The sequence below is a fragment of the Acinetobacter sp. ANC_7635 genome, assembly GCF_056779945.1.
In genome coordinates, this window is the sequence record NZ_JBWYIS010000010.1 from 57,672 (window position 1) to 111,785 (window position 54,114).

66 protein-coding genes, 4 tRNA genes and 1 pseudogene (1 of these 71 cut by a window edge) are annotated in these 54,114 nt (G+C 39.8%); 53 read left to right on the top strand and 18 right to left on the bottom strand.

The window, feature by feature from the left end; all coding sequences use genetic code 11:
- The 28 genes and pseudogenes from rplC to AC1M89_RS11320 form a co-directional block, all read left to right on the top strand.
- A protein-coding gene (gene rplC, locus AC1M89_RS11185; RefSeq protein ID WP_035265091.1) for a 50S ribosomal protein L3 crosses the window boundary here: on the top strand, window positions 1–143 show its final stretch. 496 nt of this gene lie to the left of the window's left edge; 143 of the gene's 639 nt are visible here — the last part of the coding sequence; the start codon falls outside the window, past its left edge; the stop codon is at window positions 141–143.
- 11 nt (window positions 144–154) lie between these two features.
- Window positions 155–757 carry a 50S ribosomal protein L4 gene (gene rplD / locus AC1M89_RS11190; RefSeq protein ID WP_035265093.1) on the top strand — a complete coding sequence of 201 codons (603 nt, stop codon included), beginning with the start codon at window positions 155–157 and terminating at the stop codon, window positions 755–757.
- Window positions 754–1,074: a 50S ribosomal protein L23 gene (gene rplW / locus AC1M89_RS11195; protein ID WP_035265097.1), complete on the top strand. Its 321-nt coding sequence runs from the start codon at window positions 754–756 to the stop codon at window positions 1,072–1,074. Before rplD ends, rplW begins: the two co-directional genes overlap by 4 nt.
- 11 nt (window positions 1,075–1,085) lie before the next feature.
- A complete protein-coding gene (gene rplB, locus AC1M89_RS11200) occupies window positions 1,086–1,910 on the top strand; it encodes a 50S ribosomal protein L2 (RefSeq protein WP_035265099.1) in 825 nt (274 codons plus the stop codon).
- Window positions 1,911–1,929: 19 nt separating this feature from the next.
- Complete coding sequence (gene rpsS, locus AC1M89_RS11205) at window positions 1,930–2,205, top strand: 30S ribosomal protein S19 (RefSeq protein ID WP_004281508.1); 276 nt, start codon at window positions 1,930–1,932, stop codon at window positions 2,203–2,205.
- A gap of 11 nt (window positions 2,206–2,216) precedes the next feature.
- A complete protein-coding gene (gene rplV, locus AC1M89_RS11210; protein WP_035265103.1) occupies window positions 2,217–2,546 on the top strand; it encodes a 50S ribosomal protein L22 in 330 nt (109 codons plus the stop codon).
- Window position 2,547: 1 nt separating this feature from the next.
- A pseudogene (rpsC, locus tag AC1M89_RS11215) lies at window positions 2,548–3,364 on the top strand (30S ribosomal protein S3).
- Window positions 3,304–3,717 carry a 50S ribosomal protein L16 gene (gene rplP, locus AC1M89_RS11220; protein ID WP_035265110.1) on the top strand — a complete coding sequence of 138 codons (414 nt, stop codon included), beginning with the start codon at window positions 3,304–3,306 and terminating at the stop codon, window positions 3,715–3,717. Before rpsC ends, rplP begins: the two are co-directional and overlap by 61 nt.
- A complete protein-coding gene (rpmC, locus tag AC1M89_RS11225; RefSeq protein WP_035265113.1) occupies window positions 3,717–3,914 on the top strand; it encodes a 50S ribosomal protein L29 in 198 nt (65 codons plus the stop codon). The genes rplP and rpmC overlap by 1 nt, the downstream gene beginning before the upstream one ends.
- Complete coding sequence (gene rpsQ, locus AC1M89_RS11230; protein WP_004691314.1) at window positions 3,911–4,168, top strand: 30S ribosomal protein S17; 258 nt, start codon at window positions 3,911–3,913, stop codon at window positions 4,166–4,168. Before rpmC ends, rpsQ begins: the two co-directional genes overlap by 4 nt.
- A gap of 91 nt (window positions 4,169–4,259) precedes the next feature.
- The gene (gene rplN / locus AC1M89_RS11235; RefSeq protein WP_035265119.1) at window positions 4,260–4,628 is read left to right on the top strand and encodes a 50S ribosomal protein L14; all 369 of its coding nucleotides are present in this window, start codon (window positions 4,260–4,262) and stop codon (window positions 4,626–4,628) included.
- A gap of 11 nt (window positions 4,629–4,639) precedes the next feature.
- Window positions 4,640–4,957, top strand: a complete 318-nt coding sequence (rplX, locus tag AC1M89_RS11240; RefSeq protein WP_035265122.1) for a 50S ribosomal protein L24 — start codon at window positions 4,640–4,642, stop codon at window positions 4,955–4,957.
- 16 nt (window positions 4,958–4,973) lie between these two features.
- Window positions 4,974–5,510 carry a 50S ribosomal protein L5 gene (gene rplE, locus AC1M89_RS11245; RefSeq protein ID WP_004809796.1) on the top strand — a complete coding sequence of 179 codons (537 nt, stop codon included), beginning with the start codon at window positions 4,974–4,976 and terminating at the stop codon, window positions 5,508–5,510.
- 9 nt (window positions 5,511–5,519) lie between these two features.
- Window positions 5,520–5,825, top strand: a complete 306-nt coding sequence (gene rpsN, locus AC1M89_RS11250; protein ID WP_067731180.1) for a 30S ribosomal protein S14 — start codon at window positions 5,520–5,522, stop codon at window positions 5,823–5,825.
- 12 nt (window positions 5,826–5,837) lie between these two features.
- Window positions 5,838–6,233, top strand: a complete 396-nt coding sequence (rpsH, locus tag AC1M89_RS11255) for a 30S ribosomal protein S8 (protein WP_035265132.1) — start codon at window positions 5,838–5,840, stop codon at window positions 6,231–6,233.
- Between the two features lie 13 nt (window positions 6,234–6,246).
- Window positions 6,247–6,780, top strand: coding sequence for a 50S ribosomal protein L6 (gene rplF, locus AC1M89_RS11260; RefSeq protein ID WP_035265135.1), 534 nt, complete (start codon window positions 6,247–6,249; stop codon window positions 6,778–6,780).
- 14 nt (window positions 6,781–6,794) lie between these two features.
- Window positions 6,795–7,145 carry a 50S ribosomal protein L18 gene (gene rplR / locus AC1M89_RS11265; protein WP_035265138.1) on the top strand — a complete coding sequence of 117 codons (351 nt, stop codon included), beginning with the start codon at window positions 6,795–6,797 and terminating at the stop codon, window positions 7,143–7,145.
- 2 nt (window positions 7,146–7,147) lie between these two features.
- Window positions 7,148–7,645, top strand: a complete 498-nt coding sequence (rpsE, locus tag AC1M89_RS11270) for a 30S ribosomal protein S5 (RefSeq protein ID WP_035265141.1) — start codon at window positions 7,148–7,150, stop codon at window positions 7,643–7,645.
- A 6-nt stretch (window positions 7,646–7,651) separates the two neighbouring features.
- Window positions 7,652–7,828, top strand: coding sequence for a 50S ribosomal protein L30 (rpmD, locus tag AC1M89_RS11275; RefSeq protein ID WP_481614232.1), 177 nt, complete (start codon window positions 7,652–7,654; stop codon window positions 7,826–7,828).
- A 3-nt stretch (window positions 7,829–7,831) separates the two neighbouring features.
- Complete coding sequence (gene rplO, locus AC1M89_RS11280; protein WP_035265144.1) at window positions 7,832–8,272, top strand: 50S ribosomal protein L15; 441 nt, start codon at window positions 7,832–7,834, stop codon at window positions 8,270–8,272.
- 45 nt (window positions 8,273–8,317) lie between these two features.
- A complete protein-coding gene (gene secY, locus AC1M89_RS11285; RefSeq protein WP_171076742.1) occupies window positions 8,318–9,637 on the top strand; it encodes a preprotein translocase subunit SecY in 1,320 nt (439 codons plus the stop codon).
- Between the two features lie 20 nt (window positions 9,638–9,657).
- Entirely contained in the window at window positions 9,658–9,774 is a 117-nt protein-coding gene (rpmJ, locus tag AC1M89_RS11290) for a 50S ribosomal protein L36 (protein WP_000867907.1), read from the top strand.
- A gap of 106 nt (window positions 9,775–9,880) precedes the next feature.
- Window positions 9,881–10,237, top strand: coding sequence for a 30S ribosomal protein S13 (gene rpsM, locus AC1M89_RS11295; protein ID WP_035265156.1), 357 nt, complete (start codon window positions 9,881–9,883; stop codon window positions 10,235–10,237).
- Between the two features lie 19 nt (window positions 10,238–10,256).
- Complete coding sequence (gene rpsK, locus AC1M89_RS11300) at window positions 10,257–10,643, top strand: 30S ribosomal protein S11 (RefSeq protein ID WP_001040166.1); 387 nt, start codon at window positions 10,257–10,259, stop codon at window positions 10,641–10,643.
- Window positions 10,644–10,655: 12 nt separating this feature from the next.
- A complete protein-coding gene (gene rpsD / locus AC1M89_RS11305) occupies window positions 10,656–11,282 on the top strand; it encodes a 30S ribosomal protein S4 (RefSeq protein WP_035265160.1) in 627 nt (208 codons plus the stop codon).
- Window positions 11,283–11,299: 17 nt separating this feature from the next.
- Window positions 11,300–12,307, top strand: coding sequence for a DNA-directed RNA polymerase subunit alpha (locus AC1M89_RS11310; protein WP_035265161.1), 1,008 nt, complete (start codon window positions 11,300–11,302; stop codon window positions 12,305–12,307).
- Between the two features lie 18 nt (window positions 12,308–12,325).
- Entirely contained in the window at window positions 12,326–12,691 is a 366-nt protein-coding gene (gene rplQ, locus AC1M89_RS11315; RefSeq protein WP_034587447.1) for a 50S ribosomal protein L17, read from the top strand.
- Between the two features lie 188 nt (window positions 12,692–12,879).
- Entirely contained in the window at window positions 12,880–14,370 is a 1,491-nt protein-coding gene (locus tag AC1M89_RS11320; RefSeq protein WP_481592039.1) for a flavin-containing monooxygenase, read from the top strand.
- A 48-nt stretch (window positions 14,371–14,418) separates the two neighbouring features.
- On the opposite strand, the gene AC1M89_RS11325 is transcribed toward AC1M89_RS11320, so the two are convergent.
- Window positions 14,419–15,591, bottom strand: coding sequence for an acyl-CoA dehydrogenase family protein (locus AC1M89_RS11325; protein WP_035265167.1), 1,173 nt, complete (start codon window positions 15,589–15,591; stop codon window positions 14,419–14,421).
- A gap of 179 nt (window positions 15,592–15,770) precedes the next feature.
- On the opposite strand from AC1M89_RS11325, the gene AC1M89_RS11330 reads away from it, so the two are divergent.
- The 5 genes from AC1M89_RS11330 (at window position 15,771) to AC1M89_RS11350 (ending at window position 21,219) form a co-directional block, all read left to right on the top strand.
- Complete coding sequence (locus tag AC1M89_RS11330) at window positions 15,771–16,031, top strand: FAD assembly factor SdhE (RefSeq protein WP_035265169.1); 261 nt, start codon at window positions 15,771–15,773, stop codon at window positions 16,029–16,031.
- A 61-nt stretch (window positions 16,032–16,092) separates the two neighbouring features.
- Window positions 16,093–16,407 carry a hypothetical protein gene (locus AC1M89_RS11335; RefSeq protein WP_481592038.1) on the top strand — a complete coding sequence of 105 codons (315 nt, stop codon included), beginning with the start codon at window positions 16,093–16,095 and terminating at the stop codon, window positions 16,405–16,407.
- Window positions 16,408–16,944: 537 nt separating this feature from the next.
- Complete coding sequence (locus tag AC1M89_RS11340) at window positions 16,945–17,988, top strand: hypothetical protein (RefSeq protein WP_035265182.1); 1,044 nt, start codon at window positions 16,945–16,947, stop codon at window positions 17,986–17,988.
- Between the two features lie 84 nt (window positions 17,989–18,072).
- Window positions 18,073–18,660, top strand: coding sequence for a rhombosortase (rrtA, locus tag AC1M89_RS11345; RefSeq protein WP_481586792.1), 588 nt, complete (start codon window positions 18,073–18,075; stop codon window positions 18,658–18,660).
- A 1,173-nt stretch (window positions 18,661–19,833) separates the two neighbouring features.
- On the top strand, window positions 19,834–21,219 hold the full coding sequence (locus AC1M89_RS11350; RefSeq protein WP_481609220.1) for a TRAP transporter large permease subunit: 1,386 nt from the start codon (window positions 19,834–19,836) through the stop codon (window positions 21,217–21,219).
- Between the two features lie 94 nt (window positions 21,220–21,313).
- On the opposite strand, the gene AC1M89_RS11355 is transcribed toward AC1M89_RS11350, so the two are convergent.
- The 4 genes from AC1M89_RS11355 to rnr form a co-directional block, all read right to left on the bottom strand.
- Window positions 21,314–21,523, bottom strand: coding sequence for a YheV family putative zinc ribbon protein (locus AC1M89_RS11355; RefSeq protein WP_481609221.1), 210 nt, complete (start codon window positions 21,521–21,523; stop codon window positions 21,314–21,316).
- Between the two features lie 40 nt (window positions 21,524–21,563).
- Window positions 21,564–23,603: a M3 family metallopeptidase gene (locus tag AC1M89_RS11360; protein ID WP_481609210.1), complete on the bottom strand. Its 2,040-nt coding sequence runs from the start codon at window positions 23,601–23,603 to the stop codon at window positions 21,564–21,566.
- A 66-nt stretch (window positions 23,604–23,669) separates the two neighbouring features.
- On the bottom strand, window positions 23,670–24,227 hold the full coding sequence (locus AC1M89_RS11365; protein ID WP_179999281.1) for a hypothetical protein: 558 nt from the start codon (window positions 24,225–24,227) through the stop codon (window positions 23,670–23,672).
- A gap of 69 nt (window positions 24,228–24,296) precedes the next feature.
- A complete protein-coding gene (rnr, locus tag AC1M89_RS11370; RefSeq protein WP_481608177.1) occupies window positions 24,297–26,735 on the bottom strand; it encodes a ribonuclease R in 2,439 nt (812 codons plus the stop codon).
- A 262-nt stretch (window positions 26,736–26,997) separates the two neighbouring features.
- Here rnr and AC1M89_RS11375 point away from each other — a divergent pair.
- The 4 genes from AC1M89_RS11375 (at window position 26,998) to AC1M89_RS11390 (ending at window position 27,738) form a co-directional block, all read left to right on the top strand.
- Window positions 26,998–27,088 (top strand) — tRNA-Ser (locus tag AC1M89_RS11375).
- 16 nt (window positions 27,089–27,104) lie between these two features.
- Window positions 27,105–27,181: transfer RNA gene (locus tag AC1M89_RS11380), tRNA-Arg, on the top strand.
- 43 nt (window positions 27,182–27,224) lie between these two features.
- Window positions 27,225–27,301, top strand: a tRNA-Arg gene (locus AC1M89_RS11385).
- A 360-nt stretch (window positions 27,302–27,661) separates the two neighbouring features.
- Window positions 27,662–27,738: transfer RNA gene (locus tag AC1M89_RS11390), tRNA-Arg, on the top strand.
- A gap of 75 nt (window positions 27,739–27,813) precedes the next feature.
- On the opposite strand, the gene AC1M89_RS11395 is transcribed toward AC1M89_RS11390, so the two are convergent.
- Complete coding sequence (locus AC1M89_RS11395) at window positions 27,814–29,121, bottom strand: SRPBCC family protein (RefSeq protein WP_481614233.1); 1,308 nt, start codon at window positions 29,119–29,121, stop codon at window positions 27,814–27,816.
- A gap of 171 nt (window positions 29,122–29,292) precedes the next feature.
- Here AC1M89_RS11395 and AC1M89_RS11400 point away from each other — a divergent pair, with 171 nt between their 5' ends.
- Both AC1M89_RS11400 and AC1M89_RS11405 read left to right on the top strand, forming a co-directional pair.
- Window positions 29,293–29,796: a YcxB family protein gene (locus AC1M89_RS11400; RefSeq protein ID WP_035265193.1), complete on the top strand. Its 504-nt coding sequence runs from the start codon at window positions 29,293–29,295 to the stop codon at window positions 29,794–29,796.
- Window positions 29,797–29,841: 45 nt separating this feature from the next.
- On the top strand, window positions 29,842–30,480 hold the full coding sequence (locus AC1M89_RS11405) for a fumarylacetoacetate hydrolase family protein (protein WP_481614234.1): 639 nt from the start codon (window positions 29,842–29,844) through the stop codon (window positions 30,478–30,480).
- Window positions 30,481–30,531: 51 nt separating this feature from the next.
- Here the strand turns inward: AC1M89_RS11405 and AC1M89_RS11410 are convergent, their stop codons facing one another.
- Window positions 30,532–31,335 (bottom strand): AraC family transcriptional regulator, encoded by an 804-nt coding sequence (locus AC1M89_RS11410; RefSeq protein WP_481592032.1) that lies wholly within the window; start codon window positions 31,333–31,335, stop codon window positions 30,532–30,534.
- A gap of 102 nt (window positions 31,336–31,437) precedes the next feature.
- Between AC1M89_RS11410 and AC1M89_RS11415 the strand changes: the two genes are divergently transcribed.
- Together AC1M89_RS11415 and yddG are read left to right on the top strand one after the other, a co-directional pair.
- Complete coding sequence (locus tag AC1M89_RS11415; RefSeq protein WP_481592031.1) at window positions 31,438–32,379, top strand: DMT family transporter; 942 nt, start codon at window positions 31,438–31,440, stop codon at window positions 32,377–32,379.
- Window positions 32,376–33,263, top strand: a complete 888-nt coding sequence (gene yddG, locus AC1M89_RS11420) for an aromatic amino acid DMT transporter YddG (RefSeq protein ID WP_481614235.1) — start codon at window positions 32,376–32,378, stop codon at window positions 33,261–33,263. The genes AC1M89_RS11415 and yddG overlap by 4 nt, the downstream gene beginning before the upstream one ends.
- Window positions 33,264–33,300: 37 nt before the next feature.
- Here yddG and AC1M89_RS11425 read toward each other — a convergent pair whose 3' ends face one another.
- Entirely contained in the window at window positions 33,301–34,545 is a 1,245-nt protein-coding gene (locus AC1M89_RS11425; protein ID WP_481614236.1) for a YihY family inner membrane protein, read from the bottom strand.
- A gap of 114 nt (window positions 34,546–34,659) precedes the next feature.
- Between AC1M89_RS11425 and wrbA the strand changes: the two genes are divergently transcribed.
- On the top strand, window positions 34,660–35,256 hold the full coding sequence (gene wrbA / locus AC1M89_RS11430) for an NAD(P)H:quinone oxidoreductase (protein WP_035265209.1): 597 nt from the start codon (window positions 34,660–34,662) through the stop codon (window positions 35,254–35,256).
- A 51-nt stretch (window positions 35,257–35,307) separates the two neighbouring features.
- On the opposite strand, the gene AC1M89_RS11435 is transcribed toward wrbA, so the two are convergent.
- Window positions 35,308–35,682, bottom strand: a complete 375-nt coding sequence (locus tag AC1M89_RS11435) for a hypothetical protein (RefSeq protein ID WP_035265212.1) — start codon at window positions 35,680–35,682, stop codon at window positions 35,308–35,310.
- Window positions 35,683–35,952: 270 nt separating this feature from the next.
- On the opposite strand from AC1M89_RS11435, the gene AC1M89_RS11440 reads away from it, so the two are divergent.
- The 3 genes from AC1M89_RS11440 to AC1M89_RS11450 all read left to right on the top strand — a co-directional run bounded on the left by AC1M89_RS11440 (window position 35,953) and on the right by AC1M89_RS11450 (window position 38,949).
- Window positions 35,953–36,933 carry an aliphatic sulfonate ABC transporter substrate-binding protein gene (locus tag AC1M89_RS11440; RefSeq protein ID WP_481609214.1) on the top strand — a complete coding sequence of 327 codons (981 nt, stop codon included), beginning with the start codon at window positions 35,953–35,955 and terminating at the stop codon, window positions 36,931–36,933.
- A gap of 115 nt (window positions 36,934–37,048) precedes the next feature.
- On the top strand, window positions 37,049–38,098 hold the full coding sequence (locus tag AC1M89_RS11445; RefSeq protein WP_481586802.1) for an isopenicillin N synthase family dioxygenase: 1,050 nt from the start codon (window positions 37,049–37,051) through the stop codon (window positions 38,096–38,098).
- Complete coding sequence (locus AC1M89_RS11450; protein ID WP_481609215.1) at window positions 38,095–38,949, top strand: MetQ/NlpA family ABC transporter substrate-binding protein; 855 nt, start codon at window positions 38,095–38,097, stop codon at window positions 38,947–38,949. Before AC1M89_RS11445 ends, AC1M89_RS11450 begins: the two co-directional genes overlap by 4 nt.
- 36 nt (window positions 38,950–38,985) lie before the next feature.
- Here AC1M89_RS11450 and AC1M89_RS11455 read toward each other — a convergent pair whose 3' ends face one another.
- The 7 genes from AC1M89_RS11455 to miaB form a co-directional block, all read right to left on the bottom strand.
- Window positions 38,986–39,561 (bottom strand): xanthine phosphoribosyltransferase, encoded by a 576-nt coding sequence (locus AC1M89_RS11455; protein WP_481614237.1) that lies wholly within the window; start codon window positions 39,559–39,561, stop codon window positions 38,986–38,988.
- 82 nt (window positions 39,562–39,643) lie between these two features.
- Window positions 39,644–40,357 (bottom strand): DUF3108 domain-containing protein, encoded by a 714-nt coding sequence (locus AC1M89_RS11460; RefSeq protein ID WP_035265223.1) that lies wholly within the window; start codon window positions 40,355–40,357, stop codon window positions 39,644–39,646.
- A gap of 141 nt (window positions 40,358–40,498) precedes the next feature.
- Window positions 40,499–41,179, bottom strand: a complete 681-nt coding sequence (locus tag AC1M89_RS11465; RefSeq protein ID WP_179999309.1) for a hypothetical protein — start codon at window positions 41,177–41,179, stop codon at window positions 40,499–40,501.
- A gap of 258 nt (window positions 41,180–41,437) precedes the next feature.
- Complete coding sequence (locus AC1M89_RS11470) at window positions 41,438–41,731, bottom strand: antibiotic biosynthesis monooxygenase family protein (RefSeq protein WP_481596488.1); 294 nt, start codon at window positions 41,729–41,731, stop codon at window positions 41,438–41,440.
- Between the two features lie 74 nt (window positions 41,732–41,805).
- Window positions 41,806–42,294: an rRNA maturation RNase YbeY gene (gene ybeY / locus AC1M89_RS11475; RefSeq protein WP_481614238.1), complete on the bottom strand. Its 489-nt coding sequence runs from the start codon at window positions 42,292–42,294 to the stop codon at window positions 41,806–41,808.
- Between the two features lie 30 nt (window positions 42,295–42,324).
- Window positions 42,325–43,410: a PhoH family protein gene (locus AC1M89_RS11480; protein WP_092768044.1), complete on the bottom strand. Its 1,086-nt coding sequence runs from the start codon at window positions 43,408–43,410 to the stop codon at window positions 42,325–42,327.
- 38 nt (window positions 43,411–43,448) lie between these two features.
- A complete protein-coding gene (gene miaB, locus AC1M89_RS11485) occupies window positions 43,449–44,906 on the bottom strand; it encodes a tRNA (N6-isopentenyl adenosine(37)-C2)-methylthiotransferase MiaB (protein WP_179999317.1) in 1,458 nt (485 codons plus the stop codon).
- A gap of 360 nt (window positions 44,907–45,266) precedes the next feature.
- Between miaB and AC1M89_RS11490 the strand changes: the two genes are divergently transcribed.
- From AC1M89_RS11490 to AC1M89_RS11510, 5 genes are all read left to right on the top strand, one after another.
- A complete protein-coding gene (locus AC1M89_RS11490) occupies window positions 45,267–47,180 on the top strand; it encodes a lytic transglycosylase domain-containing protein (RefSeq protein ID WP_481614241.1) in 1,914 nt (637 codons plus the stop codon).
- A 26-nt stretch (window positions 47,181–47,206) separates the two neighbouring features.
- Window positions 47,207–47,869, top strand: a complete 663-nt coding sequence (locus tag AC1M89_RS11495; RefSeq protein WP_481596487.1) for a ribonuclease T2 family protein — start codon at window positions 47,207–47,209, stop codon at window positions 47,867–47,869.
- Between the two features lie 173 nt (window positions 47,870–48,042).
- Window positions 48,043–49,029: a malate dehydrogenase gene (locus AC1M89_RS11500; RefSeq protein WP_035269892.1), complete on the top strand. Its 987-nt coding sequence runs from the start codon at window positions 48,043–48,045 to the stop codon at window positions 49,027–49,029.
- A 148-nt stretch (window positions 49,030–49,177) separates the two neighbouring features.
- Window positions 49,178–49,417, top strand: coding sequence for a DUF2789 family protein (locus AC1M89_RS11505; RefSeq protein ID WP_481614239.1), 240 nt, complete (start codon window positions 49,178–49,180; stop codon window positions 49,415–49,417).
- Window positions 49,418–49,536: 119 nt separating this feature from the next.
- Complete coding sequence (locus AC1M89_RS11510; RefSeq protein ID WP_035269894.1) at window positions 49,537–49,788, top strand: DUF2789 family protein; 252 nt, start codon at window positions 49,537–49,539, stop codon at window positions 49,786–49,788.
- Between the two features lie 25 nt (window positions 49,789–49,813).
- Here AC1M89_RS11510 and AC1M89_RS11515 read toward each other — a convergent pair whose 3' ends face one another.
- Together AC1M89_RS11515 and AC1M89_RS11520 are read right to left on the bottom strand one after the other, a co-directional pair.
- Window positions 49,814–50,341, bottom strand: coding sequence for a hypothetical protein (locus AC1M89_RS11515; protein ID WP_035269895.1), 528 nt, complete (start codon window positions 50,339–50,341; stop codon window positions 49,814–49,816).
- A 58-nt stretch (window positions 50,342–50,399) separates the two neighbouring features.
- Window positions 50,400–51,002: a 2OG-Fe(II) oxygenase gene (locus AC1M89_RS11520; protein WP_092768036.1), complete on the bottom strand. Its 603-nt coding sequence runs from the start codon at window positions 51,000–51,002 to the stop codon at window positions 50,400–50,402.
- A 117-nt stretch (window positions 51,003–51,119) separates the two neighbouring features.
- On the opposite strand from AC1M89_RS11520, the gene AC1M89_RS11525 reads away from it, so the two are divergent.
- The 3 genes from AC1M89_RS11525 to AC1M89_RS11535 are packed head-to-tail and all read left to right on the top strand — an operon-like array spanning window position 51,120 to window position 53,927.
- Window positions 51,120–51,977, top strand: a complete 858-nt coding sequence (locus tag AC1M89_RS11525) for a 23S rRNA (adenine(2030)-N(6))-methyltransferase RlmJ (RefSeq protein WP_035269897.1) — start codon at window positions 51,120–51,122, stop codon at window positions 51,975–51,977.
- A 39-nt stretch (window positions 51,978–52,016) separates the two neighbouring features.
- Complete coding sequence (gene pssA / locus AC1M89_RS11530) at window positions 52,017–52,841, top strand: CDP-diacylglycerol--serine O-phosphatidyltransferase (protein WP_481609216.1); 825 nt, start codon at window positions 52,017–52,019, stop codon at window positions 52,839–52,841.
- Window positions 52,842–52,859: 18 nt separating this feature from the next.
- The gene (locus AC1M89_RS11535; protein ID WP_481609217.1) at window positions 52,860–53,927 is read left to right on the top strand and encodes a DUF6670 family protein; all 1,068 of its coding nucleotides are present in this window, start codon (window positions 52,860–52,862) and stop codon (window positions 53,925–53,927) included.
- The last annotated feature ends 187 nt before the right edge of the window (window positions 53,928–54,114 follow it).

A 54,114-nucleotide genomic window follows, 5' to 3' on the forward strand; every position in this document is an offset into this window, starting at 1 on the left:
GCCATTTAGGTGCTGAACGCGTAACTACACAGGGTCTTGAAATCGTTGCTATCGATACAGAGCGTTCAGTTCTTGTAGTTAAAGGCGCGGTTCCTGGTGCTACCGGTGGTGACGTAACTGTTCGTCCTACTATCAAGGCTTGAGGGGAAATAACGTGAATTTAAATACTGTTTCCGGCTCTGCTGTTGAATTATCAGAAGTTGCGTTCGGTCGTGAATTCAATGAAGCTCTTGTACACCAAGTTGTTACAGCTTATTTAGCTGGTGGTCGTCAAGGTTCAAAAGCTCAGAAATCACGTGCAGACGTTTCTGGCGGTGGTAAAAAACCATTCCGTCAAAAAGGTACTGGTCGCGCTCGTGCTGGTTCTATTCGTAGCCCAATCTGGGTTGGCGGTGGTAAAACTTTTGCTGCTCGTCCACAAGACTGGTCTCAAAAAGTAAACCGTAAAATGTATCGCGGTGCTATGCAATGCATCCTAGCTGAACTTGTTCGTCAAGATCGCTTAGTTTTAGTTGAAGAGTTTGCTGTAGCTGCTCCAAAAACTAAAGAATTGCTTGCAAAACTTAACGACTTGAATGCTACTCGTGCATTAATCGTTACTGATGCTGTTGATGAGAACTTGTATCTAGCTGCTCGTAACCTTCCACACGTTGATGTGGTTGATGCTGCTGCTATCGATCCTGTTAGCTTGATCGCGTTCGATAAAGTTGTTATGTCTGTAGCTGCTGCTAAGAAAATTGAGGTAGAACTCGGATGAACAACGAACGTATCTATCAAGTCCTAAAAGGACCTGTATTCTCAGAAAAAGCACAAGTTTTAGGTGAAACTGCTGGTGTTCAAGTGTTTAAAGTTGCTATCGATGCAAACAAACTTGAAATCAAAAAAGCAGTTGAACAATTATTTGGTGTAGAAGTTGTTAAAGTTAACACGACTATCACTAAAGGTAAGACTAAACGCTTTGGTAAAACTATCGGACGTCGTTCTGATGTTAAAAAAGCATACGTCACCCTGAAAGCTGGCCAAGATGTAGAAATGGCTGACTTGGGCGATACCGCTGAAAGCACAGCGGAATAAGGACGAGAATTATGCCTATTCAAAAATGTAAGCCAACGTCTCCAGGACGTCGCTTTGTAGAGAAAGTCGTTCACGACCATCTTCACAAAGGTGCGCCTTATGCTCCGTTGGTAGAAGCTAAAAAACGTACTGGTGGTCGTAATAACAACGGTCACATTACTACACGTCACGTTGGTGGTGGTCACAAGCAACATTACCGTATTGTTGACTTTAAACGTAACAAAGATGGCATTCCTGCGACTGTAGAGCGTATCGAATACGATCCTAACCGTACTGCACACATTGCATTAGTTTTGTATGCTGATGGTGAGCGTCGTTATATCATTGCGCCTAAAGGTCTACGTGCTGGTGATAAAGTTCAATCTGGTAACGATGCTCCAATTCGTCCAGGTAACTGCTTACCACTTCGTAACATGCCTATCGGTTCTACTCTTCACAATATCGAGCTTAAAATCGGTAAAGGCGCTCAATTAGTGCGTTCTGCTGGTGCTTCTGCTCAGTTATTGGGTCGTGACGGTTCTTACGCAATTATTCGTCTACGTTCTGGCGAAATGCGTAAAGTACACGTTGAATGTCGCGCAGTTCTTGGTGAAGTTTCTAACCAAGAAAGCAACTTACGTTCACTAGGTAAAGCTGGTGCTTCACGCTGGCGTGGTGTTCGTCCTACCGTTCGTGGTATGGCGATGAACCCGGTAGATCACCCACATGGTGGTGGTGAAGGGCGTAACAAAGGTATTCAACCTGTAAGCCCATGGGGTCAAAAAGCTAAAGGGTACAAGACACGTACCAATAAGCGTACGACTAAGATGATCATTCGCGACCGTCGCGTTAAGTAACAAGTAAAGGAATCTGACAATGCCTCGTTCTCTGAAAAAAGGCCCATTCGTCGATGCGCACTTGTTCGCTAAGGTTGAAGCGGCTATCGCGGCTAATAACCGTAAGCCGATCAAAACTTGGTCGCGTCGTTCGATGATCCTCCCGGATTTTGTTGGTTTAACAATTTCTGTACACAATGGTCGTAACCATGTTCCGGTAATCGTATCTGAACATATGGTTGGTCACAAGCTTGGTGAATTTGCACCGACTCGTACTTACCGTGGTCACGGTGTTGACAAGAAATCTAAACGTTAATAGGTGCTATGATGGAAGTAACTGCTAAATTACGCGGTGCCGCTATCTCGGCACAAAAAGCTCGTTTGGTTGCAGACTTGATTCGCGGCAAATCTGTTGCGCACGCTCTTAACATCCTAAACTTCAGCAACAAAAAAGCTGCAGTTTTAGTTAAGAAAGCGTTGGAATCTGCGATTGCAAACGCTGAACATAATAACAGTTTAGATGTAGACGATCTTAAAGTTTCTACGATCTACGTTGATGAAGGCATGAGCCTTAAACGTATTTTGCCACGTGCTAAAGGCCGTGCAGATCGTATTACTAAGCGTACTTGTCACATCACCGTTAAGGTAGGGGTTTGATATGGGTCAGAAGGTTCATCCAATCGGTATCCGCCTAGGTGTTGTGAAACGTCATAACGCTAACTGGTATGCGAATCCGAAACAATACGCTGAATACTTGCTTAAAGATCTTCAAGTTCGTGAGTTTTTAAACAAAAAACTTAAGAATGCGATGGTGAGCAATATTCTTATCGAACGTCCAACAGGCGCTGCTAAAGTAACAATTAGCACTGCTCGTCCTGGTATCGTGATCGGTAAAAAAGGCGAAGACATTGAAAAATTACAGCGCGAACTTACCAATATTATGGGTGTTCCAGCGCAAGTAAGCATCAACGAAATTGATCGTCCAGATTTAGACGCTCGTCTAGTTGGTGAAGCAATTGCTTCTCAATTAGAAAAACGTGTAATGTTCCGTCGTGCTATGAAGCGTGCGGTTCAAAACACTATGCGTGCTGGTGCGAAAGGTATCAAAGTTGAAGTTTCTGGTCGTTTAGGCGGTGCAGAGATTGCACGTACTGAATGGTATCGTGAAGGTCGTGTACCTCTACATACTCTTCGTGCTGACATCGACTATTCAGCGGTTCGCGCAGAAACTACTTACGGTACGATCGGCGTTAAAGTTTGGATCTTCCGTGGTGAGATCTTGGGCGGCATGAAACAAGTCATGAACCCAGCTCCAGCTGAAGAACGTCCAGCTAAACGTGGTCGCGGTCGTGGTGAAGGTCAAGAGCGTCGTGGTCGTCGCAATGATCGTTCTGCTGAAAAAGGAGAATAATCCATGTTGCAACCTAAACGTACTAAATTCCGTAAAGTGCAAAAAGGCCGTAACACTGGTCTAGCACATCGCGGTAGCACAGTATCTTTTGGTACTATCGCACTTAAATCAGTTGAACGTGGTCGCATGACTGCGCGTCAAATTGAAGCAGCGCGTCGTACAATCAGCCGTCGTGTAAAACGTGGTGGTAAGATCTTTATCCGTGTATTCCCGGACAAACCAATTACTGAAAAACCATTAGAAGTTCGTATGGGTAAAGGTAAAGGTTCTGTGGAATATTGGGTTTGTGAAATCAAACCAGGTAAGATCCTGTACGAAATGGAAGGTGTGAACGAAGAATTAGCGCGTGAAGCATTTACGCTTGCTGCTGCTAAACTTCCGTTTAAAACCACTATCGTGACTCGGACGGTAATGTAATGAAAACTAAAGATCTACGTGAAAAGTCGGTAGAAGAATTGACAGCTTTGCTTGATGAGCAACAGTTGAACCAATTCCGTCTTCGCATGGCTAAAGCAACTGGTCAATTGGGTAAATCGCACGAAGTGCAATTAACTCGTAAAACTATTGCTCGCATCAAGACCCTCCTTACCGAAAAACAGGGGAACGCACAATGAGTGAGCAAACAGTTCGCACGTTAACAGGCAAAGTAGTAAGCGACAAGATGGACAAGTCTATCGTTGTTCTTATCGAACGCCGCGTTCAACACCCGTTGTATGGCAAATCAATCCGCCGTTCAACAAAATTACACGCTCATGATGAGAACAACACTGCTAAAACTGGCGATGTTGTAACTATCAAAGAAAGCCGCCCAATTTCTAAAACTAAGTCTTGGACTTTAGTTGAAGTTGTTGAAGCAGCTGCTGAGTAAATAACGTTCTTGTTGCATCATCGGTCAATTTCGAGTACTCTTTGAGCCTTTCGAAATTGTGACCGGTGATGCTCGGTTTTGGAGTAGGGCAATGATTCAGACCGAAACTATGCTCGACGTAGCAGACAACAGTGGTGCTCGCCGCGTACAATGTATTAAAGTACTTGGTGGTTCACATCGTCGTTATGCTTCAGTTGGCGACATTATTAAAGTTACTGTAAAAGAAGCAATTCCACGTGGCCGTGTTAAAAAAGGCGACGTAATGAATGCAGTAGTTGTACGTACAAAATTCGGTATCCGTCGTCCAGATGGTTCTGTTATTCGTTTCGATGATAACGCTGCTGTTATTTTGAACAACAACAAAGCTCCGATTGCTACTCGTATTTTCGGACCAGTGACTCGTGAACTTCGTACTGAACAGTTCATGAAAATCATTTCATTGGCTCCTGAAGTTCTATAATAGAGGCAATCATGGCTAAGATTAAAAAAGGCGATCAAGTAATCGTGATCGCAGGTAAAGAAAAAGGCAAACAAGGTACTGTTTTGTCTGTTTCTAATGACCGAGTTAAGGTTGAAGGTCTTAACTTAGTTAAGAAGCATCAAAAGCCTAACCGTGCAACAGGTGCTGAAGGCGCTATCGTTACACAAGAAGCTTTGCTTCATATCTCTAACGTGGCAATTTTTAATGCTACAACCCAAAAGGCTGACCGTGTTGGTTACCAAGTGATTGATGGCGTGAAAACTCGCGTTTACAAATCAAATGGTGAATCAGTGGCGGTAGCGAAGTAATAGGTTGAAATAGGCAATGGCCAGACTTAAAGCGCGTTACAACGACGAACTTAAAGCTCAATTACAAGAACAATTGGGCGTTAAGAATGTGATGGAGATCCCTCGCATCACTAAAATCACGATCAATATGGGTGTTGGTGCAGCAGCTGCTGACAAAAAACTCCTTGATGGTGCTCTTTCTGATATGCAAGCTATCGCTGGTCAAAAACCAGTTCTTACGTTAGCTCGTAAATCTATCGCTGGTTTCAAAATCCGTGATGGTTGGCCGATTGGTTGTAAAGTTACTTTACGCGGCGAACGCATGTACGAATTCTTAGACCGTTTGATCTCTATCGCGATCCCTCGTATCCGTGACTTCCGTGGTTTCTCTGCGAAATCATTTGACGGTCGTGGTAACTACTCTATGGGTCTTAAAGAACAGATCATGTTCCCTGAGATCGATTTTGATAAGATTGACCGTATTCGTGGTATGGATATTACCATCACTACGACTGCTCGCACCGATGACGAAGGCCGTGCGCTTATGCGTGCATTCGGCTTCCCGTTCAAATAAGAGGTCGATATGGCTAAGAAAGGTATGATTAATCGCGAATTGAAACGCGAAGCTACTGTTGCTAAATACGCTGCAAAACGTGCTGAATTAAAAGCTGTTATTGCAAACGTAAATGCAAGCGACGAAGAGCGTTTCGAAGCGATGATGAAGTTACAAGCATTACCACGTAATGCATCTCCAGTACGTCTTCGTAACCGTTGTGGTTTAACTGGTCGTCCTCATGGTTACTTCCGTAAGTTCGGTTTAAGCCGTAACAAATTACGTGACACAGTAATGCAAGGTGATGTACCGGGCGTTGTTAAGGCAAGCTGGTAAGGAGCACTATAAATGAGTATGCAAGATACCGTTGCCGACATGTTAACACGTGTTCGTAACGCACAAATGGCGAAGAAACAAACTGTTTCTATGCCAAACTCAAAGTTAAAAGTTGCGATTGCTAACGTTCTTCAACAAGAAGGTTATATCGCTGACGTAGCTGTTGCGGATGCTGAAGGCAAACCAACACTTACTTTGACTTTAAAATATTTCGAAGGCAAACCAGTTATTGAAACTGTGAAGCGCGTTAGCCGTCCAGGTTTACGTCAATATCGCGGTAAAGATAACCTTCCAAGCGTTAAGCAAGGTTTAGGTATTGCAATTGTTTCTACAAGCAAAGGCATCATGACTGATCGCGCTGCACGTGCTGCAGGTATCGGTGGTGAAGTTATTGCTTTTGTTTCTTAATAGGTGATTCCTCATGTCTCGTGTGGCTAAAGCCCCAGTAACTGTACCTAACGGTGTAACAGTTACTCAGAACGGCCGGCAGGTCGAAGTGAAAGGCAGCAAAGGTACTTTGTCTTTCAACCTGCATGCGCTGGTCGAGCTAAAACAGGAAGACGGTATTCTAGCTGTTGCTCCTAAAGCTGAATCTAAAGATGCTTGGATGCAAGCTGGTACTGCTCGCGCTGTGCTTAACAACCTTGTTAAAGGTGTTAGCGAAGGTTTCGAACGTAAGTTACAACTTATCGGTGTTGGTTATAAAGCTGCGGTTAAAGGGAACACAGTTCACCTTAACCTAGGTTTCTCTCACCCGATCGATTACAACCTTCCTGAAGGTGTAACTGCTGAAACTCCTACAGCTACTGAAATCGTGCTTAAATCTGCTGATAAAGCAGCTTTAGGTCAAGTTGCTGCAGATATCCGTGGTTACCGTCCACCAGAGCCATATAAAGGTAAAGGTGTTCGTTATTCTGATGAAGTTGTACTTCGTAAAGAAGCTAAGAAAAAATAAGGCGCGAGGTTCTTATGAACGAAAAGAAACAAACCCGTTTGCGTCGTGCGAAAAGCACACGCTTGCACATCCGTGCATTGGGTGCGACTCGTTTGTGTGTAAACCGCACTCCGCGTCACATCTATGCTCAAGTAATCTCAGCAGATGGTGGCAAAGTATTAGCGCAAGCTTCTACTTTAGATGCTACGTTACGTAGTGGTACTACAGGTAACGTTGAAGCAGCTACTAAAGTTGGTGCTTTAATCGCTGAACGTGCTAAAGCAGCTGGCGTAACTAAAGTTGCATTTGACCGTTCTGGTTTCAAATATCATGGTCGTATCAAAGCCTTGGCTGATGCTGCTCGTGAAAACGGCTTGGAGTTCTAATCATGGCTAAAGTTGAACAAAACGAAGGTCTTGTTGAAAAGCTGGTTGCCGTTGATCGTGTAGCCAAAGTTGTTAAGGGTGGTCGTATCTTCTCTTTCACAGCATTAACTGTTGTGGGTGATGGTAATGGTCGCGTAGGTTTTGGTCGTGGTAAAGCTCGTGAAGTTCCAGCTGCTATTTCTAAAGCACTTGAAGCTGCTCGTCGCAACATGATTACTGTTGAACTTGTTGATGGTACTGTTCAGCACCCTATCAACGCTCGTCACGGTGCTAGCCGTGTTTACATGCAACCTGCTTCTGAAGGTACTGGTGTAATTGCTGGTGGCGCTATGCGTGCTGTTTTAGAAGCTGTTGGTGTACGTAACGTATTAACTAAATGTTATGGTTCTACTAACGCTGCGAACGTAGTAAACGCGACTTTTAATGGTCTGCGTGATATGACTTCTCCTGAGAAAGTTGCTGCGAAACGTGGTCTTTCAGTAGCACAAATTCAAGGGTAATCAATCATGAAAACGATTAAAGTTACCCAGACTAAATCTGCATCGCATCGCTTGAAAAATCACAAGCTTAGCCTTAAAGGTTTAGGTCTGCGTCGTATTGGTCACACTGTAGAAGTTCAAAATACTCCTTCTAACCGTGGTATGATCAATCAAGTTTACTATATGGTTAGTGTAGAGGAATAAGCCATGACTCTGCGTTTAAATACAATTGCACCTGCAGAAGGTGCTAAGCGTGAAAACCTTCGTTTAGGCCGTGGTATTGGTTCTGGCGTTGGTAAGACTGGTGGCCGTGGTGTCAAAGGTCAAAACTCACGTAAGAGCGGTGGTACTCGTCCAGGTTTCGAGGGTGGTCAAACTGCGTTATATCGTCGTCTACCTAAGTTCGGTTTCACTAGCCAATTGGCTTTGAAAACTGCTGAAGTACGTTTGTCTGAACTTAACAAAGTTGAAGGCGATATCGTTACTCTTGAAACTTTAAAAGCAGCGAACGTTGTACGTAAAGATATGATTCGTGCTCGTATCGTTCTTTCTGGTGAAATCACTCGTGCATTCACTGTTCAAGGTGTTGCATTGACTAAAGGCGCTAAAGCTGCTGTTGAAGCTGCTGGCGGTAAAGTCGAGGAGTAATCGCGAGTGTCTATGTCTCCTAGTTCTACAGGTCATGTTCACATGATGAAAGGTCAACCATTTCACGTGAAATATCGTGAAATTATTCGCCGATTAATGTTTTTAATTGGTGCTTTGGTGGTCTTTCGACTAGGAGCGCATATTCCGCTGCCAGGTATTGATAATGTCGCTTTAGAACGTTTCTTTAATGCAAACCAGGGTACTTTCCTTGGTTTGTTTAATATGTTCTCAGGCGGGGCATTGGAACGAATGTCCATTCTTGCGTTGGGGATCATGCCGTATATTTCTGCATCGATTATCGTGCAGTTAATGTCAACGGTTGTTCCTTCGCTGGAAGCATTGAAAAAAGAAGGCGAGCAGGGCAAGCGTAAGATTAACCAATATACGCGTTACGGCACATTATTCCTTGCAATTGTACAAGGTATTGGTATGTGTGCGGGTCTGATCAGTCAAGGGATTACCTTTACTTCAGGTTTAGCATTCTATATTCCTGCATTAACGTCGTTAGTTGCAGGTACCATGTTCTTAATGTGGTTGGGAGAGCAAATTACCGAACGTGGTGTTGGTAATGGGATCTCTATGATCATCTTTGCAGGTATTGTTGCTGGTTTACCAAGTATGGTTGTGCAATCATTTACCCTAGTGGAAAATGGTCAATCAAGCTTAATTGGTATTGCTATATTTGGCTTATTGTCTTTAGCTGTTTTAGCTGCGATTGTGTTTATTGAAAAAGCACAACGTCGTATACCTGTTAACTATGCTCAAAAGCAGCAAGGTCGCCGAGTATTTACTGCACAGCAGACTCACTTACCATTAAAAATCAACATGGCAGGTGTTATTCCAGCAATTTTCGCAAGTTCGTTATTGCTGTTTCCTGCAAGTTTAGGTCAATGGTTAGGTAGTTCTGATCCTAATGCAGGGATCGTTAAGCGTACACTACAAGATTTGGCATTAGTTTTATCGCCTGGACAACCATTATATTTGGTGCTATTCGGTGCGCTTATTATTTTCTTCTGTTATTTTTATACGGCACTAGTTTTCAGTCCTAAAGAAGTATCAGAAAACTTAAAGCGTAGTGGAGCTTATGTACCTGGTATCCGCCCAGGTGAGCAAACTGCTCGTTATTTAGATCATATTCTTAGTCGTTTAACATTTATCGGTTCGATTTATATCACTGTTGTATGTTTAATGCCGATGGTACTTCAAAGTTCTTTTGGTATTCCATTCCATTTGGGTGGTACATCGCTGTTGATCGTGGTTGTTGTAGTTATGGACTTTATGGCTCAGCTACAGGCACACCTCACATCGCGCCAATATGATAATCAAACACTAATGAGTAAAACGACTGCTCATCCTAAGGGATAAGCGCACTTAGAGGTTTCATCATGAAAGTTCAAGCTTCTGTAAAGAAAATTTGTGGTAGCTGTAAAGTTATCCGTCGTAATGGGGTAATCCGCGTGATTTGTAGCGCTGAACCTCGTCATAAGCAGCGTCAAGGTTAATCTGATCAAGACCTGTTGATTTCAGTAGGCTAATTAGGTTATTATCCGCCCCTCAAAGATTTTGTGGGGCGGTTGATTATCTCTACCGCCTTTTTGGAGAAAGTGAATGGCTCGTATTGCCGGTGTAAACATTCCGGATAACAAGCATGCTGTTATCTCTCTTACGTATATCTTTGGTATTGGTCGCCATACTGCTAAGCAAATCTTAGCTGCAACTGGTATTGCACCAACTACTAAGATCCGTGAATTAGATGACGCTCAGCTTGATGCGATTCGTGCAGAAGTTGCTAAGGTTCCGACCGAAGGTGACTTACGTCGCGAAATTTCCATGAACATTAAACGTTTAATGGATTTAGGCTGCTACCGCGGTCTTCGTCATCGTCGCAGCTTGCCTGTCCGCGGACAACGCACCAAAACTAACGCACGTACCCGTAAAGGTCCGCGCAAACCGATTAAGAAATAAGATTTCTGGAAGCTAAAAGATGGCTAAAGATACTCGCACACGCAAGAAGGTCACTCGTACCGTCTCTGAAGGTGTTGCACACATTCACGCTTCTTTTAATAACACCATTGTGACTATTACCGATCGTCAAGGTAATGCACTGGCTTGGGCCACTTCAGGTGGACAAGGCTTCCGTGGATCACGTAAATCAACTCCGTTTGCTGCTCAGGTAGCTGCTGAAGTTGCTGGTAAAGCTGCTTTAGATTACGGTTTGAAAAACTTGGACGTCCTTGTTAAAGGTCCTGGTCCAGGTCGTGAATCTGCGGTTCGTGCTTTAGGTGCAGTGGGTTATAAAATTAATAGCATTACCGATGTGACTCCAATTCCTCACAACGGTTGCCGTCCACCTAAAAAACGTCGCGTGTAAGGAGAAACATTCATGGCTCGTTATATTGGTCCAAAATGCAAACTCTCTCGCCGCGAAGGGACAGACCTGCAACTTAAATCAGGCGTTAAACCGTTTGATGTTAAGACAAAAAAACATGCTAAAGCTCCTGGCCAACATGGTGGAGCTCGTGGTGGTAAACAATCAGAGTACTCACTACAATTACGTGAAAAACAAAAAGTACGTCGTATGTACGGTGTTTTAGAACGTCAATTTAGTAACTACTATAAAGAAGCTGCTCGTGTTAAAGGCGCAACAGGTGAAAACTTGTTGAAATTGCTTGAAAGCCGTTTAGATAACGTTGTTTATCGTATGGGCTTTGGTTCTACACGTGCAGAAGCTCGTCAGCTTGTATCTCACCGTTCAATCACTTTAAATGGTCGTCGTGTTAACATCGCGTCAATCCAAGTTAAAGCTGGTGACGTGATTGCAGTACACGAAGGCGCTAAACAACAATTACGTATTAAAAACGCAATTGAATTGGCTGCTCAACGTGGAACTCCTTCTTGGATGGAAGTTGACCATTCTAAATTAGAAGGTACATTCAAATCTGCACCTGATCGTTCTGATTTACCTGCTGAAATCAACGAAAGCTTGATTGTTGAATTGTATTCTAAATAATCCTTGAGGTAGCAATAATGACGCGTACTGCAAACGAGTTTCTAACTCCGCAAGCGATCAAGGTCGAAGCGGCAAGCGGGACCTCGGCAAAAGTGATTCTAGAACCTTTAGAGCGTGGCTTTGGTCATACTCTAGGTAATGCTTTACGTCGCATTCTTTTATCATCTTTACCTGGCGCTGCTGTGGTTGAAGTTGAGATTGAAGGCGTCGAGCACGAGTACAGTACTTTAGAAGGCTTGCAGCAGGACATCGTCGAGCTCTTGCTGAACCTTAAAGGATTGTCTATTAAGCTGTTCGATCAAAATGAAGCATATTTGACATTAGAGAAACAAGGACCTGGCGATGTAACTGCCGCTGATCTTCGTTTACCTCACAATGTCGAAGTGGTTAACCCTGAACATTTGATCGGCACGTTAAGTGCTTCAGGCTCATTGAAAATGCGCTTGAAAGTTGTTCAAGGTCGTGGTTATGAGACTTCTGATTCTCGCTTCCCAGAAGGTGAAACTCGCCCAGTGGGACGTTTACAATTAGATGCGTCTTATAGCCCGATTAAACGTGTTTCTTACACAGTTGAAAATGCTCGTGTAGAACAACGTACAGACCTTGACAAGTTGGTCATTGATCTTGAAACAAACGGGACTGTTGATCCTGAAGAAGCGATCCGTAAAGCGGCAACAATCTTGCAACAACAAATTGCAATCTTTGTTGATCTTCAGAAAGATCAAGCTCCAGTTGCTCAAGAACCTCGTGAAGAAGTTGACCCAATCTTGCTTCGTCCAGTAGATGATCTAGAGCTTACTGTTCGTTCTGCTAACTGTTTGAAAGCAGAAAATATTTACTACATTGGTGATCTTGTTCAACGTACTGAGGTTGAGTTGTTAAAAACTCCTAACTTAGGTAAAAAATCGTTGACTGAGATCAAAGATGTTCTGGCTTCAAAAGGCTTACAACTCGGCATGCGTTTAGAAAACTGGCCACCAGCTAGTTTACGTATGGACGATCGTTTTGCCTATCGTAGTCGTTAATTAAGTAGGACTATCACCATGCGTCATCGTAATAGTGGTGTGAAATTAGGCCGTACAAGCAGTCATCGTAAAGCGATGTTCCAAAACATGGCTAATTCTTTGTTTGAACACGAGTTGATCAAAACAACTGTGCCTAAAGCAAAAGAGTTACGTCGTGTAGCTGAGCCTTTAATCACTTTAGCTAAAGTCGATACAGTAGCAAACCGTCGTTTAGCGTTTGCTCGTACTCGTTCAGCAGCAACTGTTGGTAAATTATTTACCGTTCTTGGCCCTCGTTACAAAGAACGTAACGGCGGTTATCTACGTGTTCTTAAAGCGGGCTTCCGTGCAGGTGATGCTGCACCGATGGCTTACGTTGAGCTAGTAGATCGCGAAGTTAAATAATTTCGTGTAGAACATCGCAAGTTGTTCAAAAAAGGTCGGTTGAATAAACCGGCCTTTTTTTGTCTAACAATTGGCATTACTTGACCTCAATTGATATGTTTTTTGCAACTTTTATTCAAACTTGACATTGTGTATTGTCAAAAATATGTTTTAATAAAAATGTTCTTATAAAAAGGTTAATAAAAGAAATGGATAAGCAAGTCGATATTCTTATTGTTGGTGCTGGTATCTCTGGAATTGGAATTGCAGCACATTTAATTAAAAATAATCCGAACCGTAAATTTGAAATACTCGAACGTCGTAAAAGTTTCGGTGGAACTTGGGATTTGTTTAAATACCCAGGTATTCGCTCCGACTCAGATATGTCTACTTTTGGCTACAATTTTAAGCCGTGGCGTAAAGCGAATGTGCTTGCAGATGGCGCTTCGATTAAAGGTTACTTGGGCGAAGTTGTTAGTGAGTACAATATTAAAGAAAAAATTCATTTTGAACATCGTGTACTTTCAGCGAATTACGATACTTCAATTAAAAAATGGATTGTAGAAATCCAAGATCAAAATGAAAAGAAACAAACTTGGCAAGCTAATTTCGTCTTAGGATGTACAGGCTATTATAACTACGATCAAGGTTTCCAACCTGATTTTCCAAATCAAGATAAATTTAAAGGTCAATTGATTCATCCACAATTTTGGCCTGAAAATTTAGATTATACCGGTAAGAAAGTAGTTATCATTGGTAGTGGAGCAACTGCAATCACTTTAGTACCAGCAATGGCAAAAGGTGGGGCTGGGCATGTAACAATGTTACAACGTTCACCAACGTATATTGCTTCAATTCCTTCGATTGATTTTGTTTATGACAAAACACGTAAATTTATGACAGAGGACATGGCATATAAGTTCACGCGTGCTCGTAATATCGGAATGCAACGTGCGATTTTTGCTTTGTCAAAAAAACAACCTCAATTGGTTCGCAAGTTACTTCTTAAATCTATTGAAATGCAGTTGAAAGGTAAAGTGGATATGAAGCACTTTACCCCAAGTTACAATCCTTGGGATCAACGTTTATGTGTAGTGCCAGACGGTGATTTATTCAAAATTTTACGTAGTGGTAAAGCAAGTGTTGAAACAGATCATATTGAATCCTTCACTGAAAATGGTATTCAATTAAAATCTGGTAAACACTTAGATGCAGATATCATTGTTTCTGCAACTGGTCTAGAAATTCAAATTATGGGCGGTATCAAAGCGACTGTTGATGGTCAGCCGATCAACACTAGCGAACATATGCTTTATAATGGTGTGATGGTAAGTGATGTACCAAATATGGCGATGGTTATTGGTTATGTGAACGCGTCATGGACCTTAAAAGTAGATGTCGTTGCTGATTATATTTGCCGTTTATTCAAATATATGGATCAGAACGGTTATGATGAAGTTGTCGCACCAACTGACCATTCTGCAATGCTCGATGAAACAGTTATGGGTGAAATGTCATCAGGTTATATCGCGCGAGCGGCTGATCAACTTCCAAAACAAGGTACTAAGGCACCTTGGATGGCAACGCATAACTATTTAGCTGATCGTAAAGATCTCAAAAATGCGACTTTTAACGATGGTATTTTAAAATTTTCGAAGGCTCCCGCACAGTCTGTAAAAAAGCCTAAATTAGTATCTTAATGAATAGCTATTAAAATAAAAAAGGAAGCGAAAGCTTCCTTTTTCTATTTATAAAGAACGTGATATGAGTTCTTTCATGATTTCATTGGTGCCTGCATATATACGATTTGCACGGTTATCAATATATGCGCGTGCAATAGGGTATTCAAGCATGAAGCCATAGCCACCATGTAACTGCAAGCATTCATCGACGACTTTAGAGAACATATCAGAAATTTTATATTTTGCAGCTGCGGCCGCATCTACACCTAACGTACCCTCAAGTTGTAATTCCATACAACGATCTAAATAAGAACGACAGAAGTCTATTTCAGTTCGAAGTTCTGCTAGCTTAAAACGTGTATTTTGAAATGCACCAATTGGCTTGCCAAATGCTTTACGATCTTTTGTATATTGTACTGTGTGCGCAAAGGCAGCTTCTGCACCTGCTTGGCAGATAATCGCAACAAGCATACGTTCCCATGCGAGTTCTTTCATAAGCATGATGAAGCCCATGCCTTCCATACCAATTAAATTTTCCTTTGGTACACGAACATTATCAAAGAACAATTCGCAAGTATCTTGTCCTTTCATACCAATTTTATTGAGTGGTTTACCTTTGGTGAATCCTGCTCGATCAGCTTCGACAATGATAAGCGATAAGTTGGCTGAACCTTTATCACTATTACCTGTCTTGCACACAACAATCGCCATGTCACATAGATAACCATTGGTAATAAAAATTTTAGAACCATTGATGACATATTCATCGCCATCTAAAACTGCAGAAGTTCGTACAGCTTGTAAGTCTGAACCTGTACCAGGCTCCGTCATCGCAATGGCAGTGACAACTTCGCCAGAAGCCATTTTAGGGAGCCATTTTTTCTTCTGCTCTTCGTTGGCAAAATTATTCAGGTAGTTCGCAACAATATCCGAATGCAATGAAAAACCAGTTGATGAATCCATTGCATAAGCTTGTTCTTCAATGAGGATCATACTGTAGAGTCGATCTACACCATATCCACCATATTCTTCAGGCATTGTGGTGCACAATAGACCCATTTCACCCGCTTTATTCCATAAGTCACGATCTACATGTTGTTGTTCTTCGTATTTGGCAATATTTGGAACGACTTCTTTTTCATAGAATTTTCGGACAGTATCACGAAAGGCTTCATGTTCTGCATTGAATAATTTTCGAGGCAACATATTAGGAATTGGTCGAATTGCGCCTGATTGCATATTTATATTTCCATAAGTGTTATTAGATTAGCCACAACATAAGAGAGCCTGAACATTGGTGCAATGTGTTGAATGCTCAAAACACAAGAAATGCTGATGAATTTGGTCAATTGATATTTTTAAAACACAAAGCTCATGGCTTCAGTTAAAATGGAATGAACACAGATTAGGGGATAAAAATGTACGATGAATTAACGCTTGAAGAGCGTAAAGTTATCTATCGCGCACGTCGTGGGTTAAAAGAAATTGACGTGTATTTTGATCCTTATGTAAAGCAATACTATTTGCAAGCTGAACCTGAAGAGAAAGCAATGTTTGCTGAATTGGTTGAGCAAGAAGATCCTGATTTATTGGATTGGTTTATGGAGGTTTCTGAACCACCTCGACCTGAATTGCGCCAATTTATTCAAAAATTAAAAGATTATGTCCATAATCCATGAGCGTTATTCACTGAAACACAGCCTTTATTCAGCTGTGTTTCACGCTTTCTTTATGTTCATCATGAGTATTACTTTATTAATCAGTATTGAGCTCATTTATGCTTTAAGCAGTATTATATTTATACTGATTATCTGGTGGAGTTTTAGAAAAAAACCACAATTAAGTGAATTACAAAAACTAGACAAAGATTTATGGTCGATTCAAATGACTTCAAATCCAAAAATATACCAAGCAAAACTGACTCGAGTTTTTCATTTTCATTACTTGGTGGTACTCAGTTTTAACGAAAAGAAATTAGATTCTTTGGTGATTTGGAGAGATCAAATAGATGAAAAACAATGGAAAAGCTTGATTACTCATGCAAATTTTGGCTAATTGTTAGACAAAAAGTGCTTTATTTTAAAATTTAAAACATAATAAAAAACAATTATTTAAAAACGTATAGTATGAACAAAAAATGAATTGTTTGACGAAAATGAAAGAAAATCAAATTGTTAGACAAAAATACGATGAAATCTAAATTTCTAAAGTACATTAAATATACCAACAGCTAATGAGGAATTTCAAAATGAGCGAAATTCATATGTGGTTGTTTCTAGTGGTTGCTGCTGTTATGGCAATTATAATTGGAAGACTAGGAACTGTGCTGAAGGAACGAATTGAACACCACAACAACGAACAAAATAAACTCTCTTGAGTTTACCATTTAATAAGTAGCATGTGCCGAACCGTCGCAATGCTACTTTTTTTTGCCCAAAATTTTAACAATTCAAAAAATAAGTCAATTATTTCAATTCAGATCAATGACAGACTAATTGTTAATGAAGTGCATTGCTGCACTTTTATTCAGCGATTGCATCTGATATTTTAAATCGCAAGGATGACAAAATTATAAAATTGAGGACAGGAAGTATGTCTAAATTAAAGACTCAAGGTCTTTTCACGGCAATTGCGGTTGTAGCAGCTACAACTTTATCTGGATGTTCATACGTAATCAAAACTGGTGCGAATGCATCACTTGCGTTTAGTGAAAAACACATCTTACCGCCAGTACTCTCAATGGGTGATGTGGATATGGTGTGTAATCAGGGCACAGCTTTGACTCCTGTGATTATGGCGACTAAAGATATGGGTGCTGATCCGACCCGTATGGCAGTTCTTTTATATTCAGCTTCAGGGATGTGCGCAGAAAATCGTGCCTTAGATGCAGAATTAAGATACCTAAGAGCATCAAAAGCAGGTCAAGTGACAGAAGCACAAGATGCGCGTATTGAACAAAAGCGCTGGGCTGCTGTTGCTGCCGAACGTCAATATACGGGTTATCAATTGTTTGCGGAGCGTTGGCAGTCTAAATATAAATATAATTTAGGTGACTCATGTCCAACTATGCGTCGTAATCTTGACCAAACAGTATATCTGTTAGGTATGTTAAGTGGCTTACAAGCGATGACCAATGATATTGCTTCTGGTGGTCAAGTGCATGTTCCTAAAGATATCGCAGCAATTGTTGAACGTGGCATGGTCTGCCTCGATAACAACAAGTTCTGGGGCGTACCGAATGCTACTCGAGCAGTGATTTGGACATTATTACCTGGAGCTGATGCAGGCAAACCAGATCCATACCAAACGCTTAAACAATCTATGCAAATTGGTGAGCAAAAAGGAGTACGCTTATCGCATGCCTTGTATGCTGTTGCAGCACAAGCCAGTGGTGACGATGCAAAAATACGTGATGCATTACGTTCTTATGCCGCTTCACGTGCTGAAGAAGTTCCTGTAAATCCAGAGTTTAAGTTATTGGATAATATGGCAGGACAAATGATACAAGCGATCTCAGACCGTTATTGGACGGAGAATACAGGTGTCCGAACTGAAGCAGATGGAATGTCGAGCTTCTGGGATGATCAAGCGACCAATGAAGCCGATGATCTTTTCGAGAACACATTAGGCGAATAAGATTTTTTAATTTTGTTCAAAATTAAAAATGGAGTTATTCAAGAAAAAGAGCTTTAAGCTCTTTTTCTTTTAGGAATACGAAAGATGAAAGATACTATCCTGATTCGAAAAATACTGTTTATTGCATGCTGTATCAGTATTGCTGCTAGTTTGCAGATTTTTCAGGAGTATTTTTTCTATTGGCGTCCTGTATTGGATGAAGAAATTTGGCGAGTATGGACAGCTCACTATGTACATGTGGGATGGATACACTATGCATTGAATATGGTGGGTTTAGCCTGCCTACCATTCATCTTCCCATATGTCAAAATTAGGTACATGTTGTACTTGTTGATCGCACTCCCGCCATTAATTAGTTTAAGTTTTTTTTATGTTTATCCTCGCGTTGAAGCTTATGCAGGTCTATCAGGGGTGCTACATGGTATGTATATGGCTTTGGCAGTTTATTTTTTAAAATTTGAAAAAGAACGTAAATTCTCGCTGCTTGTATTAGCTTTAATCACGGGCAAAATTTTGTGGGAAAATATCTTTGGTTCTCTCGATACTGCGCAAATGATTGGTAGCCCAGTATTGGTTGAAGCACATTTAACAGGTGCAATATGGGGGGCATTACTCAGCATGTTCTTTTTAATTTATCAGCACATCTCCGTGAAGGACACACACATCTCTTAATTCCTCTGATGCTTAATTATCACTTATTTTAATGTGTGATCAGATTCAAATCTTTTGCATTTATTTTTTTAAGGTCATATTTGTTTAAAAAAATAAATACAGTATGGTATAGCCTACTGATTTAGTTGGTTTTTATCTCGCCCTTAAGAGGTGAATTGATGAAAATTGGCATAAATTTAAAAAAAATGGAAAAGTCAGTCATTCTTTTTTAAAAAAAAATCAGTCAGATTCATGTGATAAAAGTGGTAAGGAAATTAGGTAAAGGATTTTGCCTAAGCCCGAATTAGAAAAGATGAGCTGTACAGGCAATGTATAGCAGTATTAAATAATGGAATAACAATGCAAGAGCCTTCTAAAAAGAGATCTGGGTTAGGTCTACTTAGTTATATATGGACTGAGTGGATATCTGCGTTTACGATTTTGCTTCTACTGTTACTGACGCTCATCATCGGGACAGGAGAAATGATTCACGGGCAGATGTTACGTATAGGTGAAAGTCTATACGGTGACGAAAAAATTGGTATGCAGTATTCATTCTTGCGTGCCGAACCTGAAAAGCCAGTCTGTGATCGAAATCCAAATATTGACCTTTTGGTTCAAAACCAAATGCAAGCTAATGCAAAAGATGAATTTGCAGATATCTTTGGTACAACGTCTGAAGAAGATGTTCGTGCCTCTGTATTGGCTGGTCAACAGTTATGTGAAGAAAAATATGCCTTCTATGATAAGTCAATTCAGTATTTAGAAGATAATCCTTCAATACGAACTTACCGAACCATGGAAACAACTTTCTTTGGTATTTTCCAATTTGGTACGGAAAATAAGGCAGTTCTATTGATTATCATGGTGGTACTTGCAGCGATCACTGCAACACTTAAAATCCACCACATTGGTCTACGCGGTCCAAGTTCTGTTTTAGATTATCGGGTTTACGCTGTCGCAATGATACTTGCGAACAGTTTCTTAACCAGTTCAGCGATCAGTCAGTATAGATCTGTATTGAACTCTGGTGTTCCGCCAACCAGTGAGATGACAATCATCTATTGGTTATGGATAATCTTGTTCAGTACACTGACATTAATTAGTTTGTACCAATTGTTCCGTGTACCAGAAAATGCGAAGCCAGGTGGTACGATTGGCATGGCATTATTGTCAGTCCCACTTTATGCCTATATGGCGATCACAACAGGATTTAACTTTACCTTTGTGATGGACTATCCAATGGGTCAAGGGATTTATTTAGGGCAGCTGGTTGAGTTCTCTACCATTTTCCTTAATTTATCACTGTTCATTTGGGCAGGTATGCTGTTAAAGCAGACATTAATTGTTGATAAATTCCTAAATATTTTACGTCCATGGAATCTAGCGCCTGAAACGCTTACCTGGTTAATCTTACTTGCTGCTGCATTACCTACAGCTTATACAGGTGCATCAGGTATTTTTGTAATCGCTGCAGGTGCGATCATTTATAAAGAAGTTTGGAATGCGGGCGGACGCCGTCAATTCGCTTTGGCTACAGCAGCGATGTCGGGTTCGCTTGGTGTGGTACTCCGTCCATGTCTATTGATTGTTGTTGTTGCATCACTGAACAAAGAAGTAACGACTGATTTATTATACCAATATGGTATCGGTGTTTTCCTCATCACTTCGACACTGTTCCTATTAATTTCACTGTTCTTTGCTGAGCAAAAATTCCGTATTGCAGCGCCATCAGTTGCATTCCCGAATTCCGCTAAGGCATTAGTGGCAGTAGTTCCTTATGTGATCGTGTTCCTGATCGTGTGGTCATTCTACAAGTATGCATTAAATACCAATTTGAATGAGTTCACTGCACCAGTCATGATGCCAATCATCTTACTTGTCATGGTGCTTTATGAAAAATTACGTCATGAACCAGCACCACTCGCACCAGTAGGACATTGGGATACGACATTAAGCCATACTTCGGTTGAACAAGAAGCAGCTAAGGCGCGAGTGTCAGCATCTGAAATTGCAGCGCAAGATAGTCCAGACAATCCTGCGCGTAAAGTGAGTTTCTGGAAGTCAATTCATGTATCTGCAAGTGAAACAGTCGGACATATCGGGGCGCTTGTGATCTTAATGGCATTGTCTGTCAGCGTTGGTGGATACTTAGAGCGTATCGAGTTGATGGAACACTTCCCAACGGATATTGAAAATATCTATATCGTGATTACCTTGATCGTATGTCTCATGGTATTTGTCGGTATGATTATGGATCCGTTTGGTGCTGTCATCTTAATTTCAGCAACAGTTGCGCCTGTCGCCTACGCTTATGGTATTGATCCTGTTCACTTCTGGATGATTGCTTTAATTGGTTTCGAATTGGGTTATATATCACCTCCAGTTGCACTCAATCACTTGCTCGCAAGGCAGTCGATTGGAGATGAAGAGGTGGCTGCTGCCGATGCAGAAGTGAAAGATAAAACGTTCTACTACAAATACGAACGTTGGATTCTACCTCTGATTGTGATGATTCCAGCAATGTTGATTATCGCCTATGTGCCTTATATCTTTAAGTTATTCGGTTGGTATCAATAATTAAATAAAATAAGCACCTTCGGGTGCTTATTTTTTGATGAATTTACAACAAAGCCAGCTCCATCGAGCTGGCTTTGTTGATTTTTAAAACATCTTAATTTCTTGGGCGCGGCTTAAATTGAATAACACCAATTTCGTCTGCAACCTCAGGCATTGGAGGTTCATCTATATGTGTCGGACGATTTTCAGAATAGTTACATTCAATACATTCGATCCATTCTGAATCACCTGAAGTGAGCATGACAATACGATCCATAGCTTCACATTTCGGACATTTTGCACCTGCAATGAAACGACGTTTGATCGACATAATGACACTCACCTTCAAAAATTAGTAGCGTAGTTTAAGCAGTTTTAGTGTCATTCGTCCAACCTTGATGGCGTAATAATGCATCAATTTTAGGCTCACGACCTCTAAATTTAACAAAGGCATCAAGCGCTGTATCTTTACCGCCTACAGCAAGCACTGTTTTGCGGAAAGCAAGTCCAGTCTCTTGGTTGAAGATGCCTTCTTGTTCAAAGCGATCGAATGCATCACTTGCTAAAACTTCAGCCCATTTGTAAGAGTAGTAGCCTGCGGCATAACCCCCTGCGAAAATATGGCTAAAACTATTTTGGAATCGGTTGTATGGTGCTGTAGGGAGAACAGCATATTGTTCACGAATTTCGTTTAGAGTGTGTTGAATACCTATTGCATCTAAAGCAGGTGATTGTTTATGTATATTCAAATCAAACATGGCAAACTCAAGTTGACGAAGGGTTTGCATGCCTGATTGGAAAAATCTCGCATCCAAAAGCGACTTAAGGAGTTCTTCAGGTAACGGTGTTTTGGTTTCAATGTGTTGGCTGATTAAAGCCAAGCTTTCATTATCCCAAGTCCAGAACTCCATAAACTGACTTGGTAGCTCGACGGCATCCCAAGCGACACCATGTGTACCTGCAACAGAGATATGATCTACTTCTGTGAGCATGTGATGCAGGCCATGTCCAAACTCATGGAAAAGAGTTACGACTTCATCATGTGTCAAAAGCGCAGGTTGTTGACCAATCGGTGGTGTAAAATTACCGACCATGTAACAAATCGGTTTTTGCATACCATTATTGGTTTGCATACGTGAGCGGAATCCGCTCATCCATGCTCCACCACGTTTCCCACTTCTAGCGTATAAGTCAAAATAGAATCCACCTACGACACTGCCTTGATCTTCAAGCTCATAATATCGTGCATCTGGATGCCATACTGGTGCTTCACGTTCAATGACTTGAATACCATATAAACGCTCCACAATTTTAAATAAACCTTGAACGACGACAGGGGTAGGGAAGTATGGCTTAAGTGCTTCCTGAGACAGATTAAACTGTTGAACTTTGAGTTTTTCCGAGAAATACGTCGTGTCCCAAGGTTGTAGTTCATCTACACCATGAGATTGAGCAATTGCTTTTAATGCCTCAATTTCTTGTAGGGCAGGTTTACGAGCATGTTCTGCCAACTCAATCAGGAATTGATCTACAGCTTCAACACTTGGAGCCATCTTACTTGCCAGTGAATATGCTGCATAATGATCAAAACCTAAAAGTTGAGCCATTTCTTGGCGCAATTTGAGAATTTCTTCCATCACCGCAGTATTGTCATATTCAGGGTGATCTGACTGATCCGACGCTCGCGTGGTATATGCTTTATATAAGGCTTCGCGAAGCTCTCGATTATCTGCGTAAGTCATGATCGCAAGATAAGAAGGGAAATCCAATGTCGCCACGGCTTGATCGAGTTCACGTTGTTGACCGTATTGCTTTAGCAGTTCGATACTGCTCGCAGGTAAACCAGCAAGTTCATCTTCAGTTAATGGTTTGAAATATGATTGTGTGGCATCAAGAACGTGGTTAGAAAAATCTGAAGAAAGCTGCGATAAACGAGCTGATATTTCTGCGTAGCGTTTTTTTGCATCGCCTTCTAGAGCCACGCCTGAGAGTTTAAAGTCTCTAAGTGCAAGTTTAATCGCACTCTGTTGAGCTTCTGGTAAATCCGAAAAAATAGGTGCATCATGCACATGTTGGTAGGTTTGATAGAGCGCAGTATGTTGCCCTAATTGTGTGTAGTATTCACTTAAGCTAGGTAAAAGAGACTGATAAATCTCGCGGGTTTCAGGATTGTTCATCACAGTATTTAAGTGAGACAAAATTCCCCAAGATTCGCTCATTTGGTTTTCTAATTCATCGATTTGATCGAGCACATTTAATTGTAATTGTACCGTGTCTGGGACTTTCTCGAGTTGGTTTATAAAGTGTTGACCATTTTGAATCGCTTGTTCAATCTGTGCTTTAAGTTGATCAAGTGTAATTTGAGAAAAATCGGGTACAGGCAAAGTTGCCTTTTCTAAAGTCATAATGTCATGCCAATTAATATTTTGAGTTAAGTATAGATGTAAGGGGCTCGGATAGAGAAATCAAGTTTATTTAGGTCTTTTTAAGAATTCTTTATTAAACTTTTCTAATTCTTTGTGAATTTTCTCTAGTTGATTGTTTAAATCACCAGTAGATGCAGGTAGTTCTTCTAGCTCTCTAATATTGATTGATGAAATATCTTTTATTCTTGATTTCCAAAGAGACAAAGGAAACCTAAATTGATAACTGATTTCAAAAATTAGTACTTGGTCATTTAATGCTTCTATTAGTCCACCATATTGTCCCCAATCATAAAAATAATCCTGATTGGGATGCATTATTTTGATTCCATGTTTAAAAATTCCTGTCTCAAAATATTCGACAGGATCATTCAAGTGAGTAATACCAAATGCACGTCGAGGTATTGGATGAGAACTAGTAATTTTTATATTTTCTGCGATACCATTTCCTATATTTTTTATATGTAATTGAATGAAACTCTGTTTTCCATAATGGGGAGTTGCATAAGCTATAATTTGAGGTGCTTGATTAGTTTTAAAAACTAAATATGTCACTAATAAGGCTGTTAAAGAAATAATAAGTGTGAGGATTTCGGTGACGTTCATAACAATATCTTTTTGTTAATATAATATTGATTATAAATAAAAAAGAGCGCCGTAGCGCTCTTTAAAGATTTAGTCTAATTTAGCTTTCGCATTCGACTTTTTCTTTTTCACTTTAGCTTTCTTTTTCGCTTTATCTTTTACTTTTCCATCAGATTTTTTGTCTGATTTTTTAGAATAAGAGCTTGGTTTTGCCTTGGACTTTTTCTTACGAACAGGGCGTTCACCGTTTTCATCTTTATCTTTTAGGAGTTCGACAGGCTCATTCAACATGCGATTTAACGCTTCTTGCTTGGTGACCGGTTTTTCCTTTACGACACGTGGTGCTCGACTACGAATAGCGCGACCTGCATGGCTGAGTTGTTGAATCAATTCAAAATCAATCTTACGTTCTTCTAAATTGACACCTGCAACCTTGATGCGTACTTCATCACCCAAACCGAAGGTCTGACCACGATTTTGCCCAACTAAACTTTGACTCGCTTGATCGAAGACAAAGAAGTCATCGCCAAGCTGGCTTACATGGACCATACCATCGACATATAAATCTTTTAAAGTGACAAATAGACCAAACTCAGCCGTAGCACTAATGACGCCAACAAACTCTTCACCAAGATGCTGTTGCATATAATGGCATTTTAACCAAGTGGTCACTGAGCGAGAAGCTTCATCAGCTCGACGTTCTGTTGCCGAGAAATGATTACCGGCTTCTTCTAGTGCGCCACCTGAGACTGGTGCAGGTTTATTTTTGAGGTGTGCTTTGATAGCACGATGTAATAATAAATCTGGATAACGACGAATTGGAGAGGTGAAATGAGTGTATGCCTCATACGCCAAACCATAGTGACCAGCGTTATTTGGCCCATAATAAGCTTGCATCATGGAGCGAAGAAGCACAGCATGAATACTTGGCGCATCAATACGGTCTTTAGTGGCTTCAATGACCGCTTGATAGTCCGCTTGTGTAGGTTGATCAGGGAATTTCAAACCTAATAACTTAACAAAGTCGCGAACTTTTTGAATGCGTGAGAATTCAGGTGGCTCATGCACACGATACAACATTGGAATTTCGTGTTTTAAAGCAAATTCAGCAGCAGCGACATTGGCTAACAACATACATTCTTCAATGAGTTTATGAGCATCGTTACGTGATCTTGGTAGAATTTCTTTAATTCCACCAAGTTCATCAAAGGTCATGTACGTTTCAACGGTTTCAAATTCCATTGCATGGCGTTCTGCACGTAAACCTTTTAATACTTGGTAAAGTTGGAATAATGTATTCAGTGATTTACGCACTGTACGATCTTCAGGTACAGCTTGACTATCACCTTCAAAATATTTTGCAACTTGGTCATAGGTGAGTCGTGCTTTAGAGTGCATCACCGAAGGATAGAATTCAAATTTTGTGACTTTACCTGCGCGACTTAAATTCAAATCACAGACCATACATAGACGATCGACATTTGGATTGAGTGAGCATAAGCCATTTGAAAGTGCTTCAGGCAACATCGGTAAGACAAAGTGAGGGAAGTACACAGACGTACCGCGTTCTTGTGCTTCATCATCTAAAGGTTTACCAATACGAACATAATGACTGACATCTGCAATCGCCACCACGACGCGATAGCCGCCACCAGGACGTTTTTCTGCATAGACAGCATCGTCGAAGTCACGCGCATCTTCACCGTCAATTGTGACTAAGGGTAAATCTCTTAAATCAATGCGTCCTTGACGATCTCGTGCTGTCGGTTCTTTAAAACTTTCAGCTTCTTGAACTACTTCTTCTGGAAATTCGTAAGGTAAACCATATTCTAAAATGGTTTGAGGAATAATAATTTCAGTATCAGATTTGTCGGCCATAGATTGAATAATATGACCTGTAGCAAACTCTTCACGATTTGGAAAATCATCAATTTCAACTCGAAGAGAATCACCAACTTTAGCTTTCGCATGCGCAATGAGTTCTTTTTCTAAGGTAATCGGTTGATGCGCATTTGGATTTGCTGGTTGAATGAAGTATTCACCTTCATATTCTGCGAGTTTCCCAATGATCTGTTTGACGCGTCGTTGGGTAATTTCAGTAATGAAACCCCATGGTTTACCTTTACGGTCAACAGAGGTCTGTTGAACTTTAACTCGGTCACCATGGAAGACTTGACGTAATTCACGCTCAGGTAACAAATATTCTTCTTTCTTACCATCTATACTCGCAACCCCTAAACCTTTGCTATTGATATAGATGGTCGCATCATGAACAGGTTGATCTGCCATAAGCTGGAACTTATAACCTTCTTTCGTCAATTGACCATCACGAACCATCGCACTTAAACGGTGACTAAGTGCTTCAATACTTTTTTGATCCGCAATTTCGAAGTGTTCCACAAGGTCTGCATGAGACAATGCTTTTTTCTTATTCTCAATCGTTTCTAGAATAAGAACACGGCTTGGAATAGGATTATCGTAACGTTCAGCTTCCGCTTTGGCTTCAGGGTCGACCCAATTTTTCATAATGTCTTTGGCTTCATATCAGAAGATAAGTTTAGCATAAGACATGATGAGAAATACTGCACGTAAATGATTGCAATAAAGTGTTTTTAGTTCATAAATTATAAACGAGATGCAGAATAGACAGCATTAAAGTGAAATTAATGCTGATTAAAGGTAAAAAACCTGAAAATTGTTTAAAAAATATATGATTGAACAAAAAACATAGAATTTTTTAAATTCTCACTTGAAGAGTAGGGACGAAGTTTGTATTATGGCGTCTCGTTACGGTGAGGTGGATGAGTGGCTGAAATCACTTCCCTGCTAAGGAAGCATACCTATTACTGGTATCGAGGGTTCGAATCCCTCTCTCACCGCCAACGATAAACTTGAAATGCGCTCATAGCTCAGCTGGATAGAGCACTTGGCTACGAACTAAGGGGTCGGGAGTTCGAATCTCTCTGAGCGCACCAATCAAGTTAATCGATGTAACGAAGTCGTAAGACACTCAAGTACGCGCTCATAGCTCAGCTGGATAGAGCACTTGGCTACGAACTAAGGGGTCGGGAGTTCGAATCTCTCTGAGCGCACCAACTTGATCATCTCTAAGATGTAAAAAAGAGAAGAAACCGCTTAATTGCGGTTTTTTTGTTTCTAGAATGAAGTGATGCTATAAATCATCATATTTTATTAGCTACTTAAGAAAGAAATAAATTTTAAAATTTCTACACATATTATTTTTAATTAATAGATATTAGCTCTTATAAAAACATCATCAATCCAACTCAGGATTGTTTGGAATTTGGATTGATCTTGTTGACCATCTCTTAAATTGTTGATTATCTAGCCATAATTTACATTTACGTATAAATACTGTTCGCTTGATTTAAATTTTATTAAAAAGTACTTAACAAATAATAATATTCATATATAATGCACTCCATCAAGACGTCGCGCTCATAGCTCAGCTGGATAGAGCACTTGGCTACGAACTAAGGGGTCGGGAGTTCGAATCTCTCTGAGCGCACCAACTTGATCATCTCTAAGATGTAAAAAAAGAGAAGAAACCGCTTAATTGCGGTTTTTTTGTGTCTATTTTTTTATCTTATTTCTTCTGTTCTTCGTTTTTGACTTTCAATGCAAAGACGACATTCGCCCCAACTGTAGGGAGCACATCATGATAAGGCAAGCTCCGTGCTGCACGAATCAGGAACGGTGCTTTTTCATCTATTTTTCCAGCATTCGTCATTTTCAATAAAGTACCTTGTTGAAACTTATCAAATTGCATTTTTCCTTTAATGTATTTCAGATCACCCCCTTGAGCATAAAAACTATTCTGATTCGACTGAGGAAAGCTAAAATTTAGTTTAAATCGGAATGGAATTTGAATAACTCCTAACCCGAGTTCAACTTTAAAATCTGCCAATTGTGTTTGGTCTTTTAGGGTTTCGATATCAATAGATTTGAGTTGGCGGGGAAACAACTTTTTATAATGTACAGGCTGTGTCCATTTTTGTAATCGTTGCACTGGTTGGGAATAATACTGATACGTCGTCACAAAACGCATTGATTCTGCACCGTGTTGATAAGGCACGGTTGTCGGTGTATGGACAAAACTTACAGGGTGTTCGGTGATACGACTGATTTGTGCGATTTTGGCTATTTGATTTGTCGTTAATTGGTCGGATGGAAATTGTCCTGGTTTGAGCGCACTCGAAGAAGGCGCTGTTAATTTTTTTCGAATTGATTCAAGTAAAAATGCATGTGTACCACTTGGAATTCCCATTTTTGCTTCAGGCACTGCATTCAGAACTTTGCTAAATAGAAAACCTTTAGGTTGGTTCAAATCTCCCCATTGCGTTAGGGTCAGAAGAGTATGATTTTGATCCAATTTGAACCATTCAAATTTGCCTAGACCATAAGGAACAGGTGCATCCACAATCAAACTTGAAATACTATTGGCTTCAATATGATGCTGAAACACTATGGTCTCATTAAAGTTGAGCACTGGTATTGGTGTTGGAATGGAAATTTTATATTGAACCTGAGTGATATTTTTTTCTTGATTTAATATTTTAGCTGATTTCAATGTCGGGAATAATCCAACAAAATTTTCAAACTGTGAAAGCGTTTTGGCGACCTTTTCTTCATTAACAGGCAATACGATGGCAGATGATGTGAACTTCACATTTGGATTGGGTTGTTTTTTGCGTGTAGGAATAGATGTTTGGGTATTTGTGTGCGCATAGATGAGAATCTGATCTTTGGCGATGCTGGCGAGTTCGGTACTATTATTTTGAAATGGTTTTAACGCACTGGGTATATTTTCTTTCCATTCAATAATCGCGCTGTACGACAAGCTGGGTATAAAAATAAGGCTTAAGCACAATGCTCGATAGTTAAAGTATTTCATTTTCATCCTGAACTATGAATTTAGACTTTTTATTTTGTGTCATTGTAAATCGTGTGATGCTTTCATCAATAGTGCGATGATGTAATCAACAGTATTCATTAAAACGACAATTCGATTTCAGGTAAAGTGGTGTAATATCTTTGCTTAAGAAAATCGATTGTTGAATCCCCTATGTCTGATACTCAACCAGTTTTATCTGTCCGTTACTTCTTAAATTTACAAGAGTCTCAGGATGGTTTTGCATTAGCTACTTTTGGCAAAAAACAATTTACGCGTTTTTTAACGCCACTTGTCAGTATTGCGATCGTGATTTGGGGGCTTTATCTTGGATTAGAGGGTGTAGGACGCTATTACGTGGCTTTAGGCACGTTCTTTATCTTTTTACAAATCGTTATGCGTTACTGGTTCTTACCTATGATGTTCAAGCGTCAGTTTGAAAAATATCAATTTGGTAAGACTGAACAAGGTATCGATTTGTTTCAAAACTCTGCCGAGCTTTTTTCAAGTGGTCGTCCTAAACAAGCATTTGCCTACAGTGAAGTACAAAAATTTGTAGTGGGTAAATTGACCTATATGCTTGAACTCAAAAATCATACAGTGGTCATTATTCCAAAACGTGCATTTGAGTCTGATGTAGACAGAACACTGTTTGAAAATACATTCCAAAAACGTTAAGTTTTGATGAGTTCATTACTCAAACTATAAATAAGAGAGATTTTCATGAGTGCAGTTCCATCAAAAATTGTATGTGTCGGTCGCAGTTATGCTGCGCATGCTCAAGAATTAGGTAATGCGATTCCTGATCAACCTGTCTTATTTATCAAGCCGCCGAGTAGCTTGGTGTCCTTAGCAGAAGGGATTGATTGGAATCGTGCATTGGGACAGTGTCATCATGAATGTGAACTTTCATTACGAATAGATCGACCGCTCAAAAACGTTAAGGATCCTCAAGAGGCATTAGCAGCAGTAGGTGCAGTCACCCTTGGTTTGGATTTGACTTTAAGAGATCAACAAGATCTGCTTAAAAAGAAAGGACAACCTTGGGAACGTGCGAAAGCATTTGATGGATCTTGTATTTTGGCAGATTGGATTTCGCTTGATCAGGTCCCAGCATTAGATCAAGTCCAGTTTAAGCTCGAAATTAATGATCAACTTAGGCAACATGGTGATACGGGGTTACTGATTTTTAAATTAGGAGCGCTTTTGGCAGAAATCAGTCAAAACTTTAGCTTAATGTCTGGTGATGTTGTCATGACGGGTACGCCTGCAGGTGTGGGACCATTAGAATCGGGTGATCAGCTCAAAATGACTTTGACTGGCTTAAAACAAGATTTTGTGTGGACTACGCAAGTGCATTAATGATGCATCAAGCTCAATTAAAAAGGATGATGGTTCATCCTTTTTTTATGGCTAGAGATTGTCTGAGTTGATGTTTTTACGAAACTGTTGGGGCGTGATGTGCATCCAGCGTTTAAACATATTGATAAAGGCTGAGGCGTTGGCATAGCCCAAATCTAGAGCAATATGTTCAACGGTTTTATTTTCAGACAATAAGCTTAATGCTCGTGTAATTTTAAAGCGTTGACGCCATTCATTGAGCGACATCGAAATTTCAGCTTCACATAGGCGAGATAAAGTGCGCTCACTCATATTCACCATTTGAGCATAATCTCTCAGTGGACGCTGATCACTGAGATGCTCATGGATGTAGGTAAATATCGTTTGTAATGCAGGATGATCAGAATGGGGCAAGTAGCTTTTGAGCAGGGGTGAGCTTTTTAATTGATCCAGTAAAACCATTAAAAGTCGTTGATATTCGGGTTGATCATGTTTGAAATAAGTTTTTCTGAGTTCATTGAGTAGCGCCGTCACTAAGGGGGAGCTTAGTAAAATACCTGCTTGTTTGGGCAATGCATCACACAGGCTTTCATGCACGTATAAGGTGGCATGAGAAACAGCTGTGAGATTAATACTGCTGTGATGCAGATGCGGCGGTAGCCAAATTCCGTAGGGCGGAGGTGTTAAATATTGATTTTGATCAATATGAACTTCCATTACACCATCAAATGCATAGATAAATTCGCCCCATGCATGACCGTGTTTAGGATATTCCGAATGGGCTGGATCATTGCGGAATGTTAGCCAAAGATTCTCTTGGATATGATCATAATTATCTAACTGAACGAATAGTTCATGTGGATGGCGTTTTGGCATATTAAATTGCCTGAATAAATGTATTTGTTGTCTGTTTTGAATTATATATTCTAATTCAGTCAGCAGTATAGTGACGACTTGTTTGTGTGAAGAGTGCCACTCATGGGTGAGCGAAGAGGTCTTGACCTTCAGGCGTCAAGCTTAATGATCGTATTGTGTTTAGTCTGGGGTTTACAGCAAATTATCTTGAAACTTGCAGCTACTGATATTAGTCCTCTGATGCAAATCGCATTGCGCTGTGGTTTGGCAACCTTGCTTGTCGTTCCATTATTGTATCGACAACGAGTGCGACAACTGTTTCATTACCGTTATGTTGTTCCTGGAATTTGGTTAGCCTTTTTATTTTCTGCAGAATTTTATTTGGTTGCTGAGGCACTCAGGTACACCAGTGCTGCGCACACTGTTGTTCTGCTCTATACCGCGCCTATTTTTGTGGCTTTAGGCTTACATTGGAAAGTCAAAGCTGAAAAATTGAATCACTTCCAGTGGTTTGGTATTTGGTTCGCATTTTTTGGCATCGCTTATACTTTTTTAGTGCGTGATCAAGCTCAAAGTCAACTCAACCATATTTTATGGGGAGATTTTCTTGCTGTAATGGCAGGGATGATGTGGGCATTGACTACGATTTCTTTAAAATTTTCAACGCTTTCTGAGGCGCCTCCCACTCAAACATTATTTTATCAATTGCTTGGGGGCTTTATTTTTTTATTACCCTTAGCTTTTTGGACTGGACAAGCAGATGTACGCTGGTCACAACTGGCGTTTCTGAGCTTAACATTTCATGTGGTTGTCATGTCTTTTTTAAGTTTGCTGCTATGGTTTTGGTTGTTACGAACTTATTTAGCAAATGGCTTAGGTGTGTTTTCGTTTTTGACCCCCATGTTCGGCATGTTGTTTGGTGTCTGGCTATTAGATGAGGAGATCGAAACGAGTTTCTTGGTCGGTTCTTGTATGGTTCTTGCAGGGATTATGATTGTGTCTTTACACCGCTGTTTGAGAATTTATCTTGATCGAATCGGCGCAAGAATTGGAGCATTCCATTGAATCAGTACACATGGCTGGGATTAAGCTCGATTTTGATTTGGGCCTCGTTGGTTGCGGTGGTGAAACTTGTAACTGAATCATTAAGCCCGATACAGGCGGTGGCACTGATCTATAGTTTTAGTGCATTGTTCATGTTATGGAAAAATGGTTTTCCCAAGCTTTCACTCATGCCTAAAAAATACTTATGGGGCTGTGGTGCTCTTTTTGTTGGCTACGAGATCCTGTTTTTAATTTCGATTGCACTTTCAACGCATCGAGAACAGGTATTAATCATAGCAATGATTAATTATCTTTGGCCTCCTTTGCTGATTGTATTTTCGATTCTTGCACGGCAATTGAGCGCGAATATTTGGGTGATTACTGGCTTTGCATGTGCCATTCTTGGGTTAATGATGGTTGTTAATCCAGATATTCTCGAGCCGAAAAGCATATTGGTGGCCGTGCTTGAAAATCCATTGGCGTACTCATTTGCTTTCATCGGCGCCGTACTATGGCCTTTGTACAGTATATTTACCAAGAAATATGCAGAAGGTCATAATGCTGTTCCATTTCTTTTTCTAATGACTGCAGTTGGGTTGTGGGCTGTACATTTTGTGATGCGAGAACCGTTTGTTGAGCTGAATTTGATGACATGGCTGATGGTTGTAGTCATTGGCAGCTTAATTGGCTTGGCTTACAGCAATTGGAACCAAAGCATGCAATATGGACATCTCAAAATTTTAATTTTGGCAACGTATTTTATGCCCATTTTTTCAAGTCTGATGTCGATGCTGATTCTAGATGTGCAACCTCTAATGAGCTTTTGGATCGGTTGTGTCTTAGTGACCTTAGGCGCACTTATTTGTTGGCAATCTACACGTCCATATAATCCGTCTACGAAATAAGAAAAGACCTATAGAGGTCTTTTCTTATTGCAAGAGTTTATTTTTCTTCAAGTATGGTCGATAGCGGTACGGAGAGCTTTGCAGCAAGATAATCATCAGCTTCAATCAGTGCAGGACCAATACGGTTCATCCATACATCATCTTCATGAATTTTTCCGATATCATTTTTATCAGGCAGCGTATAAGGCAATGATTTATAAAATGACCAAAAATCAAGATGATCTAAATTTCTAACCAAAACATATTCATTATTATCTGTACGTTTAATAATATTCTGCTGTTCTAATAGATTAACATATTTAGGCCAGCGGCCAATTTCACCGCGTCCTAAAATATCAAGTGCCTCCAGATCGGTTACGGTTTTACCTTGTTTTTGTTTTTTATAGAATAACTCAAGCATATCTAGAAGCATGAGAATTGGATGGCGCGTTTCGGTCTTACCTGTATGAAATGCTGTGAGGGCATAACTTATCTCAACACCAAGCAGTACGATGTTCCAAGAGAGATAAATCCACAACAGGAAAATTGGAACTGCTGCAAAAGCACCGTAAACCAACTGATAACTGGTAAAGTTAGTCATCACGAAGCCGAATAAATTTTTCAGTAACTCGAAGGTAACAGCACTAAAAATCGCAGCAATCATGGCTGCTTTTATTGGAACAGAGCGGTTTGGAATCGTCCAATACAAGGCAAAAAAACCTAATGCGGTGAGTGCAAATGAGATGACCCATAAAATAAAAGTGCCATTCAATTCATAACCTGCAAAATTATTGCTTAGGATGTTCATAGACGCTAAAGTCGATGAAATCACAAAAGCCGAACCCAGCAGGATTGGTCCCAGTGAAATGATGGTCCAATAGCGCATAAAACCAATAATGCCATTACGCGTTTCTGTCACACGCCAAATACGATTGAATGCTGTCTCAATGCTAGTGAGCATCATTACTGTGGTAAAGAATAAAAACAGCACACCAATAATGGTTAAGTTGCTCGAATTGTCAGTAAACGCATTCAATGCTTTATCAAACGCGATACTGGTTTTAGGCAGAAAATTACTGTAGATCAATTGTTGTAATTGTTGCCGAGCAGGTTCTAATGCTTTAATCGATGAAATGATAACCAAGAATACGGTCAACATCGGCACGACAGCGAAAAGTGTGGTGTAAGTTAAAGAGCCTGCTTGCTCACGACAATTGTTAGCTTCAAAGCGTCGTAGTACAAACAAAATAAACTGAAACCATGTTTTATTGTAGAAAGGTAACTTTTTTAAGATTTCCGCCATAAATAATGAGTCTCGAGTATTTTTTAGTTAAAATTCTGTACGTTCGTTGCACAGCTTAACCAAATTTTAAAAAAAATACCGTATAGTTTTCTTTTTTCATTGGATGATCTTTTTATGCAAGCATATGTTCTAGTTTTGTATTACAGCAAATATGGTTCAACCAAGGAAATGGCACATTTAATTGCTCAAGGAATTGAATCTACTGGAATGCTTGCGAAAATTAGAACAGTTCCACAGTTGGCAACAGTGGTGACCGAAGCAGCACCAAGTATTCCAGAGGAGGGCGATATTTATGCGACTTTGGATGATCTTCAACATTGTTCGGGACTTGCATTAGGATCACCAACTCGATTTGGCAATATGGCATCAGAAATGAAATATTTTTGGGATCAAACAACGAGTTTATGGCTCAATGGTGCATTGCATAATAAACCTGCTTGTGTATTTGGTTCATCGGGCTCTATGCACGGCGGGCAGGAAAGTACATTACTGACTATGTTGCCACCTTTGTTTCATCATGGAATGTTGATTTTGGGTTTAACCAATGCGAACCCAGCTTTATCGAATACAAAATCAGGTGGGACACCCTATGGTGCTACACATGTCAGTGGTCCTAGACACGATCAATCTCTAAGCCAAGATGAAAAATCACTGTGTATCGAGCAAGGGAAACGATTAGGTGAAGTGGCGTTGCAAATGTTAAAGAAATAATTTAAAAGATTATTTTATCAGGCATAAAAAAAGTGAGCTTCTCGCTCACTTTTATTTTGAAATATGTTTTTGTTCAAACCGGTGTTTGCACTTTTTGCATTGGTAATCGAGGAAAACATTCTTATCGACGATTTCTCCCGCTTTTTTTCCAAAACGATGACCTAAAAAGCCACCAGTCACACCCACACTGATTGCACCAACAAAAGTGCCAATTGTGCCACCCATGATTACACCTAAAGGCCCCGCAACAGCACCAATGGAAGCACCAATAGAAGCACCTGATGCAGCACCACCCACAGTACCCGCAGTTGTACCCGCTGCGGAAAGAAGAACACCACCTGTTTTTTGCAGTAATTGTTCATGGTTGCGTTTTTCAATATCAGTTGAACCGCATTTTGGGCAGTGTATTTCTAAGTTTTCAGTCATTTAGGATTGCTCTAATCTATACATCCATTTATTTAAAAGATTCTAGCATTGCGCTTAAAGTTGCAACATGGCCGAATGTAGAAAAACTGTAATGGCAGATAAAATAAAAAATTGATTTGAAAATAGATTAATTTAATTTTTAAGGATAAAACCATATTTTATGAGCAGGATGGCTTAGATCTTGAACTGAATAACTAAGCGCAAATAGTGATTTAATTTTTTTCGAAGTTTGGCTTATTTTTTTATTCCAATCAAAAAATTACCAAGACAATGAAAAAATTATTTGTACTAAGCACCATTGTGACATTGAGTTTTAGCCTTATTGCATGCTCAAAAGAAAAGCCTACTGAGCTTAAGGGGCAAGATGAATCAAAAGAAAAGTTAACAACCTTGAATATTGGCTATCAAAAAGCGGCGCTTAAATTCATCGTTGCAAAACAAAATAAAACTTTTGAGCAGGCATTCCCTGGTGTGAAAATTCAATGGAAAGAATTCCCGGCAGGTCCTCAAACACTAGAAGCATTAAATGTCGGTGCTATTGATGTGGGGTATACAGGGGATACACCTGTAATTTTCGCACTTTCTGCAGGTAAACCAATTCAATATTTAGCTTATGAAAATGGATCTAAAAACTCACATAGCTTGCTCTTACCCAAAGACAGTACGATTCAAAGCTTAAAGGATCTAAAAGGTAAGCGCATTGGTGTTACACAAGGTTCAAGTGCGCATTACTTTCTCTCACAAATATTAGATCAAGCTCAATTGAGCTGGTCTGATATTCAACCCGTCTGGTTAACGCCTGCAGATGCCCGAGCTGCTATTGATAAAAAATCACTCGATGCTTGGGCGATTTGGGATCCTTATGCAAGTGCTGCTTCGCTTAAAGGTGATACACGTGTTCTTATTGATTCAAAAGCTTTGCCATTAGCGTATAGCTTCTATTTGTCTTCTCCAAAATTTTTAAAACAACATGCGGTTGAAGCCCAAAGATTTGTGCAAACATTAAATCAAGTAGATGATTGGATCAATCAACACCCAGATCAAGCCGCAAAAATTTTGGCGCAAAGTACAAGCTTGGACGAAAATATTACCAAACTGGTTTTAGAAAAAAGAAATATTCCTGCTTATGCCAAACTGGTCGATACAGATACAGTCACGGCGCAACAAAAAATTGCAGATTTGTTTTATCGACTCAAACTCATTCCGAATGCGGTGTTTTTAAAAGATCATGTGTGGACTGGGCAAGAGTAAGTGATTGAACGCGAATCATATTTTTATAGACGCATAAGTATCCAATTTAAATGATTTCAAAAGCATTCATCTTTCAGTCATTAATACAATGAAGTATTAGAAAGATGAGTGCATCATGAATCAACCATTACAACAAAGCTTAACAGCACTTCCTATTCTAAATTTAAGTCAATTTGATCAATCATCAACGCAAGCAGATTTTCTGCAACGACTTGCACATATCGCCAAGGATATTGGTTTTTTTTATTTGACAGGTCATGGCATTTCAGCTGAAAAAATTTTGGAGATTCAGCGTATTACTCGACAGTTTTTTTCGCTGCCACAAGAACAAAAAGATGAAATCGCTATGATTCATTCCCCGCATTTTCGAGGGTATAGTCGAGTAAATGCCGAAGTTACACGTCTGCAACCTGATTTTAGAGAACAAATAGACATTGGTTTTGAGCTGGCAGCATTAGAACCTGAAACTGGACCGACATGGAGACGTTTACAGGGACCAAATCAGTGGCCTTCGAATTGGCCTGAGTTTCAACGCGTAGTCACCGCATGGCAACGAGATCTCAGACAAGTTGCAATTAAATTATTAAAAGCCTTGTTGCTTTCATTGGGGCAGCAGGACACAGCACTTGATCAATTGATTACAGGCAGTCCACATGAACTACTCAAGCTGATTCATTATCCCCCAATTGATCAAATGAATCATCAGGGTGTAGGCCCTCATAAAGACTCCAATATTTTAACTTTACTTTTACAAGACCAGATCGGAGGACTTCAGGTCTTAAGTCAAGGCAAATGGATTGAAGTACCATTTGTTGAACACGCATTTGTCGTCAATATCGGTGAGGTTTTAGAGCTTGCCACAAATGGATATTTGATTGCGAATCAACATCGAGTCATATCTCCAACCAATGCAGAACGGTACTCGGTTGCTTATTTTCTTTCTCCAAATTTATTTGCTGGTGAAATTCCGCTTTTAAATCTTGCAAATGATTTAAAAGCACTTGCACAAGGACCAGAGACAGATCCACTGAATCCTTTACTGAGAAATGTGGGAGAAAACTGTATCAAAGGTCGACTTAGATCTCATTTAGACGTTACTGAAAAATATTATCCAGCGCAATTTAAACAACTCAAACAATCAACAACAATATCGAGTAAATCATGAAGTCAAAATACGCCCAATTTTTATTTATTATTTTTGCAATTCTCATTATCAGTGCATGTAGTGCTCAACCTGAACCTCAAAAAACAAAGCAAACACAACAAACAATCGTGATTGGATCACATGGATCGGATGTTGATATTTGGAGACATATCGCGGATTCTGATCAGGCGAAAGCAGCAAATGTTGACATTGAGGTGAAAGAAATTAATGACGGTGTGGCTTTGAATCAAGCTTTGCTCGATGGTGAAATTGATGTAAATGCATTTCAATCTTGGGCGTATTTCAAAGAATTTAATGACTTGAATCATCATAAGCTTGCTGTCTTGGCGACCACTTATTTAGAGCCTATGGGTTTATATTCTCAAAACTACAAGTCACTAACTGCTTTGCCTGATCGGGCCTTAATTGCAATTCCAAATGATGTGGCGAATACAGCACGTGCATTAAGACTATTAGAACGTGCTCAGTTGATTCAACTTAAGCCAGATTTTAATACGATTTCTGGAACTCTTGAAAGTATCCAGTCAAATCCGAAATCACTCCAATTTAAATTGGTCAAAGGTGCGCAACTCCCACGTGTCTTGTCTGAGGTGGATTTAGCTGCAATTGGAAATACTATTGCTCTAGAAAGTGGACTAAATGTAATAACAAATGCGATATTTAAAGAAGAGGTTACTGATAAAGCTTTAGAAAATGTCAATATACTGGCAGTGCGTAAAGATCGATTGAATGATCCACAATTTCAAAAACTTTCAAATCTTTACCATCAGCCTTACGTTGATGATTATATTCAAAAGCATCTTGGTGGTACAAAATTGGGTATTCAACTTGATCCTGCCACATTAAAATAAAAAAAGCGCCGTTAGGCGCTTTTTTACTGTTCAACATTATTCTTGAACAAAAGTCACTGTCCCATTTGCAAGTGATTCAACACGAGCAAGTGATTCAACTCGGTAACCTTTTTCAAGTAAAAGATCACGGCCAGGTTGGAACGACTTTTCAATCACGATACCAATCCCGACAACCTCAGCTTCAGCTTGGTGAATCAAATCAGCTAAACCTAAAGCTGCTTGTCCATTCGCAAGAAAGTCATCGATCACAAGAACCTTATCTGTTGCTGCAATGTGCTTCTTAGAAATAGCAATTGTGCTTTCTACTTGCTTTGTAAAAGAGAATACTTTTGAACGATATAAATCATCTTTTAAAGTTAAAGATTGATACTTACGTGCAAAAATTACCGGTACACCAAGTTCCAAGCCAGCCATCACAGCAGGTGCGATACCTGAAGCTTCAATTGTGATGATTTTGGTGATGCCTGCATCTTTGAATAGATGAGCAAATTCTTGACCAATTTGTTGCATCATCACTGGGTCGATTTGGTGGTTTAGAAAAGAATCAACTTTTAAAACCTGATCAGATAGAACGATACCTTCGTTTAAGATTTTCTGTTCTAGTGCGTACACGGGAGAATCCTCTAGGGCAGGTGCCTTTTTAAGCAAAGACGTATTTTAAAAAGCATCTGCAAAAAAGCAAGTAAAAAATGCCTTAATTTTGTGGACCGTTATACCCTGTCAGTAAGAGCCCGTATGAAGATTTCTTATCTTGGTGTGTGACTTTCACTGGTAGATAGTCCAATTTCGGAGACAGCCAAAAAATCGTTTCACGACCTGGTTTATCATGTTTCATCACTACTTTGATGGTATCAAACGTACCGTACTTGGTTTCTACTTTTTCAGTGCCTTGTTTGACGAAACGACGTGATTCAACTTCTTTAGCATCTGCAATCCAATATTGCGATTTTAAACCGTTATTTTTTAAGTCTTCACGAATTTGCAATTCTGCATTTAACTCATCCAGTACACCAGATTTCCAAGCAAATGAACGTTGCTCTTTATCTTTGGTGGTGTTAATGGTTTTGGCACTTGGATTAAATTTAATGCTCATTGTATTGTTATGAACCAAAATTTTACTGGTGCGACTGAAATTGGATGATTGAATCTGATTATTGTTGAATGTGAAGTTACTGGTTTCAGTCGCTGAAGCAATACCACCTGCTTTAGCTGCAAAAACGTAATTCCATGTGTTACCTGATTTTTTCAAGGTTCGTGTTGCTGACCCCAAGTTTTTACCATTGTATGCAAACTGATAAGAGGCTTGGAAGGGCGTCATGGCAAGCGCTTGACTTGAATAGCCTGTGAAAAGCACGGCTGTACCTACACTTGCAATCACACTCAAAGTTTTAAACGATTTAAATGCCATAAATATTTTCCTTTACCTTCGTATCGAAGGATCACTTGAAGTTTTATTATCTCTGATAAATAAGGAGAAATAATCAATAATCACAGTGAAAATGTATTTTTCTGTAGCTTAAGCTTTATGACGACATCAAAACGCTGCGCTCTAGTCGTCCTTTTGTTTAATTGGTGTAATGTGATCACTTTCCACTTCATCAGATTTCGATTTGAATCGATCAGTATTCATTTTGCTGAATAAAGCCATCAAATTTACATTACCAATCACCACCAATTCTGTTTCACGAAGTTCTGCATGGTTGACGTGTACTTTGCCCAATGTTTCAATGATCGAGCGATTTTTTCCGAGCCACTGATTTAAATCGAGATGTAAGAGATCATCTTTGACTTTAATGACATTAAACCGCTCTAAAATCATGCCAAGTGGATCTTTACGAAGAATTTTTTGATAGAAAAATAGTGCAGAGCGGAATGCAATTTTCATCCAAAAGGTTTGAAATTTTGCTTCAATTACTTCGGTTTCACTAATTTGTTCAAATACAATCAGTTGTACGTCTTTATTCAATTCCATTTGAATGAGCTTTAAATCTACAGAGAGAATGGTATAAAGCCCTTTCACATTCAAAGTGGCATAGAGTCGAAGCCAATCGTCGTGTAAATCAGCATGTAAGTCTTCAAGGATGCTGACATTGTCGGTCACAAAGCGCTTGAAAGTCGCATTTAAAAAAACTTGAGAGACAGGAAATTCACGTTCTTCTTCAATAAACCCTTCAGCCTTTTGATAGACTTTACGAAATTTGTTCGCGATATTTGAAATAATCGTTGGCATAAGTGAAGTTCCATTACCTCTAAATCTTGTGAGATGTCAGCTAGTGTATATCTTGTAGGTGATTACTGCCGAAGGATAACAGCTTATCCAATTGCGATGTAATGTTTACAAAGACGTTTATTATGGTTTTGATGGTCAGGCGTTATTTAAGTTTAATCTATTGGTTTCGCATGACTTTATCTTATTTTATCTGAAGAACTTGCTCAATATTTAACTCATTTGTCTAAAATATGTCATCAATATAAAGATCAACTCGATTTACTCAGATTGATAAGCGCGCTGAATCTGACAGACCTCAATCGAATACGTGTCATACCATGATAGGCGACCTTTTTGTTGGGCATAAAGATGTTGGGTGTCTTGATGCCAAGCTTGAATATCTTCTAACCGACTCCAATAAGAAAGACTGACTTCATTATCCTTCTCTTGATAGCTTTCAAACTTTGTACAATTGTAATCATGCATCGCTTTATGCCGCATTTGGCTAGCCAATATTACATATTCATCATCAATATTTTTTATTTTAGCTTTGAAGATGACAACGAAGTTCATTTTTGAATACTCATTTATTATTTTAATTTGCTTCCCGAATAACGGGAAGCATAGACCGAAGTCATTGAGGAGTGTTATTCGTCATCCAAAAGCAAGTAAGGGTTTTCAAAACCTAGTTTTTGTAAAATCTCAATCTCAATTGCTTCCATTTGCTCAGCATCTTGTTCAGAAGTTTCATGATCATAGCCCATCAGATGTAAAGTACCGTGAACCAACATATGAGTGAAATGTGTTAATGGTGCTTTAAATTGTTCTTCTGCTTCTCGAAGCACAACGGGAATACAAATCACCAGATCTCCGATAGGGAAACTGTCTAAAATTTCAGCCATTTCATCTGGTAAGTCGCTTGGAAAAGATAAAACATTGGTTGGCTTATCTTTACCACGATATTCAAGGTTAAGTTTGTGACTTTCTTCGACATCTACGCAAGCTATTCCAATTTCACAATCGCTTTGTGTATCAATATGACGAAGGGTGGTTTCAATAATTTTTTTAACATACGCACGTTTGAGCACCAAGTTTGATGCTTCAAACGATTGTTGTAATGAGAGACTGAGTTTCAAAATCTTGCCTTGAGCGTGATTAGATTTAAATTACTCTGCATCTTGATGCTGAGCATCAGCAGCAGAATCATTTTCTGATATGAGTGCTTCTTGACGCGCTTTACGTTCCGCACGTGCTTCAGCAGTTAAACGATGTTGTTCACTGTCCCAACCTTCGTATGCTTCTACAATTTTTTGTACAAGCTGATGTCTTACAACATCACGTGAGTGAAAACGTGTGATATGGATTTCTTTAATCTTTTCAAGCACACGTAATGAATGTGCCAAACCAGACTGTTGTCCACGTGGTAAATCTACTTGGGTAATGTCACCTGTAATGACTGCACGCGAACCAAAACCAAGACGAGTTAAGAACATTTTCATCTGTTCTGGCGTTGTATTTTGAGCTTCATCTAAAATGACAAAGGAGTGATTGAGTGTACGACCACGCATATATGCAAGTGGCGCTACTTCAATAATTTGACGCTCAATTAATTTTGCCACTTTTTCAAAGCCAAGCATTTCATACAAGGCATCATAGAGCGGGCGTAAATAAGGATCAATTTTTTGTGATAAGTCACCTGGCAAGAAGCCAAGTTTTTCACCAGCTTCCACAGCAGGGCGAACTAAAAGAATACGTTGAATTTCATTGCGTTCAAGCATATCAACGGCAGCAGCTACAGCCAAATAGGTCTTACCTGTACCCGCTGGACCAATCCCGAAAGAAATATCACTTTGAAGAATACGTTGTACATAGCGTTTTTGGTTGGCCCCCCGCGGATTAATGCGGCCCTTGCGAGTTTGGAGCCAGACTTCGTCAAGTCCTGTGTGTTCTTGATTAGGATCCAATTGTAATTCATGATCAGTCTGGCTGCCTTGAATCATTAAATGAATCAAATCAGAGCTGATTTGTTGAGAAACTTCAGCTTCGGCGTATAAGCGCTGAAGTAAGCTTTCAACTCTCTCGACTTCATCAATTCCACCGTCAATAAAAAAACTATCACCACGCTGACTGATTTTTACATCTAAACGTTGTTCAATTTGTTTCATATGACCGTTGTACGCGCCAAGCATGGTTTGTAAACGGTCCATTGAAACACCGGGAAAAGCCACTGTACGTCGAATCGCTGCAGTCAAGAGATTTCCTTTAGAGTCTATTAATCTATACCTCTACATTACGCCACGTCAGGTTCAAGATTCAAGAGTTCACCGTAAACTAAATTCAAGGTTTTAATCTCTGTAATCTCAATCTCTGCAAAGCGTCCAAGCCAAGAGGCATCACCAATAAATGTTACTAAACGTGTATTGTCTGCGGTTCCTACCAATAAGTTTGGATCGTGCTTTGAAACGCTCTCAATTAGCACACGTTGGACAGTACCAAGCATAGCATCAGTTTTTTGGATACTTGACTGCTTAATCCATTGTTGAACTTTAGCCAAGCGCTCTTTTTTAACATCTTCAGGTGTTAAATCTTCCAGCTCTGATGCTGGTGTACCAGGACGTTTCGAGTAGATGAAACTATAAGAATGATCAAAATCTAAGTCTTGAATAAATTGATATGTCTCTTCAAAGTTAGCATCAGTTTCACCAGGGAAGCCAATAATAAAGTCTGAAGACAAATGCATATCAGGGCGTACCTGGCGTAATTTAGCAATCTTATCGATATAAACGTCAATCGTGTGGTTACGCTTCATCGCCTTCAATACATCATTTGAACCACTTTGAACTGGTAAATGAAGGTGAGAAACCATCTGTGGTAGGTCACGATAGCATTGGATAAGGTCATCATTGAATTCTAATGGATGAGATGTCGTATAGCGAATACGACCAATGCCTGGAATTTCCGCCACTAGACGAAGAAGATCAGCAAACGTACAGATTTCACCTTCGAATGTTTCTCCGCGGTAACCATTTACGTTTTGACCGAGTAAAGAAACCTCACGTACGCCCTTTTCCGCAAGACCAGCAATTTCAGCAAGTACATCATCTAGGGGACGAGAGACTTCCTCACCACGAGTGTATGGCACCACGCAGAATGAACAGTATTTTGAACAGCCTTCCATAATCGATACGAAAGCTTTATAACCTTCAACGCGAGGTTCAGGTAAGAAGTCGAACTTTTCGATATCTGGAAATGAGATGTCTACCAGTTTGATTTTCTCTTTTTTCGGCTTTTCAATTTGATCCGTATGCTGATCAAGCATTTGTGGCAAACGGTGAAGTGTTTGTGGACCAAATACCATGTCGACATAAGGTGCACGTTTTTGGATATTGTCACCTTCTTGAGATGCAACACATCCACCTACACCAATCACCAAATCAGGATTTTTTTCTTTCAGCTTGCGCCAGCGACCTAATTCTGAAAATACTTTTTCTTGCGCTTTTTCACGAATTGAACAGGTATTCATTAAAAGAATATCTGCATCAGCAGGGTCTGTTGTTAATACATAACCGTGTGAATCACCTAGCAAGTCGGCCATACGATGACTGTCATACTCATTCATCTGACACCCTTGCGTTTCGATATACAGTTTTTTGACTGCACCATCGATGGCTGGGGTGTGCTGTGGCTGGGTAACAGTGTTTTCTGAGGCAGCTGGGGCACTATTCGGAATGAAGGTTTGAACCGTCATGAAGGCTCCTATCCTATAAAAAGGGATAAATATGTTCCGGTGAAGTATGGGGGAATCCCACACTCGATAAAAGCGAGCTATTTTACAGTATTTGTACTACGGGTTGAACAAATATATAAATCAGATCAAGTTTATGGATTTACAGTAAAAATACTTTAAAATAATAGTGGTTAATCAGCGCTTTACATAACAGAACAGTACTTGATCATTAGAGTATTTAAAATACATTTTAAAATTGCCAAGCGCTGCAAAAGAGTTGATCATGCAAAAAAGCATGTCCAAATGTAGCGACGAGTTAAAGTTGAGAAGAGAAGCGTGTCAAAAAAAGCAGTGAAGCAAAAACAGTTAAAAAAATATTTAATGGGGCTGATAACACTAGGTTGTTTGCCCGTTGCTCATGCGGCTGAAGAGCAATTTAATGAAGCGATTAAATTTGCGAACTCGGGTAATACAGCTCAGCTCGAATATTATCGTTCTGCAATGCAAAATGATGCGCTTGGATATTATCCAGAATATTGGATGTTGAATAATAATTTAGGCTTCCAACCTGCAACGAATATTATCAGCTTTGCACAGCGCTATCCTCAATCTGCAATGGCTGAAAAATTAGCTGCTGATTATGTCGAAGAAAAGGTAAAACAAGCAGATTTCAAGACAGCTCAACCTGTTTTACCTTATGTCACCAATCCTGATCAAGCTGAAAGCTGTGCGGCTGCGCAAGTACGAGCAAAAAATGGCGATACATTGGCGTACGCGGAATACAAAGATGTCTGGCTTACAACAGAGTCGCAGCCCGAATCGTGTAATGGTTTAGGTCGCTTAATGCTAAGTAGTCCCTTACTCACCACCACTGATCGTCAACAGCGCTTGTTTGCGCAACTTAGAGCGGGCCAGTCTGGTCCAGCGATCGCAACAGCACAAACTCTGGGTTTAAACTTGTCATTAGCACAATTAAATCAAATTCAGGCAGATCCTTTGAATTATTTATGGTCTGCGACCAAAGGAACAACAGTAGATTATGCTTATTTGGTGTTTGCTTTAGGTCGTGCTGCAGATGCTGACTTGAACACGGCGCTTCAAAATCTTCCTCGTGTCGTGCAAGGTGTTCCTGCAGATGTTCAAAAGTATATGTACCGCACGGTGGCGTATATTGGAGGCACGACAGTGATGAAAAATAATTTTAATCCTGAAGTGCTGAAGAACTTTGATTACAGTTATGGCGTGCCTTTTACACCAGAAGAGGCTGAAATTTACGCGCGTCAAGCGATTCGATTTGGTGAGTGGGAAAGTGTGTTGCGCGCCATAGATAGTATGAGCGTTACGCAAAAACAAGAAGATCGCTGGCAATATTGGATGGCGAGAGCGTATGAAAATCGCAAAGATCAAGCTTCCAAGCAAACTGCAAAAAGTATTTATCAACGATTAGCTGCCGCTGGCGATGATTATCACAATCTGTTGGCAAAAGATCATTTAGGTATTCGTTATAATGAAGCACATGATCGAGCACAACCAAGCGCACAGGATATTCAACGTTTAGATCAAGATATTCACTTTAGACGTGCTTTTGCATTACGCAATATCAATGCTTCAGCAACTTACACAAACCGTGAATGGAATTGGGCTGTCCGCCAAGCTTATCTTAAGCAAGATGATGGTCTATTACTGGCTGCGGCAAAACGTGCCACAGAAATGGGGTGGTATGACCGTGCTATTTATGCGGCGGAAAGAACACTTAAACGTCATAACTATGCATATCGTTATGCGACACCACATCAAAATCTAGTGGTGACGCATAGTAAAAATGCAGGGATTGATCCTTCGTGGGCGTATGGTTTAATGCGTCAAGAAAGTCGCTTTGTAACCACGGCCCGTTCACATGTAGGTGCTGGTGGATTGATGCAAATTATGCCTGCAACAGCAAAAGATGTGGCACGAAAAATGGGTGAAACGTATAATCCTGCTGCATTATCAGATCCGAATACCAATATTCGTTATGGGACATATTACCTGTCAATGATTCAAGGTATGCTGAGTAACAGTCCAGTTCTAGCTACGGCTGGCTATAATGCAGGGCTGACTAGAGCACGCCGTTGGCAACCAGAGTTTAAAAGTATTGCGGCGGATCAATACACAGAGTCTATACCACTTCATGAAACACGTGACTATGTGAAGAAAGTTATGACCAATGCTGCTCATTATGGTGTTTTGCTTGGTCAGGGGCCGCAAGCGATCGAAAGTCGTATGCCGCCTATTCCAGTAAGAAATACGCAATAGCATTTCAACTACTTTTGTGAGCTTGGATGAATCACGCAAAACTGCTGTTTAGTCGTCAACACACTTACCTCCTCTGTAGTTTGAGCGTAGGGGCTTTGTTGTGTTCAGCAGATGTGATGGCATCCGGGAAAGGTTTACAAGGATATGTGCTTCAAGTACAGATGACACCTGCCATTTGTGCATTAGATCGAACAAAAGCGAAACACCGTAAATGCCTAGAAGGATATTCACTGACGATAAAGGGTCTTATCCCAGAAACCAGTCGTCATGATTGCCAAACGAGTTCATCTGCCACCTTGGCACCGCTACAGAAGAGGGTTGTTGCTAGGGTGATGCCTGATGAGCAGGCTAGAATTAGGTTATGGGCCAACTATGGTGGTTGCGTTCCAATGAATGCCAGTCAGTATTTTCGTACCATTATTAATCATGCAGACCAATTAAAAGTTCCTGATTCCTTAACAGGAGTGGATCGTAAAACAGTCTCTATGGCGACATTACGATCACAATTCATCAAACTCAACCCAAAATTACCCAGCCAAGGTATTGAATTTCAATGCCAAAGCTTAAATGGTCGCCCAGTGTTAACGGGGGTTGAAATCTGTTATCGCACGAATGGTCAATTCAAGTCATGTGCGTCTGATATTGTCTCGACCTGCCCAAATAGATTTGACATAGAGGGCGCCTACTAATTTATTTCCGCGAAGTTAATTTATATTTCCTATCAGACTTTTGTTGAAATTCATTCTCTTTTCAATGCATCTGTCAAAGTATTGGAGTACAATCTTCGCCGTTTATGATTATTAAGATTAGATAGAACAGCTATTTAATCGCATTGACTATCCTCTCAACTGGAGATAATTACATGAAGCAACCTGTTCGCGTTGCCGTTACTGGCGCTGCTGGTCAAATTGGTTACAGCCTTTTATTCCGTATCGCTAGCGGTGAAATGTTGGGTAAAGACCAACCAGTTATTCTTCAATTATTAGAAATTCCTGTTGAGAAAGCTCAACAAGCGCTTAAAGGCGTGATGATGGAACTTGACGACTGTGCTTTCCCATTATTGGCTGGCATGATCGGTACTGATGATCCTAAAGTTGCATTCAAAGATGCTGACTACGCGCTTCTTGTTGGTTCACGTCCACGTGGTCCTGGTATGGAACGTGCTGACCTTCTTAAAGTCAACGGTGAAATCTTCATCGGTCAAGGTCAAGCGCTTAACGAAGTTGCTAGCCGTGACGTTAAAGTTCTTGTTGTAGGTAACCCTGCTAACACGAATGCTTATATCGCAATGAAATCTGCTCCAGATCTTCCAGCGAAAAACTTCACAGCAATGTTACGTCTTGACCACAACCGTGCGTTAACTCAACTTGCTCAAAAAGCTGGTGTTGCAGTTTCTGACATCAAAAACATGACAGTTTGGGGTAACCACTCTCCAACAATGTATGCTGACTACCGTTTTGCTAACGTAAACGGCGAAAGCTTAAAAGACAAAATCAACGATGCTGCATGGAATAAAGACGTATTCCTTCCAACTGTTGGTAAGCGTGGTGCTGCGATCATCGAAGCGCGTGGTCTTTCTTCTGCTGCTTCTGCTGCAAACGCTGCAATCGACCATATGCGCGATTGGGCTCTTGGCACAAACGGCGAATGGGTAACTATGGGTATTCCTTCTGATGGTTCTTACGGTATCCCTGAAGGCGTAATGTTCGGTTTCCCTGTAACTTGTGAAAATGGCGAGTACAAAATCGTTCAAGGTCTTGAAATTGACGAATTCAGCCGTGAGCGTATTAACTTCACGCTTAATGAGTTAGAAGAAGAACGTGCAGCGATTGCTGACATGGTTAAATAATTTAGTTCTCAACTAAATTAAAAAAGCACTCCATTCGGAGTGCTTTTTTAATGCACAAAACTTAACAATGCTTAAGAAATCCTTCTACATAGAACTTTGTATTGACATGTTATCTTGAACAAAATCATGAAAATTCAAGGAGCAATCCATGTTGGATATGGAAGTAAATCAAGAATTACTTTTTGAGCAATTGGGCTTAGATAGCTCACCTGAAGGGATTGATCAATTTATACAAACACATCGGCTTGATCCCAATACGCCGATGCATGAAGCTGATTTTTGGAACCCATCGCAACGCGATTTTATTATTAGTCATTGGAAAAAAGATAATGAATGGGCCATTGTCATTGACCAATTGAGTGAGCAGCTCACAATCGATACAAAGTGATGAAAATATAATCACAAATTGAAACAATAAACCCAGACCAAAAGCTGGGTTTTTTCATGGATTTCTTATAAGTTATTTAAATAATAATTTTATTAAAATCTGATAAGGGGAGTCTCTTGATGGAACATAAACCTTCCTTAGCGTTATTGTTTTCTCAATTGGGGTTGGCAAATAGTCCAGCGGCAATTGAACTCTATATCCGTACACATCAGCTTTCCGCTCAACAAAATTTACATGATGCACCATTTTGGAATAAAGGTCAGCGCGACTTCTTAATTAGTCATTTAGTACAAGATGATGATTGGGCAATATGGATAGATGAACTTAATCAACAGTTACATATGGATGCATATAAATTAAAAATGGCCTAAAAAAGCCCCTTTCATGGGGCTTTTTTTAATGCATCTTAGGTTTGGTTAACTGGATAAACCACTCTTGGTCATGAAATTGTTTGAAAGCAGGGTGAGTTCTTATCACCTCTAAATCATGATCAATAGTTTTAAAATATTTATTTAGCCAATGGCGTGTAAGTGCTGACTCTTTACGAGAAGCGCAAGCATAAGCCAGATTAAAATAAACATCACTATGATTGGTCGATGTTAATGATTTTAAAATTTGCTGAGTGATGATCGCAAATTTTTCATCTTGAGTAATCTCAAAATACATCATGTAGGCTCTAGCTAACATCAGGGTAAGATTAATATACAAACGCATTGGCATTTCTTCGAAATCTACTCGACCTTGTTCAAGAAGAACAATCGCTTCTTGAAGAAAATGAATTTGTTCCTGACGAAGCTTACTCATACTGACCAGCTCTAAACGCAATTCGGCACGTTCAAAGGCAAGCTCAGGCGTATTTTTTTGTAAGTAAAGTTGGTCTGTTTCACCAATGCGTTGAATAATTAGCTTGGTATTTGATTGCATGGATGAGTCCTCATCAGGTTTAAAACCTATATGGAGGCAACTTCGAAAAAATAAAGCGCTAAATTAAAGTTCGTGCGGTCCTTAACCAAGCTGTAATCGAAAGGCGTTGGTGGTGTGCAACAAGAACTTCATGTAATAAATCGCTTTGAAATAGAGCGATGCGATTAGGTTTGGGTTCAATAATATGCCACTGATTATTCTTATCTTGTAGCTTTAGTTGACCACCCCAATGCTGATGCCATTCCTCATGCAGATAAAAAACTGTCGACATCACACGACCATTTTTGCCTTGAGGGTTGTCTCGATGTAAAGCATAGAAATCACCAGGATTATAACAAGCGAAGTGGGCTTCGACTTCTTGAATGCCTAAATAAAATGCACGATTTAATTCCTGAGAGAGTAAATCTAAGGTTTTTATGTGTTGATGGGAAATTGATAGTTTTGGATCTAACCACAAAATGTGATCGCTGCGGATTGTGCTGACAATGCCATTTTGAATTGCTGCATTTCGAAAATCATCAAGATGGATTTGGCATTCATTTACAACGTTTTTTAAATAGCTTGGTGGGTATGCATGATCGATGATACTGAAGCCATGTTGATCTAAATCATCAAGGATTTGATCAACATTCCAATCCCCTGGGATGACAACTGCTTCCATATTTATCTCGCTATTTACTGTATAAAAAAAAGGTCAGCTATTTTAGAGTAATAATCGATTCTGAATGAAACACTTTTTCATGTTAAAATGATTGTTGATCTTAGGAATAATTGAAACATGAATTACCGTCACCATTTCCATGCTGGAAACTTTGCCGATGTCATGAAGCATGTATTGTTGCTTCAGATTTTGTCACGTCTTAATCAAAAAGATAAGCCGTATCGTTACATTGATACACATGGTGGTGCAGGTAAATACGATTTATCAACGTCTGCAGCACAGAAGTCGGGAGAGTTTTTAAATGGTATTCACCGTTTAGTTAAACTCGATGACTCAATTAAGCGTAATGCCCCTGAAGGTGTTAAGCAATATCTTAAAGTTGTAGAAGATATGCGTGCAGGTGCCGGAAAAGGCGCTTATCCGGGTTCGCCATGGTTCGCTTTGGAAGGAATGCGCGAAACAGATAAAGCAACAATTTTTGAGATGCAACGAGATGTATTTCAGCAACTTTACATGAATGTGCGTGATCGTCGGGCAGGTTTGCATGAGCGTGATGCTTATGAAGGTTTGCTCGGTGTGATTCCTCCTAAAGAAAAACGTGGATTGGTCATGATTGATCCACCATATGAGGTGGAGCGAAAGGATTTTCCGCAGTTGGTTGAACTCATCGCTACGGCATATAAGAAATGGCCTACAGGCATATTTGCAATTTGGTACCCAATTAAAGACCGCGCAATGATTGATCGTTTTGAGAAAAAAATGATTAAGACTGGTATTCGCCGTCAATTGGTTTGTGAAGTATGTGTATGGCCAGACGATACACCTGTAGGATTAAACGGTTGTGGTTTATTGGTGATTAATCCACCTTGGAAGTTTTCTGAAGATGCAGATGAAGCATTGCAATGGCTTTTTCCGCACTTAAGAATGAGTGAAAATGGTGGTCATGCTGCCGTTCGTTGGTTGGTCGGCGAATAAGAATATTGAGAGATAAGGCTACAGTTAGGACGAATGACAATGACAAATATAAATAAACCTGAAACTGAATCTTCTCCAAGAAATGTTCCGGGCTTTGATGGTATTACTTTCGAAGTTGAAGAAGAGGAACATACGCAAGAAGGGCAAAAGGTTAAGCGTCGTGGGATTTATCTGTGGCCAAATCTGATTACTACTGCGGCATTGTTGTCAGGGTTTTACTCAATTATTGCAAGTATGAATGGCGAATTCACACAAGCCATTTATGCCATTTTTATCGCTGCTTTATTTGATGGTTTAGACGGTCGGGTCGCACGAGCAATTGGAGCGCAAAGCCCTTTTGGTGAGCAGTTTGATTCATTATCAGATATGTTGGCATTTGGTGTTGCGCCTGCAATTTTGATGTATAGCTGGAGCCTCCATGATCTAGGTCGAATCGGTTTGGCTGCATGTTTTGTCTATACTGCTTGTGCTGCATTCCGATTGGCACGTTTCAATGTGCAAATAGGTGTGGTTGATAAACGCTATTTTATTGGTGTAGCTAGTCCTCTAGCCGCAGTAATGATCATTTCTTTGGTTTGGGTGGGGCGTGATTTCCCTGAAATTTTTGTCCTATCTGATCCAATGATTCAGACGATAAATGCAGTCATTATTATTGCAGTTGGCTTGCTGATGATTTCGAATATTAAATACTATTCGTTTAAAACCGTAGATCGTAAACGTGTGCCGTTTGCAGTCTTGCCTATTGTTGTGTTTATCTTTGCTGCGATTACGTACAATATTCCTGTCGGTATTTTAGTGCTTTCGATTATTTATGCACTTTCAGGTTTCATCACTACATTTTTGGCTCGAGAAAAAACAAGATAAATAAAAAAGGAGTTTGATATGCAGTTGTTGATGAGTTTAGCGGACGATTCAAAACAGCTGAATCAGGCTCCTTTTCCTCTTCGGTTGGATTATCACGGTCCACGAGGAATCTATAAAATTATCCATCAAGGATTGATGATTCCAGGATTACCATCTCCACTTCATTATTTTAATTTTTTAACCATTATCGGACAGCCGAATGTTCCAATGCTGCGTAATGATTATGCAATTAAAACAAAAGCCTTGGATACTGTTTCACTCATTACGAGCATTAGTCCACATATGGTTGGACATTTTCATGGTTATTCAATCATCAATGATTGCGAGATTAAAGAGAATAAATTTGTATTTGGACAAAGAGAACAACTAGAAGGCTCAATCCCAAACTTCAAATTAATAAGAAAGGACAATGAACTTTCCGTTGATCTGAATATTCAAGCTCAACCAATTATTTCGCACTTTACTAAACTAAAATTAGGTTTATTTGATCACTGGTCATTAATGTGTCAATGCAAAGGAACAGTAACCTATAAAGAACAAACATATAAAATTGACCAGTTAGGGTCATTTGAATTTGCCAGAGCGATCAATATTCCTTATCTACCACTTCACTTTTTTACCTATCAGATTATTAATTTGATTGATCAAAGGCAGTTACTTCTTGCTCATATACGTAATGGTTTAAATCAAATTGTGCAATCAAGGATGTATTTAAGAGATTTAAAAGCTCAGACATCTGAAATGTTTGATGATGTTTATTTCAAAGTCCATCGTGTATACCCTAAAGTAAAAACCCCTAATGGGCATGAGATGTATTTAGCGCGCGTATTTGAATGGTCATTTGAAAATAAAAAAAGAAAAATAATCGTGAAAGGTGAAAGTCGTGGAGATTTTAAATTCGGTGTTGCCGCAGGTTATGTCGGTAGTTTTAGTTATGAGGTGCAGATTGACGGAATTCAAGAAGAGGGGCAATCTGGGTATTGTGAATATATAGATTGCCGTAGTTTAAAGTGGCAAGAAATTAATAAAGATGAAAAATTAATGGATAATTTTGCAAGTATTGTGCCATGCACGCTTAAAAAATAGCTAAAAAAGCATAAAAATCACGTAAATTGAACAATAAATATTCAGTTAATCATATTTTTTTTAAATATTTAAAAAACATGGTTGCATTGGATATGAAATACTGTAGAATGCACATCCATCGGCGGTGATGTTGATTAAAACTTGTTGAAAAACAAGGGTTTAGCTGAATAGGTTGGATCTAAGTTTT

What these genes read in the sequence shown, in the direction of transcription:
- rplW (WP_035265097.1), top strand. Translation starts at nt 754, where the DNA reads ATGAACAACGAACGTATCTATCAAGTCCTAAAAGGACCTGTATTCTCA.
- rplB (WP_035265099.1), top strand. Translation starts at nt 1,086, where the DNA reads ATGCCTATTCAAAAATGTAAGCCAACGTCTCCAGGACGTCGCTTTGTA.
- rpsS (WP_004281508.1), top strand. Translation starts at nt 1,930, where the DNA reads ATGCCTCGTTCTCTGAAAAAAGGCCCATTCGTCGATGCGCACTTGTTC.
- rplV (WP_035265103.1), top strand. Translation starts at nt 2,217, where the DNA reads ATGGAAGTAACTGCTAAATTACGCGGTGCCGCTATCTCGGCACAAAAA.
- rplP (WP_035265110.1), top strand. Translation starts at nt 3,304, where the DNA reads ATGTTGCAACCTAAACGTACTAAATTCCGTAAAGTGCAAAAAGGCCGT.
- rpmC (WP_035265113.1), top strand. Translation starts at nt 3,717, where the DNA reads ATGAAAACTAAAGATCTACGTGAAAAGTCGGTAGAAGAATTGACAGCT.
- rpsQ (WP_004691314.1), top strand. Translation starts at nt 3,911, where the DNA reads ATGAGTGAGCAAACAGTTCGCACGTTAACAGGCAAAGTAGTAAGCGAC.
- rplN (WP_035265119.1), top strand. Translation starts at nt 4,260, where the DNA reads ATGATTCAGACCGAAACTATGCTCGACGTAGCAGACAACAGTGGTGCT.
- rplX (WP_035265122.1), top strand. Translation starts at nt 4,640, where the DNA reads ATGGCTAAGATTAAAAAAGGCGATCAAGTAATCGTGATCGCAGGTAAA.
- rplE (WP_004809796.1), top strand. Translation starts at nt 4,974, where the DNA reads ATGGCCAGACTTAAAGCGCGTTACAACGACGAACTTAAAGCTCAATTA.
- rpsN (WP_067731180.1), top strand. Translation starts at nt 5,520, where the DNA reads ATGGCTAAGAAAGGTATGATTAATCGCGAATTGAAACGCGAAGCTACT.
- rpsH (WP_035265132.1), top strand. Translation starts at nt 5,838, where the DNA reads ATGAGTATGCAAGATACCGTTGCCGACATGTTAACACGTGTTCGTAAC.
- rplF (WP_035265135.1), top strand. Translation starts at nt 6,247, where the DNA reads ATGTCTCGTGTGGCTAAAGCCCCAGTAACTGTACCTAACGGTGTAACA.
- rplR (WP_035265138.1), top strand. Translation starts at nt 6,795, where the DNA reads ATGAACGAAAAGAAACAAACCCGTTTGCGTCGTGCGAAAAGCACACGC.
- rpsE (WP_035265141.1), top strand. Translation starts at nt 7,148, where the DNA reads ATGGCTAAAGTTGAACAAAACGAAGGTCTTGTTGAAAAGCTGGTTGCC.
- rpmD (WP_481614232.1), top strand. Translation starts at nt 7,652, where the DNA reads ATGAAAACGATTAAAGTTACCCAGACTAAATCTGCATCGCATCGCTTG.
- rplO (WP_035265144.1), top strand. Translation starts at nt 7,832, where the DNA reads ATGACTCTGCGTTTAAATACAATTGCACCTGCAGAAGGTGCTAAGCGT.
- secY (WP_171076742.1), top strand. Translation starts at nt 8,318, where the DNA reads ATGAAAGGTCAACCATTTCACGTGAAATATCGTGAAATTATTCGCCGA.
- rpmJ (WP_000867907.1), top strand. Translation starts at nt 9,658, where the DNA reads ATGAAAGTTCAAGCTTCTGTAAAGAAAATTTGTGGTAGCTGTAAAGTT.
- rpsM (WP_035265156.1), top strand. Translation starts at nt 9,881, where the DNA reads ATGGCTCGTATTGCCGGTGTAAACATTCCGGATAACAAGCATGCTGTT.
- rpsK (WP_001040166.1), top strand. Translation starts at nt 10,257, where the DNA reads ATGGCTAAAGATACTCGCACACGCAAGAAGGTCACTCGTACCGTCTCT.
- rpsD (WP_035265160.1), top strand. Translation starts at nt 10,656, where the DNA reads ATGGCTCGTTATATTGGTCCAAAATGCAAACTCTCTCGCCGCGAAGGG.
- AC1M89_RS11310 (WP_035265161.1), top strand. Translation starts at nt 11,300, where the DNA reads ATGACGCGTACTGCAAACGAGTTTCTAACTCCGCAAGCGATCAAGGTC.
- rplQ (WP_034587447.1), top strand. Translation starts at nt 12,326, where the DNA reads ATGCGTCATCGTAATAGTGGTGTGAAATTAGGCCGTACAAGCAGTCAT.
- AC1M89_RS11320 (WP_481592039.1), top strand. Translation starts at nt 12,880, where the DNA reads ATGGATAAGCAAGTCGATATTCTTATTGTTGGTGCTGGTATCTCTGGA.
- AC1M89_RS11325 (WP_035265167.1), bottom strand. Translation starts at nt 15,591, where the DNA reads ATGCAATCAGGCGCAATTCGACCAATTCCTAATATGTTGCCTCGAAAA.
- AC1M89_RS11330 (WP_035265169.1), top strand. Translation starts at nt 15,771, where the DNA reads ATGTACGATGAATTAACGCTTGAAGAGCGTAAAGTTATCTATCGCGCA.
- AC1M89_RS11335 (WP_481592038.1), top strand. Translation starts at nt 16,093, where the DNA reads ATGAGTATTACTTTATTAATCAGTATTGAGCTCATTTATGCTTTAAGC.
- AC1M89_RS11340 (WP_035265182.1), top strand. Translation starts at nt 16,945, where the DNA reads ATGTCTAAATTAAAGACTCAAGGTCTTTTCACGGCAATTGCGGTTGTA.
- rrtA (WP_481586792.1), top strand. Translation starts at nt 18,073, where the DNA reads ATGAAAGATACTATCCTGATTCGAAAAATACTGTTTATTGCATGCTGT.
- AC1M89_RS11350 (WP_481609220.1), top strand. Translation starts at nt 19,834, where the DNA reads ATGGCGATCACAACAGGATTTAACTTTACCTTTGTGATGGACTATCCA.
- AC1M89_RS11360 (WP_481609210.1), bottom strand. Translation starts at nt 23,603, where the DNA reads ATGACTTTAGAAAAGGCAACTTTGCCTGTACCCGATTTTTCTCAAATT.
- AC1M89_RS11365 (WP_179999281.1), bottom strand. Translation starts at nt 24,227, where the DNA reads ATGAACGTCACCGAAATCCTCACACTTATTATTTCTTTAACAGCCTTA.
- AC1M89_RS11395 (WP_481614233.1), bottom strand. Translation starts at nt 29,121, where the DNA reads ATGAAATACTTTAACTATCGAGCATTGTGCTTAAGCCTTATTTTTATA.
- AC1M89_RS11400 (WP_035265193.1), top strand. Translation starts at nt 29,293, where the DNA reads ATGTCTGATACTCAACCAGTTTTATCTGTCCGTTACTTCTTAAATTTA.
- AC1M89_RS11405 (WP_481614234.1), top strand. Translation starts at nt 29,842, where the DNA reads ATGAGTGCAGTTCCATCAAAAATTGTATGTGTCGGTCGCAGTTATGCT.
- AC1M89_RS11410 (WP_481592032.1), bottom strand. Translation starts at nt 31,335, where the DNA reads ATGCCAAAACGCCATCCACATGAACTATTCGTTCAGTTAGATAATTAT.
- AC1M89_RS11415 (WP_481592031.1), top strand. Translation starts at nt 31,438, where the DNA reads ATGGGTGAGCGAAGAGGTCTTGACCTTCAGGCGTCAAGCTTAATGATC.
- AC1M89_RS11425 (WP_481614236.1), bottom strand. Translation starts at nt 34,545, where the DNA reads ATGGCGGAAATCTTAAAAAAGTTACCTTTCTACAATAAAACATGGTTT.
- wrbA (WP_035265209.1), top strand. Translation starts at nt 34,660, where the DNA reads ATGCAAGCATATGTTCTAGTTTTGTATTACAGCAAATATGGTTCAACC.
- AC1M89_RS11435 (WP_035265212.1), bottom strand. Translation starts at nt 35,682, where the DNA reads ATGACTGAAAACTTAGAAATACACTGCCCAAAATGCGGTTCAACTGAT.
- AC1M89_RS11440 (WP_481609214.1), top strand. Translation starts at nt 35,953, where the DNA reads ATGAAAAAATTATTTGTACTAAGCACCATTGTGACATTGAGTTTTAGC.
- AC1M89_RS11445 (WP_481586802.1), top strand. Translation starts at nt 37,049, where the DNA reads ATGAATCAACCATTACAACAAAGCTTAACAGCACTTCCTATTCTAAAT.
- AC1M89_RS11450 (WP_481609215.1), top strand. Translation starts at nt 38,095, where the DNA reads ATGAAGTCAAAATACGCCCAATTTTTATTTATTATTTTTGCAATTCTC.
- AC1M89_RS11460 (WP_035265223.1), bottom strand. Translation starts at nt 40,357, where the DNA reads ATGGCATTTAAATCGTTTAAAACTTTGAGTGTGATTGCAAGTGTAGGT.
- AC1M89_RS11465 (WP_179999309.1), bottom strand. Translation starts at nt 41,179, where the DNA reads ATGCCAACGATTATTTCAAATATCGCGAACAAATTTCGTAAAGTCTAT.
- AC1M89_RS11470 (WP_481596488.1), bottom strand. Translation starts at nt 41,731, where the DNA reads ATGAACTTCGTTGTCATCTTCAAAGCTAAAATAAAAAATATTGATGAT.
- miaB (WP_179999317.1), bottom strand. Translation starts at nt 44,906, where the DNA reads ATGACGGTTCAAACCTTCATTCCGAATAGTGCCCCAGCTGCCTCAGAA.
- AC1M89_RS11490 (WP_481614241.1), top strand. Translation starts at nt 45,267, where the DNA reads ATGGGGCTGATAACACTAGGTTGTTTGCCCGTTGCTCATGCGGCTGAA.
- AC1M89_RS11495 (WP_481596487.1), top strand. Translation starts at nt 47,207, where the DNA reads ATGAATCACGCAAAACTGCTGTTTAGTCGTCAACACACTTACCTCCTC.
- AC1M89_RS11500 (WP_035269892.1), top strand. Translation starts at nt 48,043, where the DNA reads ATGAAGCAACCTGTTCGCGTTGCCGTTACTGGCGCTGCTGGTCAAATT.
- AC1M89_RS11505 (WP_481614239.1), top strand. Translation starts at nt 49,178, where the DNA reads ATGTTGGATATGGAAGTAAATCAAGAATTACTTTTTGAGCAATTGGGC.
- AC1M89_RS11510 (WP_035269894.1), top strand. Translation starts at nt 49,537, where the DNA reads ATGGAACATAAACCTTCCTTAGCGTTATTGTTTTCTCAATTGGGGTTG.
- AC1M89_RS11515 (WP_035269895.1), bottom strand. Translation starts at nt 50,341, where the DNA reads ATGCAATCAAATACCAAGCTAATTATTCAACGCATTGGTGAAACAGAC.
- AC1M89_RS11520 (WP_092768036.1), bottom strand. Translation starts at nt 51,002, where the DNA reads ATGGAAGCAGTTGTCATCCCAGGGGATTGGAATGTTGATCAAATCCTT.
- AC1M89_RS11525 (WP_035269897.1), top strand. Translation starts at nt 51,120, where the DNA reads ATGAATTACCGTCACCATTTCCATGCTGGAAACTTTGCCGATGTCATG.
- pssA (WP_481609216.1), top strand. Translation starts at nt 52,017, where the DNA reads ATGACAAATATAAATAAACCTGAAACTGAATCTTCTCCAAGAAATGTT.
- AC1M89_RS11535 (WP_481609217.1), top strand. Translation starts at nt 52,860, where the DNA reads ATGCAGTTGTTGATGAGTTTAGCGGACGATTCAAAACAGCTGAATCAG.